This is a genomic window from Streptomyces sp. NPDC052064 (genome assembly GCF_055585925.1).
This window is the reverse complement of sequence record NZ_JBVJJE010000001.1, coordinates 728,628-785,409: the sequence shown is the minus strand read 5'-3', so window position 1 is coordinate 785,409 and position 56,782 is coordinate 728,628. Positions and strand designations below refer to the sequence as shown.

The window sequence follows — 56,782 nt, the reverse complement described above, 5'->3', positions numbered from 1 at the left end:
CGGCTCGTCGGGCCGTACGAGATCATCGGTCTCGACACCCCGGACGGGGACCGCAGTGCCCTCCTCCACGAGGCGCTCGCCCTGCTGCTTCTGCACCGCGAGGGCGTGCACCCGCGCGTGCTGTCCTCCGCGCTGTGGCCGCGCGGCGTCACCGACGACGTGCGCAACGCGCTGCTGGACCGGCTGCGCGACTGGCTCGGCGCCGACCCCGACGGCACTCCCCGCCTCGGCACCGACAGCAGCGGCCGGCTCACGCTCGCCAAGTCCGTCGTCTCCGACCTGGACGTACTGCGCTCCCTCTACCACGAGGCCACACAGGGCAAGGGCGCCGACAGCCGGGCCGTGCGCGGGCGGCTGCTCACCGACGCGCTCGTGCTGGTGCGCGGGCCGCTGCTCGCCGACCGGCCCGAAGGCCGCTACCGGTGGCTCGGCCACGAGATCGTCGACGCCCAGCTGCCGCTGCTCGTCGCGGACACCGGGCTCGCGCTGTGCGAGTTCCACATGGAGAAGAACCGCGCGGAGAAGGCCATCGAGGCCCTCAACGCGGCCCTGCGCACCGCCCCGGCCGACGAGCGCCTGTGGCACGAGCTGCTGCGCGCCACGCACGCCACCGGCGACACGTCCCGGGTGACCGCGCTCGCCACCGATCTCATCGGCCGCAGCGGGGCCCGTGGTCTGCCGCCGCGCACCGAGGCACTGCTCGACGAGCTGCTGCCGACGTGGCGCGACGCGATCGCCGCGGTGGGATGAACACCGGGGTCCTGGTCATCGCCGCCGCGCTGTGGGGTGCGGCGGCGGGTGCGTTTCTGCCCCGCGCGGCCTATCGTTTCTCGGCCCCCTCGGGGGAGCCGTGGCGGGAGCGGTGCCCCGGCGGGCACGCCCTCAGGGGCTGGCTGGGCCGGGGCTCGTGCCCGGAGTGCGAGGGGGCCGGATACGGGCCGCGTACGGTACCGCTGGTGATCGTCACCGCCCTCGTCTGCGCCGCCCTCGCCGCCGCCACCGGCACCCGGCCCGAGATCGGCGTCTGGCTGCTGCTCGCGCCCGTCGGGGTGCTGCTGACGGCCGTCGACTTCCGGGTGCGTCGGCTGCCCGACCCGCTCACGCTCCCGTTCGCCGCGGCCGCGCTGGTCCTGCTCGGTCTCACCGCGCTCGTGCCCGAGCACGCGGGGGAGTGGACGACCGCCCTGCTCGGCTCGCTCGCGCTGGGCGGCGGCTACTTCGTGCTGTTCCTCATCAATCCCGCGGGGATGGGCTTCGGCGACGTCAAGCTCGCCCTGGGCGCGGGGGCGGTACTCGGCTGGTACGGCTGGCCGACGGTGATGCTCGGCACGTTCGCCGGGTTCGTGCTGGGCGCGTTGTACGGCGGTGCTCTCGTGGTCGCGCGGCGGGCCGGGCGCAAGACGGCCATCCCCTTCGGGCCGTTCCTGATCTCCGGCGCCTTCCTCGGGCTGCTGGCCGGGGCCTACGCGGCCTGACGTCCTCAGGGCCCCAAGGCCCGACGTCCTCAGGGCCCCAAGGCCTGACGTCCAGCGGCCCGAACGGCTGGCGTACGCTGGGCTGGTCCGTCCACAACCCTTACGAAAGGGACGCCCGGTGACCGAGAAGGCCGACCTTCAGCCCATCCTCGACCGTGCTGCCGCCGGTGGGCGGATCACCCCCGACGAGGCGCTCGTGCTGTACCGGGACGCCCCGCTGCACGCGCTGGGCGCCGCCGCCGACGCCGTACGCCGCCGCAGGTACGCGGGCACCGAGCACATCGCGACGTACATCATCGAGCGCAACATCAACTACACGAACGTCTGCGTCACGGCATGCCGCTTCTGCGCCTTCTACGCCGCCCCCAAGGACACCGCCAAGGGCTGGACCCGCGACCTGGACGACATCCTGCGCCGGTGCGCCGAGACGGTCGAGCTGGGCGGCACCCAGATCATGTTCCAGGGCGGACACCACCCGGACTACGGCGTCGAGTACTACGAGAAGCACTTCTCCGCCATCAAGCAGGCCTTCCCGCAGCTGATCATCCACAGCCTGGGGGCGTCCGAGGTCGAGCACATGGCCCGGATCTCCAAGGTCAGCGTCGAGGAGGCGATCCAGCGCATTCACGCCGCCGGGCTCGACTCCTTCGCCGGTGCCGGTGCCGAGCTGCTGCCCGAGCGGCCCCGCAAGGCCATCGCCCCGCTGAAGGAGTCCGGCGAACGCTGGCTGGAGATCATGGAGATCGCGCACGGGCTGGGCGTGGAGTCCACGTCCACCATGCTCATGGGCACCGGCGAGACCAACGCCGAGCGCATCGAGCACCTGCGGATGATCCGGGAGGTCCAGGACCGCACGGGCGGCTTCCGCGCCTTCATCCCGTACACCTACCAGCCCGAGAACAACCACCTGAAGGGCCGGACGCAGGCGACCCTCTTCGAGTACCTGCGGATGATCGCGATCGCCCGGCTGTTCATGGACAACATCGCCCATATCCAGGGCTCGTGGCTGACCACCGGCAAGGAGGTCGGGCAGCTCTCCCTGCACTACGGCGCCGACGACCTCGGCTCGATCATGCTGGAGGAGAACGTCGTCTCCTCCGCGGGCGCCAAGCACCGGTCCAACCGGATGGAGATCATCGACCTGATCCGGAAGGCCGGGCGGGTGCCCGCGCAGCGGTCGACCACGTACGAGCACCTCGTCGTCCACGACGACCCGGCGAACGACCCCGTCGACGACCGCGTGGTCTCGCACATCTCGTCCACGGCCATCGAGGGCGGCACGGCTCACCCCGAGCTGAAGCTGCTCGCCCCCAACTGAGCCGGTACGGAGAGGTAGTTGGAAACCATTCACACGGCCGACGCCGTCCGCGTCACCTGGGACTCCGATCCCGTCAAGGGCGGTGCCGTGGCCGTCGGACGGGACCGGATCGGCGCCGTGGGAAAGCTCGACGACGTACGCGAGGCGTTCCCCCGGGCCCGGGTCCGAAGGTGGCCCGGCACCCTCGGTCCCGCCCGGGTCCACGAGGGCCCGCTCCCGGACGCCCCGAGCCCGCGCGAACGCGTTCACGAGGTGCTGAAGCTCGGCGCGGTCGCGGTCCTGGAGGAGTACGTCGACTCGCCGGAACTCCGGTCCGCCGCCGAGCGCAGCGACGTCGTCGTCCTGCCGAGTGCGCGCCGCACCGCCGCGATCGTCCCGACCGGCCGCGCCGACCTCGCCGTCTTCGACGAGGCGGGGGAGTGCGTCGCGACGGTGTGCGCGGGGCGGCTCGTGCATCGGCGGCGCTGATCAGCGCCCCTTTGATCCGTCAGCCCGCGAACGCCTCCCCGAACGCCCCCGAACTCTGCGCTATCCCACTGCAGTCGGTCGCCGGCTGGTCCGACGTGGAGCCGTTCGCGCACTGCCGGTCCCGCGCGGCCGACCACATCGACACCCACCCGATGCCCTTCTCCCCGGCGAAGGCCCGGACCTCGGCCGCGTCGGCGAGCGTGAAGGTCTCGCCGTCGACGTCGTTGACGCCGATCATCGAGGTGAGCGCCATGCCCTGCCAGGCGGCCGCGTCCGACGTGCCGAAGACCTTCTTCAGCTGGGTGTGCGCGGCCTTGGCAGCGGTGAGGGCGTAGCCGCCCATGTCGCCGTCGTACGACGTGCCGTAGTTCATCGTCATCAGGTTGACCGTGGCGACCTGTACGCCGTTGTCGTTGGCGGAACCGAGCAGCGCCAGGCTGTCCTTGCCCAGGCCCGAGGGCATGACCGGGAGCGTGAAGGAGACCTCCAGATCCGTGCGTTCCTTCTGGAGCAGCGCGATCGCCTTCGAACGCAGGGCGACGGAAGCGGAGTCGGCCAGTTCGTCGCCCTCGACGTCGAAGTCGGCCCGGGTGGCACCGGCCGCGTCGAGGGCCTTGCCGTACGCCGCCGCCAGTTCCGTCGCGCTGTCGCAGGCCGCCGCGAGTTCCTTTCCGGAGGCGCCGCCGAAGGAGACCCGGACCTGGCCGCCGTTTTTCTCCAGCCGCGATATACGGGACTTCACCGCCGAATCCCCGATGGCGTGGGTGCCGTTCCAGCGCGGGGTGCAGTCGTCGCCGTCGGCCAGGACGAAGGCGAGGTTGTACGTCGCCGGGGAGCCGGCGGAGTCCGTGCCGGTGGCCTCCGTGGCGCTCACGTACGGGGCGTACACGGTACCGGCCTCGGCGGGGGGCGAGGAGGCAGGAGGCGAGGACGCGGGGGGCGAGGTGCCGGGCGCGGCCGACCGCGAGGGCGCCGGGCGTGCCGCCTCGCCCTGTTCGGAGCACGCCGTGGTGGCCAGGGCGATCAGGCAGCCCAGTCCGACCGCCGCCGGCTTCCGGTAACTCCTCATGGCGCGTGCTCCCGTTCTCGTGAGACCTCAGGGGGTACGCACACCAAGTACGTTTCCCGGCAGCAAACGTCTCACGAGGCCGGGCACTCGCATCGCGATGCGCGGGCGTTTGTGAGAACTCTCAGAGAAAGAACAGGTTGAGCCCTTTCTCATGGTTCTCTCACATGGAATTCCGCGTTTAGGACACATAAAGGCGTCCTGATGTCCGGGGAACGCATTCCGAGCCTGCCATCGAAAGCCGCGTCACTCGCGGTCGCCGCCGCACATGCGGCAACGAGTCCGCCGAAGGGCCCGTGTTCGTCGACAGCTCCGGACGCCGGCCCGGCTGCTGCGCCGGACCGGCCTCCTGCTGGGGGCCGTCTGCGTCGGGTACGCGGCCGTGCTCGGCGCGGTCTTCATGGGCTGGGGCACCTCGCTCACGCCGTCGCAGTTGCTGCCGCTCACGCCCGCGTCCCCCTCCGCGGTCGCCGACTGACCGGGGGCGCCATATGTCCACGCCCCCCCGCGGCCGCCGCCGCGCTCCCTCCCGGATGGAGCGGGCCGCCGGCAAGGCCGCCGCGCTCCAGAAACCGCGCGTCATCTTCGCCCTGCCGCGCCGCATGCCGACCGTCCCCGGCGCGATCGGTGCGTTCCGCCGCGAGGCGGTGCTCCAGGTCGGAGGCATGAGCGAGGACACCCTCGCCGAGGACACCGACATCACCATCGCCATGCGCCGCGCGGGCCGGCGGGTCGTCCACCAGGAGCACGCGCGGGCGCGGATCGAGGCGCCCGGATCGCTCAAGAAGCTGTGGTCCCAGCGCTACCGCTGGTCGTACGGCACCATGCAGGCGCTGTGGAAGCACCGCAAGGGCCTGACGGGCAAGGGGCCTGTCTGCCACTGGACAGCCAGTGGTCCGTGTTCGGCGTGGGCTGGGTGCTGATCGCGGTCTTCGTGCTGCTGTGCGGGTGGGTGGAGGACGTGGCGGCACGGCGCAAGCCGCGGCTTCTCCCGGGCGGGCGTACTGCAACAATGGGCCCGTGACCCGCGCATCCCTGGACAAGCAGCCGCACGAAGTCGCCTCGATGTTCGACGACGTGGCGGAACGGTACGACCTGACCAACGACGTGCTGTCCCTCGGCCAGGACCGGCGATGGCGCAAGGAGGTCGCCAAGGCGGTCGACGCGCGCCCCGCGCAGAAGGTCCTCGACCTGGCGGCGGGTACGGGCACGTCCTCGCTGCCCTTCGCCCGGACCGGCGCCTACGTCGTCCCGTGCGACTTCTCCCAGGGCATGCTCCGGGTCGGCAAGCAGCGGCAGCCCTGGCTGCCCTACACCGCCGGGGACGCGACGCGGCTCCCCTTCAAGGACGACACCTTCGACGCCGTCACCATCTCCTTCGGACTGCGCAACGTGCAGGACACGGACGCCGCCCTGCGGGAGATGTACCGGGTGACCCGGCCCGGCGGGCGGGTCGTGATCTGCGAGTTCTCGCACCCCACCTGGGCGCCGTTCCGCACCGTCTACACCGAGTACCTGATGCGCGCCCTGCCGCCGGTGGCGCGGGCGGTGTCCTCCAACCCCGACGCCTACGTCTACCTCGCCGAGTCCATCCGGGCCTGGCCCGACCAGCCCGCGCTGGCCGAGCGGCTGGGCGAGGCCGGCTGGTCGCGGGTGGCCTGGCGCAACCTGAGCGGCGGGATCGTCGCCCTGCACCGGGGCTTCAAGAAGAGCTGACCCCTACGGCGAGCTGAGGGCCATGTACGGGTCGCCGGGCTCGTCCAGCTCCCGCTGGAGACCGCCCCTGGGCGCTCTGGGGCTCCGCGGCTCGTGCACGCCCCCACCGCCCTCGCCGGGCCCGAAGTCGAACCACACGTAGACCGTCGATTCCCGCGGCACCTCGGCACCGGGCTGCGGGTACTGGCGTACGACGTAGTCGACGACGGCGAGATGGAAGTCGGGCCGGTCCGGTGCGTTGAGGAGCAGGCCCTGCGCCCGGGCCGTCTCCCGCGCGTCCACGGCCATCAGGCCCACCAGACGCGGCACATGCACTTCGGGTGTTTTGCGGGATATGCGCACAGATGTCACCCCCAGCGGTACAGGAACGGTAACTCCCGCTCCACACCGGCCGGAAGCGACAGGTGCCCTTCTGTGACAGTCGGCTACGCAGCGTCAGTGGACGGTGGCCGGAGGTCGAGCCGGTAGCAGTGCCCCGACCGCTCCGAGGCCGGTGTCCTGAACGTCTCGGCGAGGCGCATCCCCAGCCGCTGCGCGACCGCGATGGACCGGGTGTTGCGGGCGTCGACCATCGCCACCACGCCCGGTACGCCGGCCGCCCGCATCCGCTCCAGCGTCTGCCGCGCGGCCGCGGTGACATAGCCCTTGCCCCAGTGCTCCCGGCCCAGCCGCCAGCCGATCTCGATCTGGCCCGTCGGCCCCCAGCCCCGCTCCCAGGGCTGGGCGCCCGTGAAGCCGATCACCTGCCCGGACTCGTCGAGCATGCTCCACAGGCAGAAGCCGAGCTCGGCGTCGTGCCGGCGCTGGCGGGCGGTGAGCTCCTCGTAGACCGACAGCTCGGCGGCCTTGCCGCCGTGGAACTCCATGACGTCCGGGTCGTCGAAGAGCCGGTGCCAGACGAACGCGTCCTCGTGGGTGGGGACACGAAGCCGCACGGCGGGGAGAGCTCGGTTCATGGAGGCAGCCCTTCAGCCGGTGATGATTGCCGCTGCATAGACTGCCCATGTCCAGTGCCGGTCGGCACGCAGATTTCGAACTTGGGGAGATCCCGCCGTGACCGTCGTGACCGAGCCGCTCTCCGAGAACACCGCCGATGTGATCGTCGTGGGCGCGGGGCCGGCCGGCTCCACGACCGCCTACCACCTCGCCAAGGCGGGACTCGACGTCCTTCTGCTGGAGAAGACCGAGTTCCCGCGCGAGAAGGTCTGCGGCGACGGCCTCACCCCACGCGCCGTCAAGCAGCTGGTGGCGATGGGCATCGATATCTCGGAAGAGGCCGGCTGGCTGCGCAACAAGGGCCTTCGGATCATCGGCGGCGGGGTGCGGCTCCAGCTCGACTGGCCGGATCTCGCCTCCTTCCCCGACTACGGCCTCGTCCGCAAGCGTGACGACTTCGACGAGCAGCTCGCCCGGCAGGCCCAGAAGGCGGGCGCCCGGCTGTTCGAGCGCTGCAACGTGGGCGCGCCGATCCTGGACGACCGCACGGGCCGTATCACCGGCGTGCACGCCAAGCTGGGGGAGGAGAAGCGCGAGGTCACCTTCCGCGCCCCGCTCGTCGTGGCCGCCGACGGCAACTCCACGCGTCTGTCCCTCGCGATGGGCCTGCACCGCCGCGAGGACCGCCCGATGGGCGTGGCCGTGCGGACGTACTTCACCAGCCCGCGCCACGAGGACGACTACCTGGAGTCCTGGCTGGAGCTGTGGGACCGCCGCGGCCCGCAGGACCGTCTCCTGCCCGGCTACGGCTGGATCTTCGGCATGGGCGACGGCACCTCCAACGTCGGCCTGGGCGTGCTGAACACCTCCGACTCCTTCAAGGAGCTGGACTGGCGCGAAGTCCTGAAGGCCTGGTGCGCGTCCATGCCGGAGGACTGGGGCTACACCCCCGACAACATGACCGGGCCCATCCGCGGCGCCGCCCTCCCCATGGCCTTCAACCGCCAGCCCCCCTACACCAAGGGGCTGTTGCTGGTGGGCGACGCCGGCGGCCTGGTGAACCCCTTCAACGGCGAGGGCATCGCCTACGCCATGGAGTCCGGCCAGATCGCCGCCGACGTCATCGTCCAGGCCCACGCCCGCGCGACACCCGCGGGGCGTGAACTGGCCCTCCAGCGCTACCCGCGCGTCCTGAAGGACACCTACGGCGGCTACTACACGCTCGGCCGGGCCTTCGTGAAGCTCATCGGCAACCCGAAGGTCATGCAGATCGCCGCCCAGCGCGGCCTCACGCACCCGCTGCTGATGAAGTTCACGCTGAAGCTCCTCGCGAACCTCACGGACCCGACCGGGGGCGACGCGATGGACCGCATCATCAACGGGCTGAGCAGGGTGGCGCCGAAGGCCTGATCAGGCACTCGGGCCTTCGGCGCCGAAGGCCCGGTCAGCCGCTCAGAGCCGCGACGTTGGCGGCCCGGCGCGCGAACACCTCGTCCCGCCGGTCCGTCATCTGCCGCAGCGCGTCCTTCCGCTCCCGCTGGGAGAGCCGGTCCAGATAGAGCTGCCCTTCACAGTGATCGGCCTCGTGCCCGAGGCAGCGGGCGAAGTAGCCCGTGCCCTCGATCACGATCGGTTCGCCGTCCCGGTCGTACCCGCGCACCACGGCCCGGTCCGGACGCGGTACGTCCATCACGGCGCCCGGCACCGACAGGCACCCCTCGGCCTCGTCGAGCAGCCGCCGGTCCGCCGGGTCGAGCGGCTCCAGCACCGGATTGACGATGTGCCCGACGTGCCGCACCCCGTCGTCGTCCGGGCAGTCGTACACGAACAGCCGCAGATCGACCCCGACCTGGTTCGCCGCGAGCCCGGCCCCGTCCGCGATGTACATCGTCAGGAACATGTCGTCGATCAGCGCGGCGAGGTCCGGACCGAACTCGGTGACGTCCCGGCACGGCTTGTGCAGGACCTCCTCACCGACCTCGGTGATCCGCCGTACCTTCCCGTTCCTGGCCTCGGGCGCGAGCCGCGGGTACGAGTCGACGGGCCGTCCCTGCACGAAGACGCTCGGCATCTGTCTCTCCCTGTGATTGTGAGAATGCTGTGGGTGGCGGGAGCCGGGCTTCCGGCATCGGACGCCCCTCCCTACCCTCCGGGAATCATGACAACAGAACACGCGCAGCAGTCCCAGGAGCAGTCCGGCCACACCCGCAGACGCTTCCTCACGGCCACCGGGGGAGCCGCCGGGGCCATCGCCTTAGGGCCCGGCATCGCGAGTGCCGCGCCCGCCTCCGGCGGCAGACGCGTCGCCGTCCTCGGCGGTGGCGTCTCCGGCCTCAGCGCCGCCCACGAACTCGCCGAGCGCGGGTACGCCGTCACCGTCTACGAGTACTACGACGCCCTCGGCGGCAAGGCCCGCTCGATGGACGTCCCGGGCACGGGAACCGGCGGGCGCGGGCCGCTACCCGGCGAGCACGGTTTCCGATTCTTCCCCGGCTTCTACCGGAACCTGCCGGACACCATGCGCCGCATCCCCTTCGCCGGCAATGCCGACGGCGTCCGCGGCAACCTCCGCTCCGGCACCGAGGCGCTCTTCGCCCGCGGCTCGGGCCGACCGGACCTGCACTTCCCCCTCAGACGCGCCACGACCCCGCCGCGCCCCGCCGACCTCACCCCGTCCTGGATCCGCGACCAGATCCTGTCCGTCCTCGACCTCGGCACCCGCCTGCCCGCCCACGAGGCCGCCTACTTCGCCAACCGGCTCCTCGTCCACCTCACCAGCTGCGAGGCGCGCCGCGAGGGCCAGTGGGAGCAGGTCGCCTGGTGGGACTTCATCCGAGCCGAGGAGATGAGCCAGGAGTACCGCACGCTCCTCGGCATCGGCCAGACCCGCAACCTCGTCGCCACCCGCGCGGAGGTGGCGTCCACGAGGACCGTCGGCCGCGTCATCATCGAGGCCCTGCTGCTGTGGGGCCTGCTCGGCCGCGGCATGGACGGCCCCGACGCCGACGTCGACCGCGTCCTGAACGCCCCGACGAGCGAGGCCTGGATCGACCCCTGGGAGACCCACCTGCGCTCACTCGGCGTGGAGTTCGTCCTCGGCACACAGGTCCACGAGGTCCTCTACGACGGCGGCCGGGTGACCGGCGTCCGCGTCTCGGCCCGCGACGGCAGCGGGGAGCGCACGGTCACCGCCGACCACTACGTCAGCGCCCTGCCCGTCGAACACGCCCGCCTCACCTGGGGACGGGCCCTGCGCGCCGCCGACCCGCAGCTCGCCCGGTGCGACGCTCTCCAGACGGACTGGATGACCGGCGTGATGTTCTACCTGCGCACCCCGACCCCGGTCGTGCACGGCCACATCAACTGCCTCGACTCGCCCTGGTCGGTGACGGCCATCGGCCAGGCCCAGTTCTGGGACGTACGGGACTTCTCGCGCGACTACGGCGACGGTCAGGCGCGCGACTGTCTCTCCGCGATCATCTCGGAATGGGACAAGCCCGGCATCCTGTACGGCAAGACGGCCAAGGAATGCACCAAGGGTGAGATCGTCGCCGAGCTCTGGGCGCAGTTGAAGGACGGTCTGAACGACGCCGGGAAGACGACCCTGCGGGACGAGGACCGGCTGGGCTGGTTCATGGACCCGGCGGTGACGGGCCTGGGCGGCCCCGACCCGCAGAACCGCGAACAGCTCCTCGTCCACCCGACGGGCACGCTCCACAACCGCCCGACCGCCCGCACGAGGGTGCCGAACTTCTTCCTCGCGGGCGACTACGTCCGCACCGATGTCGACCTCGCGTCCATGGAGGGCGCCAACGAGTCGGCGCGACATGCCGTCAATGCCCTGCTGAATGCCGATAATTCGGACGCGGAGCGCTGCCGGGCCTGGGAGCTGTACCGTCCGCCGGAGCTGGAGCCCCTGAAGCGCGTGGACGAACTGCGGTACCGGCTGGGGCTGCCGAACACCTTCGACCTCGGATAGGCGCCCTGAGGGGCCCTGGAGGGCCTTGACGGCGTACCGGGGGTGTTTTGGACAGGCCGGGAGGGCCGCTGCCCCGAGCGGCAGCGGCCCTCTGACCCGTTATGCGTGAAATCAGTGCGAGCGCGACATCAGAGGACGCGTACCGCGCCCGACGCCGGGTAGCCCGACAGGTCCTGGATGACGACGCCCTTGGACGGGTTGGCCGCGTCCAGGTACTGGCCGTCTCCGATGTAGACACCCACGTGGTACGCGGAGCCCTTGCCGCCCCAGTAGAGGATGTCGCCGACCTGGAGGTTGGACAGCGAGACGTCCGTGCCGGCCATCGACTGGTCCTGCGAGACGCGCGGCAGGTCCACACCAACCTGCTTGTACGCGGCCTGCACGAGGGAGGAGCAGTCCCAGGCGTTGGGGCCGGTGGCACCCATGACGTAGGCGTCGCCCACCTGAGCCTTCAGGAAGGCGATGACGGTCGCGACGCTGCCGCTGGCGGGCGCCGACACCGACGTGGAGGCGGACGCGGACGCGGAGAGCGTGGCGCGCTCGGCGTTGCGCGCGGCGCGCTCGGCGGCGGCCTTGCGGGCGGCCTCGGCGGCCTTCTTCTTGGCCTCCGCCTTCTTCTTCGCCTCGGCGAGGTCCTTCTTGGCCTCCGCGGCGGCCTTGGCGGCGGCGGCGTCACGCTCGGCTCGCAGTTCGTAGTTCGCGGCCGCCTGCTGGGTGGCGGCAGCGGACTGGGCGACCTGGGCGGACATGTCGGCCGTCAGGGTGGGCAGCTCGATGGTCTGGGTGACCGGCTCGGCGGCGCTCGCCGAGGCCGACGCACCCGCCGCTGCCATGCTGAGAACGCCACCGGCAACTCCGGCACGCACGGCGATCGAAGAGGTCGCGCTGCGGCGGGGCTTCCGGTGGCTGCGTATGTGAGCGGTGTGGGACATGGGAACAACCGGTACCAGGGGCTCCTTCATATCTTCAAGAAACGTGTGCTGCGCCACAGTTGTTCAATCGGGCCCTCAAAACCTCCGGGGGAGCCTCTTTATTGACGCCGTAACGGACATTGCGGGCTCACCGTAACCGGCCTGTGATCACGCTCTTTGATCAATACGCCCGAATTGCCCCGCACCTACCATCGGTTGGGTTGATTGGCCAAGCCCCGTTCTCATGCGCCTCTCATGCGTGTGACGGAGGTCACGGAACGGCTGCCGGTGTGGCCGCGTCCGGCGTCGTAGATCACGGCGGGATCACGGCCTCGCGAAGATCGTGAACGGATGCACGCGTCCACACCCCGCTCCATGCGCCCTCTGATGTGTGAACGCGCCTCTATCAAGAGATCGTTTCCATCGCCAATTTGCATGCAAGGGAACCATCTTGATATTGAGACGCCCCCTCCGGCCTGCGTTGACGAGCCAAAATGTCACCTCTGGTGATCACTCGGACGCTTCGGGTGTGAAGATCACCGCTCATCCGACTTCATGATCGATCGTCAGGTGGTGGAGATCACAAAGCTTGTGCAATACCCCGTGTCGCAGATCACAGAGCGTCGGGCATAAGATGCACGCGGTTGGGCTTGTGACCTGCTTCACATGTTCCCGATCTTCGCCGGGACGGGCGAGGTTCGAGGGACAGGTGGGGCGGAAGTGAGCCCGACGCAAACCGCCAGCAGTCAGTGCCGACTGAGAGGAGCGAGGAGCGGTGAACGCTTATGCGCCCATCCTCGTACTGGGAGCCCTCGGGGCAGGCTTTGCGATCTTCTCCGTGGTCATGGCCACGTTGATCGGGCCCAAGCGGTACAACCGCGCCAAGCTCGAGGCCTACGAGTGCGGTATCGAGCCGACCCCTACGCCGGCCGGCGGCGGGCGCTTCCCGATCAAGTACTACCTGACGGCGATGCTCTTCATCATTTTCGATATCGAGATCGTCTTCCTCTACCCCTGGGCCGTCACCTTCGACGCCCTGGGGATCTTCGGGCTCGTGGAGATGCTGCTCTTCGTGCTCACCGTCTTCGTCGCGTACGCGTACGTATGGCGGCGCGGCGGCCTGGAATGGGACTGAGGGGCCACACGTCATGGGACTCGAAGAAAAGCTGCCGAGCGGCTTCCTGCTGACCACCGTCGAGCAGGCCGCGGGCTGGGTGCGCAAGTCGTCCGTCTTCCCCGCCACGTTCGGCCTCGCCTGCTGTGCCATCGAGATGATGACCACCGGCGCCGGCCGCTACGACCTGGCGCGCTTCGGCATGGAGGTCTTCCGGGGCTCACCGCGCCAGGCGGACCTGATGATCGTCGCCGGCCGGGTGAGCCAGAAGATGGCGCCTGTGCTGCGGCAGGTCTACGACCAGATGCCGAACCCCAAGTGGGTGATCTCCATGGGGGTCTGCGCCTCCTCCGGCGGCATGTTCAACAACTACGCCATCGTCCAGGGCGTCGACCACATCGTGCCGGTCGACATCTATCTCCCCGGCTGCCCGCCACGGCCGGAGATGCTGATGGACGCCATCCTCAAGCTCCACCAGAAGATCCAGAGCTCCAAGCTCGGCGTGAACGCCGAGGAGGCGGCCCGCGAGGCGGAGGAGGCGGCGCTCAAGGCCCTGCCCACGATCGAGATGAAGGGGCTGCTGCGGTGAGCGACGCCAACGACCACGGGGTCAACCCCGAGAAGGACCTCAGCGCGTCGAACCTCCCGGGCCAGCGCGGCCAGGGCGGCGAGGAGATCCGCGTCCAGCGCGGCATGTTCGGCGCCAACAACGGCGGCGACACCTCCGGCTACGGCGGCCTGGTCCGCTCGGTCCGGCTCCCGGGACCGGCGACCCGCCCCTACGGCGGCTGGTTCGACGAGGTCGCCGACGAGCTGGAGGGCGCCCTGGAGGAGCAGGGACTGCTCCCCGGGAACGCCATCGAGAAGACGGTCGTCGACCGCGACGAGCTGACCTTCCACATCGAGCGCGAGCACCTGGTGAGGGTCGCCAGGACCCTGCGCGACGACCCGGCCCTGCGCTTCGAGCTGTGCACCGGCGTCAGCGGCGTCCACTACCCGAACGACAAGGGCCGCGAGCTGCACGCCGTCTACCACCTGCGCTCGATCACCCACAACCGGCTGATCCGCCTGGAGGTCAGCGCCCCCGACAGCGACCCGCACATCCCGTCGCTGTACTCGGTCTATCCGACGAACGACTGGCACGAGCGCGAGACCTACGACTTCTTCGGCATCGTCTTCGACGGCCACCCGGCCCTGACGCGGATCATGATGCCGGACGACTGGCAGGGCTTCCCGCAGCGTAAGGACTACCCCCTCGGCGGCATCCCCGTCGAGTACAAGGGCGCCCAGATCCCGGCTCCGGACCAGCGGAGGTCGTACTCATGAGCACATCGCACGCCTCCCCTCGGGAGACCACCGAAGGCACCGTCTACACCGTCACCGGCGGCGACTGGGACGAGGTCGTCCAGTCCGCGGCCCGCACCGACGACGAGCGCATCGTCGTCAACATGGGCCCACAGCACCCGTCCACGCACGGCGTGCTCCGCCTGATCCTGGAGATCGACGGCGAGACCGTCACCGAGGCCCGCTGCGGAATCGGTTATCTGCACACCGGCATCGAGAAGAACCTCGAGTACCGGACGTGGACGCAGGGCACCACGTTCGTGACGCGCATGGACTACCTGACGTCGTTCTTCAACGAGACGGCGTACTGCCTCGGCGTCGAGAAGCTCCTCGGCATCGAGGACCAGATCCCGGACCGCGCCTCGATCATCCGCGTGCTCCTGATGGAGCTGAACCGGCTGTCGTCGCACCTGGTGTGCATCGCCACCGGCGGCATGGAGCTCGGCGCCACCACGATCATGATCTACGGATTCCGTGATCGTGAACTCATTCTCGATATCTACGAGCTGATCACCGGCCTGCGGATGAACCACGCGTACATCCGCCCCGGCGGACTCGCCCAGGACCTGCCGCCCGGTGCGGTGGACCAGATCCGCGAGTTCGTGAAGAAGATGAAGAAGAACCTCCCGGAGTACGACAAGCTCGCCACCGGGAACCCCATCTTCAAGGCCCGCATGCAGGACATCGGCTACCTCGACCTGGCCGGCTGCATGGCCCTCGGCGCCACCGGCCCGATCCTGCGCTCCGCCGGCCTGCCGCACGACCTGCGCAAGACGCAGCCCTACTGCGGCTACGAGACGTACGACTTCGACATCCCGACCGCCGACACCTGCGACGCCTACGGCCGCTTCCTCATCCGCCTGGAGGAGATGCGGCAGTCGCTCAGGATCGTCGAGCAGTGCCTGGACCGGCTCCAGCCCGGCCCGGTCATGGTCGCCGACAAGAAGATCGCCTGGCCGGCCCAGCTCGCCCTGGGGCCCGACGGCCTCGGCAACTCCCTCGACCACATCAAGAAGATCATGGGCACCTCCATGGAGGCCCTGATCCACCACTTCAAGCTGGTCACCGAGGGCTTCCGCGTCCCGCCGGGACAGACGTACGCGGCGGTCGAGTCGCCCAAGGGCGAACTCGGGGTGCACGTCGTGTCCGACGGCGGCACCCGTCCCTACCGGGTCCACTTCCGCGACCCGTCCTTCACCAACCTTCAGGCCATGGCGGCGATGTGCGAGGGCGGCCAGGTCGCCGACGTCATCGTCGCCGTCGCGTCCATCGACCCCGTGATGGGAGGCGTCGACCGGTGACCACCTCTTCTTCCGAGCGGGGCGTCAGCCTGGGCATGCCCGAACTGCCCGCACCCGCCTACCCGGACGACGTCCGGGCCCGTCTGGAGACGGACGCGCGCGAGGTCATCGCCCGCTATCCGGACTCCCGGTCCGCCCTCCTGCCGCTGCTGCACCTCGTGCAGTCCGAGGAAGGCCACGTCACGCGCACCGGGATGCGGTTCTGCGCGGACATGCTCGGCCTGACCACGGCCGAGGTCACCGCGGTCGCCACCTTCTACACCATGTACCGCCGCCGGCCGAGCGGTGACTACCAGGTGGGGGTGTGCACCAACACCCTGTGCGCCGTGATGGGCGGGGACGCGATCTTCGAGGAGCTCCAGGAGCACCTGGGCGTCGGCAACGGCGAGACCACCGACGACGGCAAGGTCACCCTGGAGCACATCGAGTGCAACGCGGCCTGCGACTTCGCGCCGGTCGTGATGGTCAACTGGGAGTTCTTCGACAACCAGACCCCGGCGAGCGTCAAGCGCCTCGTCGACGACCTGCGCGCGGGACGGCCGGTCACACCCACGCGCGGGGCGCCCATGTGCACCTTCAAGGAGACCGCCCGGGTCCTGGCCGGTTTCCCCGACGAGCGGGACGGGGCCGTCGAGTCCGGGGGAAGCGCGGGACCCGCCTCCCTGGTCGGACTGAAGCTCGCCAAGGGCGAGTCCGCTCCCGCGCGCGTGGTGCACCCGCGCGGCGAGGCGCCCCGGGACGACAAGCCGCACGAGCCGTCACCGACGGAGCACTTGAGCTCGCACGACGCGCCGCAGGACACGTCGGCCTCCGACCCTTCCCACCCGTCGCCCCCCACCGCCCCTGATGGAGGGGCTCCGCCCCGCCCTGCCGATACGGCCGGGCCTGCCGCCGAGGAGGGGGAGTGATGACCTTGGCACCCGAGCTGAAAGACATGAGCCCCGAGAAGCTGCTCGCACCGGTGCTGTCGGCCTTCTGGGACGAGGACAGGTCCTGGACGCTGGACGTGTACCGACGGCACGACGGGTACGAAGGGCTTCGCAAGGCGCTCGCCATGTCGCCGGACGACGTGATCGCGTACGTCAAGGACTCCGGTCTGCGCGGGCGCGGCGGCGCCGGCTTCCCCACGGGGATGAAGTGGCAGTTCATTCCCCAGGGGGATGGAAAGCCGCACTATCTGGTTGTCAACGCCGACGAGTCGGAGCCCGGGACGTGCAAGGACATCCCGCTCCTCCTCGCGAACCCGCACAGCCTCATCGAGGGCATGATCATCGCGTGTTACGCCATCAGGTCGTCGCACGCCTTCATCTATCTGCGTGGTGAAGTCGTCCCGGTGCTGCGGCGGTTGCACTCGGCCGTGCGCGAGGCCTACGAGGCGGGCTTCCTCGGCGAGAACATCCTGGGCAGCGGACTCGACCTCGACATCACCGTGCACGCGGGCGCGGGCGCGTACATCTGCGGTGAGGAGACCGCACTGCTGGACTCGCTCGAAGGCCGCCGGGGTCAACCGCGGCTCCGTCCCCCCTTCCCCGCTGTCGCGGGCCTCTACGCGTGCCCGACTGTGGTGAACAACGTCGAATCGATCGCGTCGGTTCCCGCGATCATGAACCGGGGCAAGGACTGGTTCCGGTCGATGGGGAGCGAGAAGTCGCCCGGCTTCACGCTCTACTCCCTGTCCGGCCACGTCGCCAGCCCCGGTCAGTACGAGGCGCCGCTCGGGATCACCCTCCGCCAGCTCCTCGAGATGAGCGGCGGGATGCGTCCCGGGCACCGCCTCAAGTTCTGGACGCCGGGCGGCTCCTCGACCCCGATGTTCACCGATGAGCATCTCGACGTCCCTCTTGATTACGAAGGAGTGGGCGCCGCGGGTTCCATGCTCGGCACAAAAGCTCTCCAGTGCTTCGACGAGACGACCTGCGTGGTGCGGGCCGTGACGCGCTGGACCGAGTTCTACGCCCACGAGTCCTGCGGCAAGTGCACGCCCTGCCGCGAAGGGACGTACTGGCTCGTGCAGCTGCTGCGCGACATCGAGGCCGGCAAGGGACAGATGTCCGACCTCGACAAGCTGAACGACATCGCCGACAACATCAACGGCAAGTCCTTCTGCGCCCTCGGCGACGGCGCCGCCTCGCCGATCTTCTCCTCGCTCAAGTACTTCCGCGAGGAGTACGAGCAGCACATCACGGGCCGGGGCTGCCCCTTCGACCCGGCCAAGTCGACGGCCTGGGCCGACCGCACGGAGGTGAACGCATGACCGTGACCACCAACGCTCCCTCAGGCGGGGGAGAGGCGGCGGTCCCGCCGGAGGACCTCGTGACGCTGACGATCGACGGCATCGAGATCAGCGTGCCCAAGGGCACCCTGGTCATCCGGGCCGCCGAACAGCTCGGCATCGAGATCCCCCGGTTCTGCGACCACCCCCTCCTCGACCCGGCCGGCGCCTGCCGCCAGTGCATCGTCGAAGTCGAGGGCCAGCGCAAGCCCATGGCGTCCTGCACCATCACCTGCACCGACGGGATGGTGGTCAAGACCCACCTCACCTCCCCGGTCGCCGAGAAGGCCCAGAAGGGTGTGATGGAGCTCCTGCTCATCAACCACCCGCTGGACTGCCCGGTCTGCGACAAGGGCGGCGAGTGCCCCCTGCAGAACCAGGCCATGTCGCACGGCGACGCCGAGTCCCGCTTCGACGGCCGCAAGCGGACCTACGAGAAGCCCGTCCCGATCTCCACGCAGGTGCTGCTGGACCGCGAGCGCTGCGTGCTGTGCGCCCGCTGCACCCGGTTCTCCAACCAGGTCGCGGGCGACCCGATGATCGAGCTGATCGAGCGGGGCGCGCTCCAGCAGGTCGGCACCGGCGAGGGCGACCCGTTCGAGTCGTACTTCTCCGGCAACACCATCCAGATCTGCCCGGTCGGCGCGCTGACCTCGGCGGCGTACCGATTCCGCTCCCGCCCCTTCGACCTGGTCTCGTCCCCGTCGGTCTGCGAGCACTGCTCCGGCGGCTGCGCCACGCGCACCGACCACCGGCGCGGCAAGGTCATGCGGCGGCTCGCGGCCCACGACCCCGAGGTCAACGAGGAGTGGATCTGCGACAAGGGGCGGTTCGCGTTCCGGTACGCGCAGCAGCGGGACCGGCTGGAGACGCCTTTGGTGCGCAACGCCGAAGGCGATCTCGAACCGGCCTCCTGGCCGGAGGCCCTTCAGATCGCGGCCCAGGGGCTGCTGGCCTCCCGGGGGCGCACCGGCGTCCTGACCGGCGGCCGGCTCACCATCGAGGACTCCTACGCGTACAGCAAGTTCGCGCGCGTGGCGCTCGACACCAACGACATCGACTTCCGCGCGCGCGTGCACAGCGGCGAGGAGGCCGACTTCCTGGCCGCCCAGGTCGCCGGGCGCGGCCGGGACCTCGACGGTACGGGCGTCACGTACACCGCACTGGAGAAGGCCCCCGCCGTCCTGCTGGTCGGTTTCGAGGCGGAGGAGGAGGCGCCCGGCGTCTTCCTGCGGCTCCGCAAGGCCTGGCGCAAGCACGGGCAGAAGGTCTTCTCCCTGGCCACGCACGCCACGCGCGGTCTGGAGAAGGCCGGCGGGACGCTGCTGCCGGCGGCCCCCGGCACCGAGACCGAGTGGCTGGACGCGCTCGCGAGCAACGTCGGCCTGGAGGACGACGGCGCTCTCGCCGCCGAGGCGCTGCGCGCCGAGGGCGCCGTGATCGTCGTCGGCGAGCGGCTGGCCGCGGTGGCCGGCGGCCTGGCCGCCGCCGGACGAACCGCCTCCGCGACCGGAGCACGGCTGGCGTGGATCCCGCGCCGGGCCGGGGAGCGCGGCGCCATCGAGGCGGGCGCGCTGCCGTCGCTGCTGCCGGGCGGGCGTCCGGCCACCGACCCACGCGCGCGTGACGAGGTCGCCGGCGTCTGGGGCGTGTCCGGCCTCCCGCACCGCTACGGCCGCGACACCGGCCAGATCGTGGAGGCCGCCGCGACCGGCGAACTCCAGGCCCTGCTGGTGGCGGGCGTCGAGATCGCCGACCTGCCCGACCCGGCACGCGCGCGTGCGGCACTCGACGAGGTCGGCTTCCTGGTCTCGCTCGAACTGCGGCCCAGCGAGATCACCCGCAAGGCCGATGTCGTCCTGCCCGTCGCCGCGGTCGCCGAGAAGGCCGGCACCTTCCTCAACTGGGAAGGCCGGGTCCGCTTCTTCGAGGCCGCGCTCAAGCCCGACCACATGACCCGCCGCCTCGCACCCACAGACGCGCGCGTGCTGCAGATGGTGGCCGACGCCATGGACGTCCACCTCGGACTGCCCGACCTGCGCACCGTACGGGCGGAGATCGACCGGCTCGGCGCCTGGGACGGCCCGCGGGCCACCGAACCCCTGGAGACGGCGGGCGTTCTGCCCCGTCCCGCCGCCGGTGAGGCGGTGCTCGCCGGACACCGGCTGCTGCTCGACCAGGGTGTCCTCCAGCAGGGCGACGAGGCACTCGCAGGCACCCGGCACGCCGCACGCGCGCGTGTGTCGCCCGCGACGGCCGCCGAGGCGGGCGTCAAGGACGGCGACCTCCTCGCGGTGACCGGCCCCCAGGGAGTCGTCGAACTCCCACTCCAGATCAGTGAGATGCCCGACCGGGTGGTGTGGCTCCCGCTGAACTCCACCGGCGGCGGCGTCGCCTCCGACACCGGGGCGCGGCCCGGCTCCCTCGTCCGCATCGGCCCGGCGACCCTCGCCGGCGAGGCCCCCAAGGAGGTGGAGGCATGAGCCCGTACCTCGCCGCTGAAGACCTCTCGGTGTTCGGCCACGACCCCTGGTGGCTGGTCGTCATCAAGGCGGTGTTCTGCTTCGCCTTCCTGATGGTGACCGTGCTGATCTCCATCGTCATGGAGCGCAAGGTCGTCGCCTGGATGCAGCTGCGCATCGGCCCCAACCGGCACGGCCCCTGGGGCATGCTCCAGTCGCTCGCCGACGGCATCAAGCTGATGCTCAAGGAAGACGTCATCGTCAAGCGCGCGGACAAGGCGGTGTACGTCCTCGCGCCGATCGTCGCGGCCATCCCGGCCTTCATGGCGATCGCGGTGATCCCCTTCGGCCCGGCCGGCAACGAGATCTCGATCTTCGGCCACCGCACCACGATGCAGCTCACCGACCTGCCGATCGCGATGCTCTACATCCTCGCGGTCGCCTCCGTCGGCATCTACGGCATCGTGCTGGCGGGCTGGAGTTCCGGATCCACCTACCCGCTGCTGGGCGGCCTCCGCTCCTGCGCGCAGATGATCTCGTACGAGATCGCGATGGGCGCCGCGTTCGCCTCCGTGTTCCTCTACTCGGGGTCGATGTCGACGTCGGCGATCGTCGAGCAGCAGACCGACCGCTGGTACATCCTGCTGCTGCCGCTCTCCTTCGTCCTCTACATCGTGACGATGGTCGGCGAGACCAACCGCGCCCCCTTCGACATGCCGGAGTCCGAGGGCGACCTGGTCGGCGGCTTCAACACCGAGTACTCGTCGATCAAGTTCGCGATGTTCATGCTCGCCGAGTACGTCAACATGGTGACCGTCTCGGCCGTCGCCACGACGCTGTTCCTCGGCGGCTGGCGGGCCCCCTGGCCGGTCAGCACCTTCTGGGAGGGCGCGAACCACGGCTGGTGGCCGATGCTCTGGTTCACGGTCAAGGTCCAGTTGCTGCTGTTCATGTTCATCTGGATCCGCGGCACGCTCCCACGCGTCCGCTACGACCAGCTGATGAAGCTCGGCTGGAAGGTCCTCATCCCGGTCTCGCTGGTCTGGCTGATGCTCGTCGCCACCGTGCGGGCCCTGCGGAACGAGGGCTACGACTTCGCCGACGTCGCCCTCTACGTCGGCGGCGGCGTGCTGGCCCTGCTGGTGCTCTCCTTCGTCGTCGACATGTTCCGCGAGAAGTCGAAGCAGGCCGAGCCGCCGGCCGAGACCCCGGCCGCCTTCGACCCGATGGCGGGCGGATTCCCCGTACCGCCACTGCCGGGACAGGAGCTTCCACCGGTCCCGCGACGCCGCTCGCGCCGTGAGCGGGAGCTGATTGTCAGTGGTGGGCCCGATACTCAGAGTGACGAATCTCTGGGCGGAACTACGGATGGAAAGGAGGCGTCCGATGGCTGAGGAACCGAAGGACACCAAGCCCGGTTTCCAGAACCCGGTGGCCGGCTTCGGCGTGACCTTCAAGGCCATGTTCAAGAAGCGGCTGACCGAGCAGTACCCGGAGCAGCAGAAGACCACGGCTCCGCGCTTCCACGGACGGCACCAGCTCAACCGCCATCCGGACGGCCTGGAGAAGTGCGTCGGCTGCGAACTGTGCGCGTGGGCCTGCCCCGCCGACGCCATCTACGTGGAGGGCGCGGACAACACCGACGAGGAGCGCTACTCGCCGGGCGAGCGGTACGGCCGCGTCTACCAGATCAACTACGCCCGCTGCATCCTGTGCGGCCTGTGCATCGAGGCGTGCCCGACGCGCGCGTTGACGATGACGAACGAGTTCGAGCTGGCCGACTCCAGCCGGGCCAACCTCATCTACACCAAGGAGCAGCTGCTGGCCGGCCTGGAGGAGGGCATGGTCGACTCGCCCCACGCCATCTACCCGGGCACGGACGAGCAGGACTACTACCGGGGCCTGGTCACCGAGGCCGCCCCCGGGACGGAGCGCCAGGTCGCCCACTCCGAGGGCGAGGTCGTGCAGGAGGCCGACTCGACCTTCGGCGGGACCGAACCGGCGTCGGAGAAGGTGATCGACCGATGACCGCCCAGCTCGCCGCCTACTCCACCTCCACCGGAGAGGCCGTCCAGTTCTGGATCCTCGGCACGATCGCGGTGATCGGCGCCCTGTGCACCATCCTCATGAAGAGAGCCGTGCACAGCGCGCTCTGCCTCGCCGGCACCATGATCATCCTGGCGGTGTTCTACCTCGCCAACGGCGCCTACTTCCTGGGCGTCGTGCAGATCATCGTCTACACCGGCGCGATCATGATGCTGTTCCTGTTCGTGGTGATGCTCGTCGGCGTGACCGCGGCGGACTCCCTGAAGGAGACCATCAAGGGCCAGCGCTGGCTGGCCCTGGTGTGCGGCCTCGGCTTCGGCGTCCTGCTGATCGCCGGAATCGGCAACGCCTCCCTCAAGGAGTTCAACGGCATCGGCCAGGCGAACGCCGGGGGCAATGTGGAGGGCATCGCCGCCCTCCTCTTCACCAGGTACGTCTTCGCGTTCGAGATCACCGGCGCCCTGCTCATCACGGCCGCCGTCGGCGCCATGGTGCTCACCCACCGCGAGCGCACCGAACGCGCCAAGACCCAGCGCGAACTCTCCGAGGAGCGGGTCCGCGAAGGCAAGCAACTGCCGCCGCTGCCGGCCCCCGGTGTGTACGCCCGGCACAACGCGGTCGACATCGCGGGCCTGCTGCCCGACGGCACACCGTCCGACCTCACCGTCAGCAAGACGCTGCGCGAGCGCGGCCAGATCCGTGACGTGTCGCAGGAGGCGCTCAACGACCTCAAGGCCCTGGAACAGCGGTCCGAGGAGCGCCTGGAGCGCAGGGCGGTCGGGCCGGCGAACCTCAAGCGGCCCGAGGAGGCGTCGAAGTGAACCCGGTCAACTATCTCTATCTCGCGGCCCTGTTGTTCACGATCGGTGCCACCGGCGTGCTGATCAGGCGCAACGCGATCGTCGTGTTCATGTGCATCGAGCTCATGCTCAACGCCTGCAACCTCGCGTTCGTCGCCTTCTCCCGGATGCACGGCAACCTCGACGGCCAGATCATCGCCTTCTTCACGATGGTCGTCGCCGCCGCCGAGGTCGTGGTCGGGCTCGCGATCATCGTGTCCCTGTTCCGCGCCCGCCACTCGGCCTCGGTCGACGACGCCAGCCTGATGAAGCTGTAAGGGGTCGGAAGAATCGTGGAGAACCTGATTGCGCTGCTGGTGGCGGCGCCCCTGCTCGGAGCGGCGGTCCTGCTGTGCGGCGGACGCCGGCTGGACGCCGTCGGCCACTGGATCGGCACGCTGCTCGCGGCCGCCTCCTTCGTGCTCGGCCTGGTGCTGTTCACGGACATGCTGGGCCAGGACGCCGAACACCGGGTCATGGCCCAGCACCTGTTCAGCTGGATCCCGGTGGAAGGCTTCCAGGCGGACATCGCCTTCCAGCTCGACCAGCTGTCCATGACGTTCGTGCTGCTGATCACGGGCGTCGGATCGCTGATCCACCTCTACTCCGTCGGGTACATGGAGCACGACGAGCGGCGCCGCCGCTTCTTCGGCTACCTGAACCTGTTCCTCGCGGCGATGCTGCTGCTCGTCCTCGCCGACAACTACCTGCTGCTGTACGTCGGCTGGGAGGGCGTCGGTCTCGCCTCCTACCTGCTGATCGGCTTCTGGCAGCACAAGCCCAGCGCCGCCACGGCCGCGAAGAAGGCCTTCCTGGTCAACCGCGTCGGCGACATGGGCCTGTCCATCGCGATCATGCTGATGTTCCTGTGGTTCGGCACCTTCGCCTTCGGGCCGGTGCTCGGCAGCCACACGGAGGCCGGGCTCGCCGGTGCCGCCGGTGAGGACAAGCTGACCGCGATCGCCCTGATGCTGCTGCTCGCCGCCTGCGGCAAGTCCGCCCAGGTGCCGCTGCAGTCCTGGCTCGGGGACGCGATGGAGGGCCCGACCCCGGTCTCGGCCCTCATCCACGCCGCGACCATGGTGACGGCCGGCGTCTACCTGATCGTCCGCTCCGGAGCCGTCTTCAACGGCGCCCCGGACGCGCAACTGGTCGTCACCATCGTCGGTGCCGTCACGCTCCTCTTCGGTGCGATCGTCGGTTGCGCGAAGGACGACATCAAGAAGGCCCTGGCCGGCTCGACCATGTCGCAGATCGGCTACATGATCCTCGCCGCGGGCCTCGGTCCGATCGGCTACGTCTTCGCGATCATGCACCTGGTGACGCACGGCTTCTTCAAGGCCGGGCTGTTCCTCGGCGCCGGTTCGGTCATGCACGGCATGAACGACGAGGTGGACATGAGGAGGTACGGCGGCCTGAGGAAGTACATGCCGGTCACCTTCGTCACCTTCGGCCTCGGCTATCTGGCCATCATCGGTTTCCCGGGCCTGTCCGGCTTCTTCTCCAAGGACAAGATCATCGAGGCGGCGTTCGCCAAGGGCGGCACCGAGGGCTGGATCCTGGGCGCCTGCGCCCTGCTCGGCGCGGCCATCACCGCGTACTACATGACGCGCGTGATGCTGATGACCTTCTTCGGCGAGGAGCGCTGGCGCAACGCCCCGACACCGTCCCCGGCCGAACCGGACGTGGAGCCGGCCGCCGAGACCCGCGGCGAGTACACCCCGCCGCACCCGCACGAGTCGCCCAAGGTCATGACGATCCCCATGATCGTGCTGGCCGTCGGGTCGGTGGCCGGCGGCGCCTTCTTCAGCATCGGCGACCGCTTCATGCACTGGCTGGAGCCCATCACCGGACACGACCACGGCCACCCGCCGATCAGCGCCCTCACGGTCACGCTGGCCACGGTCGCGGTGATGGTCATCGGCGTCGCCGTCGCCTGGGCGCAGTACGGCCGCCGCCCGGTCCCGGCCGTCGCCCCGCGCGGCTCGCTGCTCACCCGGGCCGCCCGGCGCGACCTGCTCCAGGACGACTTCAACCACGTCGTCCTGGTCCGCGGCGGCGAGCACCTCACGCGGTCCCTGGTCTACGTCGACCACACCCTGGTCGACGGCGTCGTCAACGGCACGGCGGCCTCGGTCGGCGGCCTCTCCGGGCGGATGCGCAGGCTGCAGAACGGCTTCGCCCGCTCCTACGCGGTCTCGATGTTCGGCGGCGCGGCGGTCATCGTCGCCGCGACCCTGCTGATGAGGGCGGTCTGATACCGATGTCCTTTCCTCTGCTGACAGTGACAGCGGCGCTCCCGGCCGTCGGGGCGATCGCCACGGCCGCCGTACCGGCCGCGCAGCGCACCGCCGCCAAGTGGCTGGCGCTGCTCTTCTCGCTGGCCACGCTCGTCCTGGCGATCACCGTCCTGGTGCGTTTCGACCCGGGCGGCGAGCGCTACCAGCTCACCGAGTCCCACGCCTGGATCGCGGACTTCGGTGTCCGCTACGAACTGGGCGTGGACGGCATCGCGGTGGCGCTGATCGCGCTGACCGCGCTGCTGATCCCGTTCATCATCCTCGCGGGCTGGCACGACGCCGACCCGCTGGAGACCGGCAGCACTCGGTGGCGGCCGACGCAGGGCTTCTTCGCTCTGATCCTGGCCGTCGAGGCGATGGTGATCCTCTCCTTCGAGGCCACCGACGTCTTCCTCTTCTACATCTTCTTCGAAGCCATGCTGATCCCGATGTACTTCCTCATCGGCGGCTTCGGGGACCGTGCCCACGAGCACGGCGAGAAGACGGCGGCGACGCAGCGGTCGTACGCGGCGGTGAAGTTCCTGCTCTACAACCTGGTCGGCGGTCTGATCATGCTGGCCGCGGTGATCGGCCTGTACGTGGTCGCCGGGAACTTCTCGCTCACGGAGATCGCCGAGGCCCGCGCCAACGGCTCGCTCGACATGGCGACCAACACCGAACGCTGGCTGTTCCTCGGTTTCTTCTTCGCCTTCGCGGTGAAGGCGCCGCTGTGGCCGCTGCACACCTGGCTGCCCAACGCGATGCAGGAGGCCACCACCCCGGTCGCCGTGCTCATCACGGCGGTCGTCGACAAGGTCGGCACCTTCGCGATGCTCCGCTTCTGCCTCCAGCTGTTCCCGGAGGCGAGCAAGTGGGCGACGCCCGCCATCCTCGTCCTGGCCCTGATCAGCATCATCTACGGGGCGCTGCTCGCGGTCGGCCAGCGGGACATCAAGCGGCTGATCGCCTATGCGTCGATCTCCCACTTCGGCTTCATCATCATGGGCATCTTCGCGATGACCAGCCAGGGCCAGTCCGGGGCGACGCTCTACATGGTCAACCACGGCATCTCGACCGCCGCGCTGATGCTGGTGGCGGGCTTCCTGATCTCCCGGCGCGGCTCACGGCTCATCGCCGACTACGGCGGAGTGCAGAAGGTCGCCCCGGTGCTGGCCGGTACGTTCCTGATCGGCGGCCTGGCGACCCTCTCCCTGCCGGGACTGGCGCCGTTCGTGAGCGAGTTCCTGGTCCTGGTCGGCACGTTCGCCCGCTATCCGGTGATCGGCATCATCGCCACCTTCGGCATCGTGCTCGCCGCCCTCTACACCCTCGTCCTCTACCAGCGGACGATGACGGGCCCGGTGAAACCGGAGGTCGCGGCGATGCCGGACCTCAGGGTGCGTGAACTCGTGGTCGTCGCCCCGCTGGTCGTACTGCTGATCTTCCTGGGCGTCTACCCGAAGCCCGTCACGGACATCGTCAACCCTGCGGTGAAACAGACCATGTCCGACGTACAGAAGAAGGACCCCCAGCCCGAGGTGGAGGCGGCCAAGTGAGCGCAACAGCCGTCCACAGCCTGTGGACAACCGCGGCCGAACCGATCACCAAGATCGACGCGCCGAAGTTCGAGTACGGACAGTTGGCGCCCACCCTGATCGTCGTCGGAGCGGCGATCGTCGGGATCCTGGTCGAGGCGTTCGTACCGCGCAAATCGCGTTATTACGTCCAGATGTTCGTGTCCGTCGTCGCGCTCGCGGCGGCCTTCGCCGCGGTCGTCGCCCTCGCGGCCGATGGATACGGCACGACCAAGGCGCGCATCGCGGCGATGGGCGCGATCGCCGTCGACGGACCGGCCCTCTTCCTCCAGGGCACGATCCTGCTGACGGCCCTGGTCGGCCTGTTCACCTTCGCCGAGCGGCGGCTCGACCCGGTGGTGCACGGCAACCGGGTCGACTCCTTCGCCGCGCAGGCCGCGTCCGTGCCGGGCAGCGACAGCGAGAAGGCGGCGGTCAAGGCCGGGTTCACCACCACCGAGGTGTTCCCGCTGCTGCTGTTCGCCGTCGCCGGCATGCTGATCTTCCCGGCGGCCAACGACCTGCTGACGCTCTTCGTGGCGCTGGAGGTCTTCTCGCTCCCGCTGTACCTGCTGTGCGCGCTGGCCCGCCGCAAGCGGATGATGTCGCAGGAGGCGGCGGTCAAGTACTTCCTCCTCGGCGCCTTCGCCTCCGCGTTCACCCTGTTCGGCATCGCGCTGCTGTACGGCTACGCGGGCTCGATGTCGTACGCGACGATCGCGCAGGTCGTCGACGGCACGGTCGCGGACGTCAACCCGGCGCTCGCGGACACCATGGGCAACGACGCGTTGCTGCTGGTCGGCGCCGCGCTGCTGGTGATGGGGCTGCTGTTCAAGGTGGGTGCCGTGCCGTTCCACATGTGGACGCCGGACGTGTACCAGGGCGCGCCGACGCCGGTGACCGGCTTCATGGCGGCGGCGACGAAGGTGGCGGCGTTCGGTGCGCTGCTGCGGGTGCTGTACGTCGTCCTGCCGGGGCTGCGCTGGGACTGGCGGCCGGTGATGTGGGCCGTGGCGATCGTCACCATGCTGGGCGGCGCGATCGTCGCGATCACGCAGACAGACATCAAGCGGCTGCTGGCGTACTCGTCGATCGCACACGCCGGGTTCATCCTCGCGGGTGTCATCGCGACCACGCCGGACGGCGTGTCGTCGGTGCTGTTCTACCTGGCGGCGTACTCGTTCGTGACGATCGGTGCCTTCGCGGTGGTCACGCTCGTACGGGACGCGGGCGGCGAGGCGACGCACCTGTCCAAGTGGGCGGGACTCGGCCGGCGTTCGCCGCTGGTGGCGGCCGTGTTCGCGGTGTTCCTGCTGGCCTTCGCGGGCATTCCGCTGACCTCCGGCTTCGCCGGGAAGTTCGCCGTGTTCAAGGCGGCGGCGGAGGGCGGGGCCGCCCCGCTGGTCGTGATCGGTGTGATCTCGTCGGCGATCGCGGCGTTCTTCTACATCCGCGTCATCGTGCTGATGTTCTTCAGTGAGCCGCGGCCGGAGGGCCCGACGGTGGCCGTGCCGTCACCGCTGACGATGACGGCGATCGGGGTGGGCGTGGCGGTCACGCTGGTGCTCGGTGTGGCGCCGCAGTACTTCCTGGATCTGGCGGGGCAGGCGGGGGTGTTCGTCCGCTGACGCCCTCCTGCTGTGAGACAGCGGCCCGGCTTCCCTCTCGGGGAGCCGGGCCGCTGTCCTTGGCGTCGTGGTGGTCACTCGCCGCCCTTGCGGCGTGGCTTGATGCCGGTGAGGTCCAGGTCTACGGGGAACGGGGTCGTCGGCGGTTCAGCCGCCTTCCGGCGGGGTCGGCCGGCTCGGCGTGGACGCCTTCGGTGCGACGCTCATCAGTGCTCCCACGGGGCGGAGTCTCGCCGGGGCTTTCAGGCTGTCGGGCGGAAAAGGGCAGGTCTCGCGCGAACGTGTGAACGACTGTCGTGTCCTTGATGCGAACGAGGAGAGCGGCCTGTGGATAACTCCGGGGCTGTCGGTGCGGGCACCTATGGTGGACGCAGTGGTCGAGGCGCGACGCACGGGGGACGGAACGATGGGCGCTACGGGCGGGACGGGTGTGATGACGGAACTGGACGCGGTGACCGGGACCGGGATCGGTGCGGGCAGTGGCCCGGCCGGGTCCCTCGGCGCCGACGCGAGCGAGGCGCTGTCCGCGCTGCACCGGGTCTTCGGCTACGGGGCCTTCCGGGGCGAGCAGGAAGCGGTCATCGATCATGTGGTCGCGGGCGGCGACGCTGTCGTGCTCATGCCGACCGGCGGCGGCAAGTCGCTGTGCTACCAGATCCCGTCCCTGGTCAGGCCCGGTACGGGTGTGGTCGTCTCCCCGCTCATCGCCCTGATGCAGGACCAGGTGGACGCGCTGCGGGCGCTGGGCGTGCGGGCCGGGTTCATGAACTCCACGCAGGACTTCGACGAGCGGCGGATGGTGGAGGCCGAGTTCCTGGCCGGCGAGCTGGACCTGCTGTACCTGGCGCCGGAGCGGCTGCGGCTGGAGAACACGCTCGACCTGCTCTCACGCGGGAAGATCTCCGTCTTCGCGATCGACGAGGCGCACTGCGTGTCCCAGTGGGGCCACGACTTCCGGCCGGACTACCTGGCGCTGTCGCTGCTCGGCGAGCGCTGGCCGGACGTACCGCGGATCGCGCTCACGGCGACGGCCACGCGCGCGACGCACCAGGAGATCACCGAGCGGCTGAACATGCCGACGGCCCGGCACTTCGTGGCGAGCTTCGACCGGCCCAACATCCAGTACCGGATCGTGCCGAAGGCGGACCCGAAGAAGCAGCTGCTGAGCTTCCTGCGCGAGGAGCACCCGGGCGACGCGGGCATCGTCTACTGCCTGTCGCGCAACTCGGTCGACAAGACGGCCGAGTTCCTGAGCCGCAACGGCATCGAGGCGGTGCCGTACCACGCGGGCCTGGACGCGGGCACGCGCGCGGCCCACCAGTCCCGCTTCCTGCGCGAGGAGGGCCTGGTCGTGGTGGCGACCATCGCCTTCGGCATGGGCATCGACAAGCCGGACGTACGCTTCGTCGCCCACCTCGACCTGCCCAAGTCGGTCGAGGGCTACTACCAGGAGACGGGCCGGGCGGGGCGTGACGGGCTGCCGTCGACGGCCTGGATGGCGTACGGGCTGAACGACGTCATACAGCAGCGCAAGCTGATCCAGTCCGGAGAGGGCGACGAGGCCTTCCGGCGGCGGGCGCAGTCGCACCTGGACTCGATGCTGGCGCTGTGCGAGACGGCCCAGTGCCGCCGGGGCCAGCTCCTCGCCTACTTCGGTCAGGACCCGGACCCGGCCGGATGCGGCAACTGCGACACCTGCCTGACCCCGCCGGAGACCTGGGACGGCACGATCGCGGCACAGAAGGTGCTGTCGACGGTGGTGCGGTTGCAGCGGGAGCGCGGGCAGAAGTTCGGCGCGGTGCAGATCGTCGACATCCTGCTGGGCAAGCGGACCGGCAAGGTGATCCAGTTCGACCACGACCAGCTGTCGGTGTTCGGCATCGGCGACGAGCTGACCGAGGGCGAATGGCGCGGTGTGGTCCGGCAGTTGCTGGCCCAAGGGCTGCTCGCGGTGGAGGGCGAGTACGGCACGCTGGTGCTGACCGAGGCGAGCGGGGAGGTGCTGCGGCGGGAGCGGGAGGTGCCGCTGCGAAAGGAGCCGAAGAAGCCGGTGACCTCCCGGTCGGGAGCGTCGGGGTCCGCGGGCTCCGGGCGGGGCGAGCGCAAGAGCAAGACGGCTGCCGCCGAGCTGCCCGAGGAACTGCTGCCGGCCTTCGAGGCGCTGCGCGCCTGGCGGGCCGAGCAGGCTCGCGAGCAGGGTGTCCCGGCGTACGTCATCTTCCACGACGCCACACTGCGGGAGATCGCCACGGTGTGGCCGGGCTCGGTGGCCGAGCTCGGTGGGATCAGCGGGGTGGGGGAGAAGAAGCTCGCGACGTACGGGGAGGGTGTGCTGGAGGTGCTCGCGTCGCTGGGCGGCCCGCAGGGTGCGGCCCCGGCGGCCGGCTCGGAAGCGGTGGCCGGCTCGACCGTGGCTGAGGCGCCCGGCCAGGGCGCGGGCGAGCCGGACGAGTGGCCGGAGCTGGACGAGGAGCCGGAGCCCGACTGGATATAGGGCCGAGCTCCGGCAGGGGCAGGGCAGGGCATCGGCAGAGCTGGGTGTCGGTCCGGCCCGGGCGTTGGCCTGCGCCCTCGGCCGCGCCGCGCGGCGGGCACAGTGCCCGAGCACGCCGGTGGTGACCATGCCGACGAAGACGCCTGGGTGGTCGACGGCCTTGCGGTCCTGCCAGGTGCGGTAACCGGCCCCGTTCGTCGAAGGTCATCCCGGCGGGATCACACAGATCCATGAGACGCCGATGCCGACGGACAGGCCGCCGAACACCCCGGGCAGCGCGCCCGGCAGCACGACGGAGCCCGAGGTCCGCCACCGCCCGCCCGGGCCCATACGGCTACGACAGGGCGGTCAGCCCCGGCGCGAACACGATCAGCAGGGGCAGCAGCGGTACCAGCGCGGCCGTGGTGGTCGTCAGGGCCCGGTGCCGGCGGCCCAGCCGGGGCGGCGGTTCCAGGAGCCGGTCGACCCGCTCGCCCAGCAGGCGGTGGCTGGAGGCGCAGGACAGGACGCCGCGGTGCTGGTTGAGCTCGATCAGGGCCAGGGCCGTGGTCAGGTGGCCGCAGCGGCGGGAGGCCGTGTCGTCGGCGGCCAGTTCGACCAGGCGGTGCGTCTGGTCACAGAAGTGGGCGAACAGCGGGACGCGGGGGAAACCGGTGGCCAGGGCGGTGGACAGGTGCAGCAGCCAGTCGTGGCGGGCGCGGGCGTGGCCGCGCTCGTGGGTGAGGACGGCGTCGAGCTGGTGGTCCGTGAGGCGGTGCAGGGCGCCCGTGGTGACGATCAGCTGGGGCGGGTTGCCGGGCATCCACCAGGCGTCGGGGTATTCGTCCTCCAGGACCAGGAGGGGGCCGCGGGCGGCGGGCAGGCCGGCCGGCAGGTCGGGGGCGCGTTCGCGGAGGTGGGCCCGGGCCTGGGCGCGGCGCCGGCGCGCCTCGACGAGTTCACGCGCGAGCATCGCGGTCGTCCAGGCGGCACCGCAGGCCAGCAGCAGGGTGAGGGCGGCGGCCCCCGGCGGGGTGGTGGACAGGTCGTACGCCGCCGTCACCGCGGGCGGAGCCGGGGCGAAGAGCTGGGCGCGGACCGTGCCGAAGACTGCGGCCGCGCCCAGGGCGAGTGCCGTCACGCAGCACAGCAGGACGGTGGCGACCAGGCACTGCCACACCCACAGCGCGACCACCGGTTCCCGCTCGGGCCAGGCGGCCCGGGTCAGCGCACGGGGAACGGGTACGGCGGCCGACACGGCGACAACGCTCAGCAGGAGCAGGCAGACGGTCATTGCCACGGGCTCCGGTTCCTGGTCGGAAGAGGGGCGGCTACGGGTCGTGCGGGGGAGGGCGGCTGCTGAACACGCCGGTGACGCGGCTGAAGCGCTCACCGACGAGCGCGCCGAACGTGCTGTGCACCGCATGCGTGCGGGCACACCGCCCGATGCCCAGTATGACGGTGCCGGGCGGTGTGAGGCAGGGGTCGAGCGGCATCAGAAGAGCCGGGAGGGGCGAATGTCGGCCAGATCCGGGCCGGCGGAGCGCCGTCAGGCCGGCACCACCCGCCCCGTCACCTCGCCCAGCCCCACCCGCACCCCGTCCGGCCCCGGGGCCCAGGCCGACAGGGTCACCACGTCGCCGTCCTCCAGGAACGTCCGCTTGCCGTCGGGGAGTTCGAGCGGGTCGCGGCCGTTCCAGGTCAGTTCGAGGAGGGAGCCGCGCTCGCGGTCCGCCGGGCCGCTGACCGTGCCCGAGCCGTACAGGTCGCCGGTGCGCAGGGAGGCGCCGTTGACGGTCATGTGGGTCAGTTGCTGGGCCGCCGTCCAGTACATGGTGGAGAAGGGCGGCTCCGAGACGACGTGGCCGTTCACGGCGACGGTGATCCGCAGGTCGTAGCCGCCGGGTTCCTCGTCGCTGTCGTCCAGGTAGGGCAGCAACTCGTGCGTCCGGGCCGGCGGAGCCACCCGGGCCTCCTCCAGGGCGTCCAGCGGGGTGATCCACGCCGACACCGACGTGGCGAAGGACTTGCCGAGGAACGGGCCGAGCGGGACGTACTCCCAGGCCTGGATGTCGCGCGCGGACCAGTCGTTGAGGAGGCAGAGACCGAAGACGTGCTCGCGGAAGTCGTCGAGCGGCACCGGCTCACCCATCCGGGACGGCACGCCGACCACGAAGCCGACCTCCGCCTCGATGTCCAGGCGGACGGACGGGCCGAAGACGGGAGCCGGGTCCGTGGGCGCCTTGCGCTGGCCCGAGGGGCGTACGACGTCCGTGCCCGAGACGACGACCGTCCCGGAGCGGCCGTGGTAGCCGATCGGCAGGTGCTTCCAGTTGGGGGTCAGGGAGTCCTCGGCGTCGGGGCGGAACATCCGGCCGACGTTCCGGGCGTGGTTCTCGGACGCGTAGAAGTCGACGTAGTCCGCGACCTCGAAGGGGAGGTGCAGGGTCACCGAGGACAGGGGGTGGAACATCGGTTCGACCGTCTCACGGTGGGACGGCACGGACACCCATGCCGTCAGCGCCCGGCGTACGTCCGACCAGGCCGTGCGGCCTGCGGCCAGCAGCGGGTTGAGGGTCGGCTGCGCGAGCAGGGAGGCGTACGGGGAGCCGAGTGCGTGGGCCGCCGCGCCGGCGTCCAGTACGTGGTCGCCGAGCCGGACGCCCACGGTCCGGTGGGAGGAGCCGGGGAGGGAGAACACGCCGTACGGCAGGTTGTGCGGACCGAAGGGGTCGCCCTCGGGGACATCGAAGGGGGGCATCGGGTGCTGCCTCGCTTTCGGGTGTGCCGTGTCGTCGCCACGTGTTCGTGGTCGTGCCACACGTTACGGGTGGCACACCCGTCCTGGGCAGTGTCCGAGGAGGCGGATACGGACGAACGGGGCAGGTGGGCCTGGGTGGGACCGGGCGGTGCGACTCCGGCGCGGCGGACGGGAAGCCACATTCGTGCGTGCCGGAAGTTATCCACAGGACACGACGCAATCTTGACGGAGCGGTGCGAACGGGGCGACTCTGGGCGGGTGCCGGAAGGCCTCGGGGAGGGGGCGTTCCGATGGCACACCAGGGGGGCGGATGGCCATTGGGGAGGCCGGTCCGGGCTCGGTACGGCGTGGTCTGCAGCTCAAGCGGCTGGAAGAGACCATGCGCGTGCGGCTCGGCCGGGAATGTGTGTATGTACCGTCGTGCCGTTTCGGGCTGTACGCGGCGCTGCGCCACTGGTGCCCGCCCGGCGGGCGGGTGCTGATGTCGCCGGTCAACGACGACGTCATCTTCTTCGTCGTGCTCGCGGCCGGACTGCGTCCGGTGCAGGCGCCGTTGAACCCGCTCGACGCGTCCATCGACATCGATGCCGTGCCGGACGAGACGTGGAGATCGGTGTCGGCCGTGCTCACGACGAACCTGTACGGAAACCCGGATCCGGCGCCGCACCTGAGGCAGAAGTGCGACGCGTTGGGCATCCCGCTGTTCGAGGACGCGGCGCACGCCATCGGCAGCCGGGTGGGGGGCCGGCCGGTCGGGGCGTGGGGCGAGGCCTCCGCGTTCAGCCTGTCCAAGCATGTCGGGGCCAAGGCCGGAGGCATGCTCTCCCTCGCCGACCCGGGGCTGCGGGACGCGGTGGAGGAGACCTGCGCGGGGCTGCTCGCGCCGCGCCGGCCGAGCTCCGAACTGGCCTATGTGATCCGGCCGTACGCGGAGGCGGCGGTGCGCGGGCTGCGGCTGCGGCGCGCCGCCTGGGCCGCCATCCGGCTGCTGGGGCTGGCGGACCGCGAGGAGATCCGGATGCCGCTGCGCCCGGACGAACTCGCGCGGGCCGCCCGCCGGGCCCCCGGACTCGACGCCCACCACCCCTGGGTGCGCGTCGACATGCACGACTACCGCCAGGAGTCCGGGCGGCTGCGGCTGCGGCGCATCGAGCGCAGACTCGACCGGCTGGACGACGTGCTGGACGCCTGCCGGGCGGGCACGGAGCTGCTGCTGTCCACGCCCTGGGCCAAGCCCCGCGACGCGTACGGGACGCAGCCGTTGTTCCGCGTCCCGCTGTTCGTGGCGGACCGGGACGCGGCGATCGCGGCACTGGCACGGCAGGGCATCGTGGTCGGCTACCTCTACGACCCGCCCCTGGACGACTACGCCGGCGAGCAGTTCACCGACCCCTCACCGGCCCCCGAGGCGGCCCGCTGGTTCGCGCGGCACGCGCTGCCCGTGGATCCGCTGCGGGCCCGGACGGTCGTCGAGGTGCTGGAGCGTTCCGGGGCACGGCCGGTCGAGGCACCGGGAGAACAGCCCCGCGGCAAGCCGGCACCGGGAAGGCTGGATCAGTCCCGTGGCTGAGATCCAGGTCCACGAGCCCGCCACCACGCGCGCCGACGGCGGCGGACCGAAGCCTGCCGTCGGCGAGCACACGCACGACTCGCTGTTCAAGAACGCCTACTTCCTCATGCTCAGCACCGGCGTGTCCGCCGTACTGGGCCTGGGGTTCTGGCTGGTGGCCGCCCGCTACTACTCCGAGGAGGCCGTCGGCCAGGGCTCCGCCGCCATCGCCGCGATGCGGCTCCTCGCCAGCATCACGGCGACGACGATGATCGGCGCCGTCGTCCGTTTCGTCCCGCGCGCGGGACGGGAGACCGGGCGCCTGGTGTGGGGCACGTACGCGGCCAGTTCGCTGGTCGTGGCGCTCGCCGCCGCCGTCTTCCTGCTCACGCTCGACGCGTGGGGGGCGTCGTACGCCCCCCTGGGCACACCCATGGCGGGCGCGGTGTTCGTCGCGGCATGCATGGCATGGGCGCTGCTCACGCTCCAGGACGGGGTGCTCACCGGGCTGCGCAAGGCGGAGTGGGTGCCGGCCGGGAACGCGGTGTTCTCGGTCGGGAAACTGGCCCTGCTGGCCGTCTTCGCCGGCACGCTGCCCGTCCTCGGCATCTTCGTCTCCTGGGCGGTGGCGATCGCCTTCTCCACACTGCCGCTGGGCTGGCTGATCTTCCGTCGGCTCATCCCGCGCCAGGCGGACCTCGACCGCGAGAAGGAGCCGCCGAAAGTCCGGGACATGGGCCGCTTCCTGGCCGGGGACTCGCTGGGCGCGCTGTTCAGCCTGGCGATGATCAACCTGCTGCCGGTGATGGTCGCGGTCCGCTTCAGCGCCGCGGAGAACGGCTACTTCTACGTGGCGTACACCGTCGGCGGCACGATGGAGTTCCTGGCCATCAACATGGCCTCGTCCCTCACCGCGCACGCCTCCCACGACCCGCGACAGCTCGCCGACGGCGTCCGGGGCGCCCTGCGGCGCATGACGTTTCTGCTGGTCCCGATCGTGCTGGTGCTGGTCCTCTTCGCCCCGTACATCCTCACGCCCTTCAGCCCGGACTATGCCGAGCACGGCTCGACGGTGCTGCGGCTGCTCGCCCTCGGCGCGCTGCCGCGAGTCGTGGTGGAGCTGTACATCGGCGTACTGCGTGTGCAGGGGCGCACGGGGGTGCTCGCCGCGCTCCAAGGCGCCATGTGCGCCCTGGTGCTGGGCAGCGCGACCGTGCTGTTCACCCCGGCCGGGATCGCGGGCGCCGGCTGGGCGGTGCTGCTGAGCATGACGCTGATCGCCGTCGTCTCCACGGCCGGGCTGCGAGCGGCACTGCGGCGCAACGACAGTGCCCCCGCGGTCCGTACGCCCGTCGATCCGTCGTACGGCACCCGCTGGGCGAAACTGAACGCCACCGCCGGGTACGGCACGACCTGGGCCCGCCGGGCCCAGTACCAGCCCAAGGACGGCGACGAGGACACCGTCACGTTGTTCATCGGGCGCCCCGGATACGAACGTGAGGCGCTCCAGGCGGACACGCTGGCACTGATCGTGCGGCCGCATCATCCGGACGGGCCGCATCATCCGGACGCCGGGGAGAAGGGGGCGAGCGCCGAGGAGGCCGAGGCAGCCGAGACGGCGGATACCGGCGAGGGCCGCGACGAGCACGGGGAACCGAGAGCGACCCAGTGCGAGGGAACCGCCGGGTCCGAGGAGACCGGCGGGGAGGCCCGACCCCGGCGCAATACCCCCGGCGACGGAGCGGGAACGCCCGAGGCCGAGAGCGAAATCCAGGAGCGGCGGCTGAGAGGCGCCCTCTGGAGCCTGCTCGGCGTCGCCACCGTCTTCTTCTGGGCGCCGTTGCGCGACCTGCCCTGGCTCGACGGTGCCTCCGAAGCGGCACTGACGGGGCGTCAGCTACTGGAGGGCCTGCCGCTGCCGTCGCTCACCGCGGAAGGCCTGCTGCTCGTGGTGTTCGTCGCCGCCGTCACGCTGTGCGCCCGGCGCGATCCGTGGCTGCCCGGCACGGCGCTGCACGCCGCCCTGCTCGCCCTGTACGCCGCACCGGTCGCCCTCGGGCGGGAACCGCGGCCGGTGGACGGGGCGTTGTATGTGAAGACGGCCGGCTTCCTCGCGGACGCGGTGGGGCTCGACGGGCCCGAGCCGCTGCTCCGCTGGGCGCCGCCGGTCTGCCAGCTGCTGTGTCTCGTACCGCTGTGGCTGCTGCTCGCGAGCGCGGGCGGACGGCTCACGTGGCCGGGGCGCTGGGGGGTTCTGTATCTCGTCGCGGTCGGCGGCTGGGTGTGGCGTGAGGCGCTCGCACCGGTCGCGCCGCTCCTGCTCGCCGTACTTGTCGTACTCGTCCTGCTCCTGCCGGTCTGCCGCCGCGCCGCGTCGGCCATGGGGCCAGGGCCCTTCTGATGGATCTCCGCAGCGTCACGACGCCCGGCACGCACGCTCGCCGCACGGTGCGGATATCCATCAGAAGGGCCCTACCGCACCGCAGAAGGCCGAACGGCCGACCCAGCGACTGATCAAGCTCCAGAGCCGAACAGAGCCGAACCGCCAGGGGGGAACCACCGTGCGTCCGCCAGTAACTCCGAGGGAGAGATCCACGCCAGAACCCACACCGGCACGGGACGGCGCGAGCACCCCCGGCAGCAGCCACAGCAGCCCCGAGCCCTCCGGCCAGTCCGCCGGCCCCTCCTCCTCGGAGTCGTCGAGCCCCGCCCATGAGCCCGTGACGGATCTGTCGGACCTGCCCCCCGCCTGGTCCGGGCGGCGCGCGCCGGTCTGGCCCGGCGTTCCGCTGCTCGTCGGGCTCGCCCTGTGGGCGTACGCCGTGCGGCACACCGACGTCTCGCGGCTCGACGACTACGGGCTGGTCACCGCACTGCACCCGACCTTCTGGGCCGGTCTCGTGGTGCTCACGACCGGGTTCTGGCTCACGGTCCGCGATCCGCGCCGACCGGGCGCCTGGGCGGCGGCATACGTCCTCGGGCTGCTGGTGATGGAGCGGGTGACGCAGGCCGTGGTCTACCCGACCCCGCTGTACGCGTGGGCGTGGAAACACGAGGCGGTCATCGACCATCTGCTGACGGCAGGCGGTCTGCAAACGGCCGACCAGGTCGGCGACATGGCGGTGTACGACCAGTGGCCCGGCTTCTTCGCCGCACAGGCCGCCCTGATGCGACTGCTGGGCGTGGACTCGGCGGCGATGTTCATGGCCTGGTGGCCTCTGGTGTCCAGCCTGCTGCTGCTGCTCCCGCTGCTGCTGATCTACCGCACCTTCACGGAGGACCGACGGCTGATCTGGACCGCGATCTGGCTCTTCTACGTCGCCAACTGGGTCGGGCAGGACTACTTCTCCCCCCAGTCCGTGGCCTACGCGCTGCACGTCGGTGTCCTGGCGGTGGTCCTGCGCCGCTTCGGCCGGTCCGCCGGGCGGCGCGGGCGGCCCCGGCAGGCCGTGTGGACGGTGGTGCTCACCGTCATGCTCGCGGCGATCGTCATCTCCCACCAGCTCACCCCGGGCATGCTGGTCGTCTGCCTGGCCGCCCTGTGCCTCAGCCGCCGCTACCGCGACTGGGTCCCGGTGGTCACGACCGTCGTGATCTTCCTGGCCTGGTGTCTCACGGCCGCGCTGCCCTTCCTGTCCGCGGCGATGCCGGACATGATCCGCTCCGTCGGTGACGTCGGCGCCAACGTGGAGACCGGGTACGGCGCCACCCCGACCGGCACCGGAGCGATCGCGACCTCCTGGGCGGCCCGGCTGCTGTCCGCCTCCGTCCTGCTGCTCGCGGCCGTCGGCGTCCTGCGCCAACGGGTGCTGCGGCACCGGGCCCGGCCCCTGCTGCTGCTCGCGGCGGCCCCGCTGCCGATGTTCGCGGCGAGCAGCTACGGCAGCGAGATGATCTTCCGGGTGCTGCTGTTCATGCTGCCCGGCGCCGCGTTCTTCGCCGCCGCCGCGCTGCTGCCCAAGGTCCGTACGCTGGCCGCCGACGCCGCCGAGAAGGAGGCCGGCAGCCGGCAGGCCGCCCCCGTGAAGACCCGCAGACGGGGGATCGGCACGTGGGTGGGGCTGGCCGCACTGCTCGGCGGAACCCTGGCTTTCGTCCCGGCCTACTCGGGCAAGGACCGGATCAACTACTTCCCGCCGCAGGAAGTGGCCCTCGTACGGCAGCTCTTCGACCAGGCGCCCGACGGCTCGCTCGTCGTGGCGGCCAACCGCAACTACCCGCTCGCGTACGCCTCCTACTGGAGCGTCGACCACTACTGGTTCCTCGACGACGCCCGCAGCCACGTCGACCGGATCGTCCAGAACCCGGCCGGCACGCTCACCAGTGACATGGCCGGGGTGGAGCGGCCGGCCCGCGCCTACTTCCTGCTCACACAGGGGCAGTTGGCCAACTCCGAGATGAACGGACAGCTCGACGAGGCGCAGCTGGACCGCATACAGAAGTCCGTCGCCACCTCACCACGGTTCCAGCTCGTGGCGGAGAACAGCGCCGGATGGCTCTACGCACTGAAGCAGGCCGGGGGAGCGGAGCGATGACACCGCAGGAACTCGTGGTCCGGATGCTGCCGCCGTTCGGCGGCTGGCTCGCGCTCGCCGCGCTCGCGCTGCCCGGCGGATCGCCGCTGCGGGGCGCCGCCGTCGTCCTCTTCCTGGCGGCGGGGCCGGGCGCGGCCATGGTCAGAGTCTGTGCCCCCGCGCTGGGGGCGCGGCCCGCCGAAGGGCCCGTCGAGCGCCGGGACCCGGACTTCGCCCGCCACTCCGACCTGCTGGAGCGGCTGATGCTGGTGCTGTTCCTGAGCATCGGCGCCCTGATGCTCGTCGCGACCGTGCTGATCGCCACGCACACCTTCAGCGCGCAACGGGTGCTGCTGACACTGACGCTGCTGACCACACTCGCCGCGTTCTGTCCGTCGTTGCGCGCCTCCCCGTCACCGAGGACGACACCGAGGACACCGAAGGGTTCTGCTCAGTGAGGTTCAACCGTCCCCACCGTCCCTTTCGCCGCAAGCCGACCACGACCGGGCAGCACCGCAGGAGGCCACAGCCAGGCGAGGAGCAGCCGGCCACCGGCCGGTTCACATCGAGCCGGCGCCGTCTGCTGATCACGTCCGCCACGGTCGTCAGCGCGGTCCTGGTCGCCGGACTCACCCTCCGGAACGCCTCCGGACCGGACCCGGGAGCCGCCGGTTCCAAGGCGGACTGCCGCCCCACGGCGCTCCTGGAACCGCCCTGCGGCGCCTGGTTCGGGGCGTTCGTGCCGCACGAGCGGGACAATCTGCCGGATAAGGTGCGCGCCTACGAGAAACGCGTGGGCCGCGAGCTCGACATCGTGTACACGTACCACGACATGTCCCTGCCCGAGGGCACTCGTCGGGAGGGCCGGCTGCTCACCCCGGAGGAACAGCGCGTCGGCGAGGACCATCTGCTGCTGCTGTCCTGGGAGAGCAAGTGGTGGGGCGGCACGAAGAAGCAGCAGCCGACCTGGAAGCAGATCGCCTCCGGCGAGCTGGACAGGACCGTCATCGACGTCCAGGCCAAGCGCGTCAAGGACTACGGCAAGAAGGTGTTCCTCTCCTTCGACCTGGAGATGGACACCCGCACCCCGGACAACGGCACCCCCGCCGAGTACGTGAAGGCGTACCGGCACATCCACGACCGGTTCCGCGAACTGGGCGTCGACAACGTGGTGTGGACGTGGATCACCACCGGCTACCTCGACCACGCCGACGAGATGAAGCGGATGTATCCCGGCGACGAGTACGTCGACTGGATCGGCTACAACCAGTACAACTACTACCGCTGCCACAAAACGGGCTGGCTCAGCTTCGCGCAGACGCAGCACGCGGTGCACGACTGGATCCGCGAGAACATCTCCGACGACAAGCCGCTGATGCTCTCCGAGTTCGGCACCGCCGCGGACTCGGCCCGCCCGCAGCGGCAGGCCGAGTGGTACGCGCAGGTGCCCGGTGTGCTGAAGGGCCTGGAGGGCGTCAAGGCCGCCCTCCAGTGGAACTACCGCGACCCCGGACCGCACTGCGACCTGGCCCTGGCGAACGACGCGGCCTGGGACAGCCTGCGCAAGGCGGTCGCCGACCCGTACTTCAACCAGCCGCTCGAGTAACCCGACGCCCCGCCACCGAAGCAGCCCGGGATCAGCCCGCGAACTCGGGCCCGTGCACCACCGCGCGGGCCCGCCGGTACCACCGCCACGCGATCGTCTTCGGCCCGTCCCGGTACGGCGCGACCCGGGCCCCCGCACCCGCCAGCCAGCCCTCGACGTCGGCGACGGTGTGGGTACGCCGGACGATGAGCCGGGCGATGCGATAGCGCTCGTCGCGGTCGGAGCTGAGCGCGTGCCGTACGGCGGTCGCCGTCTCATAGCCGGCCCGGGCCGACATCGCCCGCACGCGCGGGCTGTTGTAGCCGTGCGGATAGGCGAGATGGCGGACCTCGTGCCCGAGGGCGTCCTCCAGCACGGCCTTCGACGAGCGCAGTTCGTGGGCCAGGTCCTTGCCGGACAGGGTGTCGAGCTGCGCGTGCGTGACCGTGTGGCTGCCGATCTCCATGCCGTAACGTTCCAGCTCCGTCGCCCGGTCCAGGGACATCATCGGCGCGGGCGGCAGCAGACTGCGGCCGCCCGGGGCGATGGCCCCGGTGGTGAGATAGGCGGTGGCGGGCAACGCCCGCTCGGCCAGCGCCTCGGCGGTGGGGCCGGGCAGATCGGCGAAGCCGTCGTCGAAGGTGAGCAGCACGGGCCGGGGCGGCAGGGGCGCCCGTCCGGCCAGGTGGTCGGCGATCGTACTGATGGTGACGGGCGTCCGGCCGCTGTCGACCACAGCGTCGAGATGCGCCGCGAACTGCCGCGGTGTGACCGTGAACTCGGCGATCCAGCCGGGCGGGTCGTCCATCACGGAGTGGTAGAGGAAGACGGGGATCGTGCCGGCGACGGCCGAGGGGGCTATCGGCCCCTCACCGTCCTTCGCGCCCCGCTCCCGCTCCGCCCGGCCTCTGTCGTCCCCCCGCCCCTCACCGTGCGCACTCGTCGACGTCCTCATCTCGCCCCCTGAGCGGTCTTCCCTCGACTGGTGGTCGCGCCGCGCAGCGCCCGCCGCGCGCGCAGATAGCCGACAGGCCCGTACAACATCCCCCTGCGCTGCAACCGCGACAGCCGCCGCGGCCACGGATGCGTCCGCACGTCGTGGTCGCCCGGCGCCCCGCCGCCCTCCGTCTCGCGCACGGCGGTCAGGGTGCGGGCGTGGGCGAGCCCCCGGGGCAGCCTCGTGAGGAACGCCGGCAGCAGCGCGGGGCGGTTCACGAGCACGGCGGTGAGATAGGCGGTGAGTCCGGCGCCGTAGCCGTACGCCTGGGTCTCCAGGTCCCGCCAGGTCTCCCGGTGGTGGTGCCACACCAGTGCGTACGGCGTATAGCGCAGCCGGTGGCCCTGGGCGAGGACGCGGACGAAACCGTAGAGGTCGTCGCCACCCCGGGCGGCCGTGCCGGCACCGGTGGCCGGATCGAAACCGCCGACGGAACGCAGGGCGGCCGTCCGGAAGGCCATGTTGGCACCGGAGCCGAACCGCCCCGCCGTGAACGGGAACAGCGGCTCGTCGACCGGGGGACGCGCCGGGTCGTACGTCCTTGGAGTGAAGCCTTTCGCGAAGCCGCCGTGGCTCTCCAGCAGCACCTGGGCCGGGGTGGTCAGCCGCGCGGGCAGGATCAGCCCGGTGCTGCACCCGAGTCCGGGGTCGGCGGCGAAGGGCGCGGTCAGCTCGGTCAGCCAGCGCGGATCGGCGACCACGTCGTCGTCCGTGAAGGCGACCACCTCGCCGCGCACGGCCGCGAGTCCCGTGTTGTGCGCGACCGCGAGGCCGGGCACCCGCTCGCAGACGTACCGCACGCGCTCGGCGTACTTCCGCTCGACCAGCACCCGCGTCTCGCTCGTCACGGGAGCGTTGTCCACGACGACGATCTCGAACCGCGGATGGTCCTGTGCCAGCAACGAGTCCAGCGCCCGCGCCAGCTGCCCGGCGCGCTCCCGGGTGGCGATGACGACACTCGTGTACGGCGGCTCCCCGGCCTCACCGGCTTCACGTGCTTCCCGGGGTTCACGAGCTTCCCCGGGTGCGCCGGCCTGCGGAGGCGCACACTCCGCTCGTGCCCGCGCCGCGAGCACGGCCTTCGCGTCGGCCCCCTCCGGCACCCGCGCGAGCAGCGTGCCCACGGGCCGCCCACCCTGCCTGACCAGCACGAACACCTCGCCGTGCGTCACCGGCGGACTTCCCGGACCCGGTCTGAGCACCGCCTCGTCACCGTCGAGGTCCAGCTCGGCGACCTGCACCGCGCCGATGTCCAGGAACCGCCGTATCTCCTCCTGCGCACGTGCCGAACGGGCCATGCGCCCTCCCCCCTCGTCGTCAGGTACGGCGCAGCCGAGCCGCGCCCTTCAGGGTCCGCGCGGCCAGCGACGCGAGCCGTGGCCTGCCGCGGACGAAGCTGTGCGCGCGGCGTGCCGGCTCGCGGCTCAGCCAGTGCAGCGCCGCGCCCGCCCCCGGACGCGTCACCGCACCCTCGTACACGGGCAGTTCGCCCGTCTTCAGCGCTTCCTTGTACTCGGCAGCGCCCCGACCCAGATCGAGCATGCCGATGCCCTCGGCGGCCGCCGCCTCGGCCATGCGCAGATGCAGCACCAGACCCGGCGAGTACTTCGCGAACTCCGGGTCGTAGGCCGGGAACCAGCAGGCCAGGACCGACGCCGAGCGCAGCCCGAAGTGCGCGGCCAGCGGCCGGTGCCCGGCGTACAGCACGGACAGCGTGCCACTGCATTCCGGCGCCCGGGTCTGGGCCAGCCGACCCACGAGCCGGGTGATCCACTCCCGGGCGAACCGGTCCCGGCGGCCCGTCCTGCGGTACTGCGCCGACTTCCACTCCATGAGCGTGCGCAGCGCGGCAGGTTCGCGCTCGTCGAACACGAACCGCAGCGCGCCGACCTGCTGGCCCAGTCTGCGCTCCTTGGCCAAGGTGGTCTTCAGGAACTTCGGCGACTGCGCGCGCAGCACCGACTCGTACGTCTCGTAGCCCTTCTCCACGTCGATGACGTAGGTGGCGTGCTCCTCGGCCGCGTACCGGACGAACAGCCGCTGCTCGGCCTCCAGGTTGTCGAAGGCGAAGCTCGACAGCGAGCAGGCCCGCAGCAGTTCACCCGTGTCCAGATCCAGACCGGGCCGCAGGATCGCGCCCTGCGCGTCCGAGACGCCGAGCCCGATCGCCCGGCCCTGCCCCAACGGGCCCCGCTCATGGGGCAGGAAACCGGCCGGCTCCAGCCCCTCGTACACCACCGCGACCCGCGCCTGCGGCCTCACCAGGCCGACGGCTTCGGTGAACTCCGGTTCCATGAAGGGGTTGCGCGGTGTCTGTGACGCCGCGCGCAGCGCGCGCCAGCGTTCCCTCTCCCTCTCGCCGAGCTCCCCGGGCCCAGCCACGCGTATGCGCCCACTGTTCAACCCGACCCCCCGATCAAGTCCCCCCTGGACACTTGGAAGGTACCGCCCGAGACGGTCTCGACGGTAGGTAGCGGACCATGTTGTTGCCAACTGGTGCAGAGGCCTTCAACCGGGCAATCGGCGTCCGCCGCGCGATGAAACGAAAGGGCGCGCTGTCCGTATTCTCTGATCATGGCCGCACCCATCGCATATTCACTCATCGCCACCGATCTGGACGGGACGCTGCTGCGCGGCGACGACACCCTGTCCGACCGGTCCCTCGCCGCGCTCACGCGGGTGACGGACGCCGGTGCCCAGCACCTCGTGGTGACGGGCCGGCCGGCGCCGAGAGTGCGACCGCTCCTGGACGACCTCGGCTGTACGGGGCTCGCGGTGTGCGGGCAGGGCGCGCAGGTGTACGACGCCGGCGCGGACCGGCTGCTGTGGTCCGTCACCCTGGACCGGGAGCTGGCCGAGACGGCCCTCGGCAAGATCGAGGCCGAGGTGGGGCAGGTGTACGCCGCGGTCGACCAGGACGGGGTCGAGGGGGTCACGCTCATCGAGCCGGGCTATCTCATGCCGCACCCGACCCTGCCCGCCGTACGGGTCGACCGGCGCGACGACCTGTGGGGCGAGCCCATCAGCAAGGTGCTGCTGCGCCATCCCCACCTGACGGACGACGAGTTGGCGGCGACGGCCCGCTCGGTGGTCGGCTCGCTGGCGACGGTGACGATGTCGGGGCCCGGCACGGTCGAGCTCCAGCCGTGCGGCATCACCAAGGCCACCGGCCTGGCGCTGGCCGCCGAGCACCTGGGACTGCGGCCGGCGGACACCATGGCCTTCGGCGACATGCCCAACGACATCCCGATGTTCGACTGGGCCGCCCACGGCGTCGCCATGGCCAACGCCCATCCCGAACTCAAGGCCGTGGCCGACGAGATCACCCTGTCGAACGAGGACGACGGCATCGCCGTCGTCCTCGAGCGACTGCTGGGCGGGACGGATCAGTACGGGCCGTTGACGTTGTCGATCGAGCCGTAGCGGGCCGCCGCGTAGTTGCAGGCCGCCGTGATGTTGGCGACCGGGTCGTACGGGTCGAAGGAGGTGCCGGGCACGTGGTAGGCGGCGAAGGTCGGGTCGATGACCTGGAGCAGACCCTTGGACGGGGTGCCCTTGGCGGCGTTGGAGTCCCAGTTGTTGATCGCCAGCGGGTTGCCCGACGACTCACGCATGATGTTGCGGTAGATGCCGTCGTACGACCCCGGGATCCCCTTCTGCGCCATGATGTCCAGCGACTCGCGGATCCAGCCGTCGAGGTTGTCGGGATAGGTCTTCGCGGAGGCCTGGGTGGCCTCGGCGACTCCCCCGGCGGGCTTGGCGGCCGGCTTGGCGGGGGCGGACGACTTGGCCGCCGTCTTCTTCACGGCGTTCGCCTTGGCCGACTTCACCTTCAGCTTCAGACCCGGGTGGATCAGCTTCGGGTCGTGGCCGACGGCGGCGCGGTTGTCCTTGTAGAGCTGTTTCCAGCCGCCCGACACGTCGTACTTGTCCGCGATGCGGTAGAGCGTGTCGCCCTTGGTCACGGTGTACGTGAGGGACTTGGCGGGCTGGGCCGCCTGCGGCACGGACTGTGCGGCGGCGGGTGCGCTCTGGCTCGGCTGGGCGGCGCTGGCGTGCGTCGCGCCGAGGAGCGGGAGGGTGAGTGCCGCTCCGCCGGTGCCGACGGCTACGACACGACGGGTGAGCCGGCTGGTTCTGGGGCGACGGTGCTTACCTCGGGCCATGGCGATATTCCTCTCCGGCGCCTGCGAGGTGAGCTGTCGGGTTCGGGCCGGGAGGTGCCCGGCCGCCCACGGCGCTGTGTGCCGTGGGCGGCTTCACCCCGAGCCGTTCCGCTGCGCGGACCGGCGACTTACCTGGGTCCCCCGCTCCTGCCCTGCGTGAGTGAGTCGGTTCGTGTGGGAAGTCCGGGCGGTGGCAGGATTCGGCGTCCGCCGGACAGGCCCGGAACGTATGCGAGAGCACATGTCGGGAACAAGCACCGGAGTCACATATCGCGCCGGTTGACCTTGGTCAGGGGTGTATGGGGCAGTTGATCCTTTGCGGGAGCCAAGACTCAACTGGCGTTCGGCGGAAGGAGGTACGGGCTGGTGTCGGAGTGGGGCGACACAGGGGAAAACGTGATTCAACTCACTGATCACGAGTCCATGGGGCAATGTTCACCAAGGGGAATTCGCTTACTCAATACGGCAAATCGTGTATAGCTCACTACCTCCTGGTAAGTCGATAAATGTCTGTTCTTATGAGCTGATCGAAAACATTGCGGTCGTGATCGGATACCACCCGGCCTGTAACCATGGGCGCTGGTGGTGATCGAAACGTGACCGGATACGCTGACTCGAGTGATAGCAGCGACCTATCGACAAACCGCGTAATCACCGGCAGACACAGCAGACAGGAGACCCCTCGTGACCGACGTCGGGCCGTTCGGGCTGAGCGTGCGGGACCAGGCTCTGGAAGCCGATGTCCAGGCCGGAATGGCGGCTGTCGAGGAAGGCTTGCTCGAGGCCACCAAGAGTGAGGTGCCCTTCATCACGGAGGCCGCCCAGCACCTGGTCCGGGCCGGCGGCAAGCGGTTCCGTCCGCTGCTCGTGATGCTCTCCGCCCAGTTCGGCGACCGGTACGCACCCGGGATCGTGCCGTCGGCCGTCGTCGTGGAGCTGACCCACCTCGCCACGCTGTACCACGACGACGTGATGGACGAGGCCACCGTGCGGCGCGGGGTGGCGAGCGCGAACGCCCGCTGGGGCAACTCCGTCGCGGTCCTCACCGGCGACTTCCTCTTCGCCCGCGCCTCGCACATCCTGGCCGACCTCGGCCCGGAGGCGGTACGGGTGCAGGCCGAGGCGTTCGAACGGCTGGTGACCGGGCAGATCCTGGAGACGGCCGGACCGCAGGACGGCCGCGACCCCGTCGAGCACTACCTGGACGTGCTGGGCGGCAAGACCGGCTCGCTGGTCGCGGTGTCGTGCCGGTTCGGCGCGATGATGTCCGGCGCCGACGAGACGGTCGTGGACGTGCTGACCCAGTACGGCGAGCGGCTCGGCGTCGCCTTCCAGCTCGCGGACGACGTCCTGGACATCGCCTCCGACTCCCATGAGTCCGGCAAGACGCCCGGCACCGACCTGCGCGAGGGCATCCCCACGCTGCCGGTGCTGCGGCTGCGCGAGCGGGCCGCCCGGCTCGGGCTCGCGGACGACATCGCCCTGTGCGAGCTGCTCGAGTCCGACCTCACCGACGACGACCGGCACGCCGAGGCCCTGCGCCTGCTGCGGGCCCACCCGGCCCTGGAACAGGCCCGGCAGGACACGATCCGCTACGCCCAGGACGCCCGCTCGGCGCTGGCGCCGCTGCCCGAGTGCGCCGCGAAGACGGCTCTGGTGGAGCTGTCCGACGCGGTGGTGCACCGGGCCGGGTAGCGCGTCTTTCCCCTACGACCCCTACGGGTTCGGGGGAGGAGCCGCCCCTCGTGTCATACCGCAGCAGTACGTGGAGTTGAGCCCGGGGTCTGACGTATCTCCCTGGCCGATTTGGTCAGATGGACACTACGGAAAACACCACTCCTCACCACTTCGGGTGAGAATGGCGGCTCAGGGACGAGTGCGTGGACGACACGGACAGCCGCCGCCGACCACGGAGGTAGGGCACACATGGCACCGTACGCATCCGACGACAGCACGACCGCCGGGGAGGTCGACGAGCAGCGCTCCGGGCGGCGCAAAGCCGCGCGGTACGTCGTCCCGGTCACGGTGATGGGGGTGGCGGCCGCGACGATCGGCCTGGTCCCCGCACTCGCCGACTCCGGTGACCCCGACCTCCCGAAGATCACCGCCCAGCAGCTCATCGAGAAGATAGCCAGGTCGGACGTCCAGCAGTTGTCCGGCACGGTGAAGATCAGCACGGACCTCGGCCTGCCGGACCTCGGCGGGCTGGAGAGCAGCCTGATGTCCGGCGCCGCGGGCCAGGGCGAGGGCGGCTCCTCCGCCGACCCGACGGCCAAGCTCACGGAACTGGCCTCCGGTACGCACACCCTGCGCGTCGCGGCCGACGGCCCGGACAAGCAGAAGCTGTCGCTGCTGGAGAACGCCGCCGAGTACAGCGTCGTGCACAACGGCAAGGACCTCTGGGGCTACGACAGTAAGTCGAACGAGGTCTACCACGGCACCGCCTCCGACAGCCCGGAGCGCGAGAAGGAGCAGCCGCCGGCCACGCCGAAGGACTTCGCCGAGGAGGCCCTGAAGGCCGTCGACGACACGACCTCCGTGACTGTGGACGGCACCGCCCAGGTCGCCGGCCGGGACGCCTACAAGCTGGTCATCAAGCCGAAGCAGTCCGGCTCGACGGTCGGCGCGGTCACCGTGGCGGTGGACGCGAAGACCGGTATGCCGCTGAAGTTCACGCTGACCCCGGCGAGCGGCGGCGCGGCCGTGGTCGACGCGGGCTTCACCCAGGTCAGCTTCGCCAAGCCGGCCGCGTCGACCTTCGACTTCACCCCGCCCAAGGGTGCGAAGGTCACCGAGGAGAAGGCCTCCGACAAGGCTCACGGCAAGGCCTTCGACAAGGCTCACGGCAAGGCCTTCGACAAGGCTCACGGCAAGGCCTTCGAGAAGGATGAGGCGCGCAAGCACGCCCCGAAGGGCGAGGAGGACCTCGGCAAGGGCCTCGACGGCATGAAGACCATCGGCGAGGGCTGGAACTCCATAGCCACCTTCGACACCGGCGGCGAGGGCATGCCCTCCGGCGAGGCCGGCGGCGACCTCGGCGGCTTCGTGAACTCGCTCGGCGACAAGGTGACCGGCAAGTTCGGCTCGGGCATGGTCTTCTCCACCCGTCTGGTCAACGCCCTGATCACGGACGACGGCAAGGTCTACGTGGGCATGGTGACCAAGGACGCGCTCGTGAAGGCGGCCGACGCCGGGAAGTAAGTCCCGTACCGCCACCGGGATCGAGAGCACCGGGGATCGAGAGCACGGGGCACAGAGAGAACGAGGAAGCCGATGGGCGAACCGTCCGCCGCGGAGCCGGCGCACAGCGATGCGCCGGCCGAGGCCGGGGAACCGGTCATCGCCACCCGCGCGCTCACCAAGCGCTACCGCGGCGGACAACTCGCCGTCGACGGCCTCGACCTGACCGTCCCCGCGGGCAGCGTCTTCGGCTTCCTCGGCCCCAACGGCTCCGGCAAGACCACCACCATCCGCATGCTGATGGGCCTCATCGAGCCCACCTCCGGCACGGCACGGGTGCTCGGGCAGCCCATGCCCCGGGCCACCCGCGCCGTGCTGCCGCACGTCGGCGCCCTCATCGAGGGCCCGGCCCTCTACGGCTTCCTCTCCGGCCGCGACAACCTGATCCGGTACGACTCCGCGGACCCGGCCGCCGATCCGCGCACCCGGAAGGCCCGGGTCGCCGGTGCGCTGGACCGGGTGGGCCTGACGGCCGCCGCGGGCAAGAAGGCCAAGGCGTACTCGCTGGGCATGAAACAGCGCCTGGGCCTCGCGGCCGCGCTGCTCCAGCCGCGCCGGCTGCTCGTGCTCGACGAGCCGACCAACGGTCTCGACCCGCAGGGCATGCGCGAGATCCGCACCCTGATACGGGAGCTGGCCTCGGACGGCACGACCGTTTTCCTCTCCTCCCACCTGCTCGACGAGATCGAGCAGGTCTGCACGCACGCGGCCGTCATGACGCAGGGCCGCCTGATCACCCAGGGCGCGGTCGCCGAGCTGTCCGCCGGGGCGCGCGGCCGACTGGTGGTGACCACGCCGGATCCGGCGGAGGCGGCCCGGGTGCTGAAGGAGCAGGGCGTCGGCGACGTCGTCGTCACGGACGACCGGGTGACCGGCGAACCACCGGACCGCGAGCTCGCCGACGTGAACGCCGCGCTGGTGACGGCCGGTGTGCGCGTACGCGGCTTCACGGTGGAACGGGCCTCGCTGGAGGACGCGTTCGTGGCGCTGACCGGGGAGGGTTTCGATGTCGCGGGCTGAAGTCGTGGAGACCGTACGGCCGGTGAGCCCGCTGTGGACCTTCGGGCTGCTGCGCAGCGAACTCACCACCACCTTCCGGCGCTGGCGCACCCTCGCGCTGCTGGCCGTGCTGGCGGCCGTTCCCGTCCTGGTCGGCATCGCCGTCAAGATGGAGACGAGCGACGGTTCGTCGCCCGGCGGTGGCGGACCGGCCTTCATCTCGCAGATCACCAACAACGGCCTGTTCCTCGTCTTCACCGCGCTGGCCGCCACCCTCCCGTTCTTCCTGCCGATGGCGATCGGTGTCGTCGCGGGCGACGCGATCGCCGGCGAGTCGAACGCCGGCACGCTCCGCTATCTGCTGGTCGCCCCGGCCGGCCGCAGTCGGCTGCTGCTCACCAAGTACGCGACCGTCGTCATCTTCTGCCTGGCCGCCACCCTTGTCGTGGCCGTCTCGGCGCTGACGGTCGGCGCGCTGCTGTTCCCGCTCGGCGACCTGACGACCATCTCCGGCACTCAGATCGGCTTCGCCGAGGGCCTGGGCAGAGCCCTGCTGATCGCCCTGGTCGTCGCCGCGTCACTGATCGGCGTCGCGGCGCTCGGGCTGTTCGTCTCGACGCTGACGGGCAGCGGCATCGCGGCGATGGCGACCACCGTCGGCCTGCTGATCACGGTCCAGATCCTCGACCAGATCCCGCAACTGCACGCCCTCCAGCCGTACTTCTTCTCGCACTACTGGCTGTCCTTCGCCGACCTCATGCGCGAGCCCGTCTACTGGGACGACCTGACCAGGAACCTCGGCCTCCAGGCCCTGTACGCGGTGGTGTTCGGCTCGGCGGCCTGGGCCCGCTTCACGACCAAGGACATCACCGCGTAGCGCTCAGTCCTCGTACACGAACCGGGCCAGTGGCGCCTCCTGCTCGAAGAACGTCTTCGCGCGGGTCAGTGCCTCGGTGTCGTTCAGCACGTCACCCGGCTTGCTGCCGTTGCCGAGCAGTACCCCGCCGAACCGCATCCCCAGGTACGCGGCCGAGTTGTTGAGCGTCCCGACCAGCGGGTCGGCCACCTCCGGCTGACTGTGCGCGAGCGCGGTGACGCCCCACAGGGTGCGGCCGGCCAGGGTCGCCTTGAAGTCTAGGCCGGGGGTGCGCAGCCAGCCCGACCAGTAGTCCAGGTAGCGCTTGGTCTGTGCGGAGACCGAGTACCAGTACAGGGGCGAGGCGATCACGATGTCCGTCGCCGCGAGGGTGGCGTCGAGCAGCAGGGCCACGTTGCCCTCGGTCGGGCGGACGTGGTCGCTGTCGTGCCGCAGGTCCTCGAAGTCGGGCACCGGATGCTCGGCGAGGTCGATCCACTGCTGTTCGACGTCCGGAGGCAGTTGCTCGGCGGCCCGGCGGGCCAGCAGCTCGGTGTTGCCGTCGGCACGGGCGCTGCCCAGGACGAAGAGGTAGCGACGGGTCATGGGTGTCCCCTCAGAAGGTAGGCGCACATCAATTGCACGCGCATGCATCATATGCGTGTGCATTCAAATCCGCCAGGGTCACCCGTCCCCCGCCAAGGCCGCCCGTCAGCTCCCGATCCGCACCTCCGCCTCCCGTGCCACGGCCAGCAGCAGCGCCTCCCGGCCGTGCGGGGCCACGAGTTGCAGCCCGGCCGGGCAGCCGTCACCGCCGAAGCCCGCCGGGAGGCTCAGCGCCGGATGCCCGCTGAGGTTGAACGCCCAGGTGAGAGAGGTGGAGTACCGGTCGCCCGGGCCGTCGTGCCCGTGCGGTGGGGTGGGTGTGGCCGGCGTCAGCAGCAGCTCGGCTTCGGCGAACAGTCCGGCCAGCCGCCGGTCGTTCTCCGTCCGGACACGGTGGGCTTCGCCCGGATCGGCACCGGGTGTGCGCAGGGCGAGCCAGGCGGGCCCGGGGTCCGTGAGCCGCAACGGCACCCGCGGCCGTACAAGGCGTACGACACCCGCCGCCACGAGCCGTTCAACCGCCGCCCGGGCGAGCGCGACGGGCTCCTGGTCGGGCCCGGCGAAGCTCAGGTCGGACGACCAGACGGCGGTGACAGGGAAAGGTGTGCCGGTCGGCACCGGTTCCTCCGACACCACGCGCCACCAGTGCGCCGCGTCCGACGCCCAGCGGGTGAGCACGCCGGGGACGGCGAGCCCCGTACGGTCGGCGGAGGGCAGCCGTCCGGCCGTGGTCTTCAGGCCGGTCACGCCGCACCAGGCCGCCGGGATCCGTACCGACCCGGCCCCGTCGCTGCCCGTCGCCAGCGGCACCAGCCCGGCCGCCACCGCCGCCGCGGCCCCGGCAGACGAGCCGCCCGGCGTACGGTCCGCCCGCCACGGGTTGACGGTCCGGCCACGGGCGCCGAGCCCCCAGGTCTGCCAGGGCGTTCCCGGCCCGGGCACGGAGGTCGCGCCCACGGCGACACACCCGGCCGCGAGCAGCGGGCCCGCCGCACGCAGCCCGTGCCGCCCCTTCACGGCGATCGGCACCCCGGCCAGCGGCAGTGCTTCACCCTTTCGGGGGACATCCCCGGCCCGCCGGCCGAGTCGCGCGTCCAGCTCGCCCGCCCGCCGCAACGCCTCCTCGTGCCACACCTCGACGAACGCGCACAGCTCCGGATCGGCCCGCTCGATCCGCTCCAGCGCCGCCGCGACCACGTCGGCCGCGCGCAGCTCCCGGGCCCGTACGGCCGCCGCGATCTCCCCGGCCGACAGGGGCACCGCCGTCAGCGCACCGCTCCCGTCAGCCGGACCAGGGCCGATGTCTCGCGCGGCGGATGCCCCAGCTCGCCCAGTCGCCAGGCCGGCACCCACGGCACGCGGTACACGTCGACGACCGACTCCAGGGACCTGATCCGCTGGGCGAGCGGACGCGGCAGCCGGCCCGGAGCGTCCGCCACGAGGACGACGGCGTCGAGGTCGAGCCCGGGCGGGGCCTGGCCGCGCCGGAAGACCTCCACCGCCCCGGCGACCGTGTCCAGCCCGGCCGCGTGCGTCCGCGCGACCAGCAGCACCGCCGCCGGGTCGCCCGGCCCGGGCCAGGCGCGGCCGCTGTCGTGACCGCCGTAGACCGCGGCGAGGGTGGAGACACCCGCGCCGCCGTGTGTGCCGACCCAGGAGAAACGCCGTGCCGCGGCATGGGCGTGAGCGGACCCCGGCGCCCCTGGCTCCTGGGTGGTCACCGGACCGCGGATCCAGATCTCCGGCCCTTGTCGCACGCTTGTCTGCATGCCCCTCTCCTCCCTCGTACTCCTGATCCTCATGCCATCCGGAACGATCCATACCGGGACCTGGAACCCTTGGGACGAGCCTGTGACACCGCGGTGACGTGAGAAACCGGAGCGAGCGGACACACTCGACAGTAGGTGTACGACGCCGAATGAGGGGCGATGTCTCGACTCAGCCGCGAGAAGAAGCGGGAACAGAAGCAGGCCGTGCGCGTGGCGATCCCGGCGGCGCCGATCGACGTCCGGGTCCCCGGGGCCGGAACGGGCCCGGCAGGAGCGGAGCCGGGAGCCGGCGTGGGGGGTGTCTCCGAGGGTGCGTCGGTCGGCGGTGTCCCCGTCTTCGCGGCCCCCGGCGAGGAGATCCAGCAGGCCGTCCTGAACCGCCTCCACCACATCGCCCTCGCCACCGGCCACCCCGTCCTCGCCACGGTCCACGACGAGCGCATCGGCTACGTGGTCCCGCTCCAGGTCGACCCGGACGGCTCCAGCCGCTTCACCGCCGAGCCGGTCCGCACGGCCCCGCCGCAGGACGCCGTCGCCCCCGCGGGAACGCCTGCGGCGGGTGCGGTGACAGAGCCGCCCGTTCCGCCGCCCGTTCCGCCGCCCGGACCGACGCCGCCCGCGCCGGAGCGGCGGCACCCGCAGGACGACAGGGACACGCACGTCCTGCGCCCGGCGCCGGAGCCCGGCCGTGGCCCGGCCTCGACGTTCCCGCTGCGGGCGGTGCCCGAACCGCAGCCGGCCGATCAGCCCCCATCGACGTTCGAGCTGCGAGCCGTACCGGAGACGCCACACCCCGAACCGGAAGACACACCCCGGGGCCCGGCCACCCCTCCCGGCACCGTCGCACCCCCGACCGGCGAGTTCGGGCCGCCTCCGCTCATGGACGTCAGGCCGCTCCCCGTTCCCGGAACCGGCCCGGGCCCGCACCGCAGGCGGGAGCCCGAGCCGATGTCCGAAGCGGAGCTGCTCGCGGCCGAAGCCGACGCCAAGCCGACTCCCGCCCGGGGCTTCGACGCCGTCGCGGAGGCCGTGCTCGGCGACGAACCCCTCGGCGCCCCGGGCGACCCCACCGCCCCCGCCCTGCTCGCGGAGCCGATCGGGCGGATCAACGAGGCCGTCAAGGAGGGCCGGATCGACGCGGCGGCCGGGCTGTCGGACCAGACCGTCGCGGAGGCGTCGGGGACGCTCGGGCCGGAGCACCCCGAGGTGCTGCGGCTGCGCGAACTCAGTGCGTACATCGCCTACTTGGCGGGCGACCCGCTCCGTGCCTTCCGTCTGTCCCTCGACCTGGCCGGTGCCCGCCGCCGCTCGGGCGACGCGGAGGCCGCCTACGGCAACGTGCAGAGCGCGGCCACCGCCTGGCGTGCGGTGCGCGACCCGGCGGTGGGGCTGGAGCTCGGCCGGGACCTGATCGGCCTGTGGACCGAACTCGCCGCCGAGGACGGCCCCGCCGCCGAGGAGGTCGAGCAACTGGAGTCGGCCCGCGCCCGCATGGGCCGCCTGACCGAACGCGCCCGCAACCAGTAGGCGCCGCTACTCCGACAGTTCCCACACCGCGTACGCGACGGCGTCGCTGTTCCGGTCGAGGGCGGTGTCGTCGATGTTGGCGGTGGTGTCGCAGGAGGAGTGGTAGCAGCGGTCGAAGGCCCGCCCGGCCGTACCGCCCCACTTGGCCACCTGCGCCGCCGTCTTCGTCCGGCTGGCCCCCGTGAACAGGCCGCCCACCGGCACACCCGCGCTCTTGAAGGGCGCGTGGTCGGAGCGGCCGTCGCCCTCGGTCTCGATCTCGGTGGGGACGCCGAGGCCGCTGAAGTAGTCCTTGAAGGTCTTCTCGATCGCCGGGTCGTCGTCGTAGACGAAGTAGCCGGGGTTCGGGGAGCCGATCATGTCGAAGTTCAGGTAGGCGCTGATCCTCGAACGGTCCCCGGTGGCCAGCCGGTTGACGTAGTGGCGGGAGCCGACCAGTCCGACTTCCTCCGCGCCCCACCAGGCGAACCGCAGGTGCTTGGTGGGCTTGTACTGCGCCCGTGACACGGCGAGGGCGGTCTCCAGGACGGCGGCCGAGCCGGACCCGTTGTCGTTGATGCCGGGCCCGGAGGAGACGCTGTCGAGGTGCGAGCCGGCCATCACGACTTGGTTCGCGTCGCCGCCCGGCCAGTCGGCGATCAGGTTGTAGCCGGTACGGCCGGAGGCGGTGAACTGCTGGACCGTGGTGGTGTATCCGGCCGCGTCCAGCTTGGCCTTGATGTGGTCGATCGAGGCCTTGTATCCGGGGCGGCCGTGCGCGCGGTTGCCGCCGTTGGCGGTGGCTATGGACTGGAGCTGGGACAGGTGGGCTTTGACGCCCGCCAGGGGTATGTCGGGCGCGGCAGCCGGTCTCGGGGGAGCGGACGCGGCGTCCGCCACGGCACCGCCGGTCAGGAGCATGGCGGTCGCCACGGCACCTGACGCCACGGCACGCGCGGAAACGGAGAGCTTCATGTGGGGGCTCCGAGTTCCATGGGGGAGCCCGTGGGGTGTCCACAGGCAGCCCACAGTG

50 protein-coding genes, 2 pseudogenes and 1 riboswitch (1 of these 53 running past the window's edge) are annotated in these 56,782 nt (G+C 71.0%); of the genes and pseudogenes, 36 read left to right on the top strand and 16 right to left on the bottom strand.

Annotated features, from left to right (window positions below):
• From ACZ6TU_RS03730 to ACZ6TU_RS03715, 4 genes are all read left to right on the top strand, one after another.
• Positions 1-750: the end of a BTAD domain-containing putative transcriptional regulator gene (locus ACZ6TU_RS03730; protein ID WP_467672254.1), read on the top strand. It extends 2,247 nt beyond the left edge of the window; only the last 750 of its 2,997 coding nucleotides appear in the window; its start codon lies beyond the left edge, outside the window; its stop codon occupies positions 748-750.
• Complete coding sequence (locus ACZ6TU_RS03725; RefSeq protein WP_469546356.1) at positions 747-1,475, top strand: prepilin peptidase; 729 nt, start codon at positions 747-749, stop codon at positions 1,473-1,475. Before ACZ6TU_RS03730 ends, ACZ6TU_RS03725 begins: the two co-directional genes overlap by 4 nt.
• 118 nt (positions 1,476-1,593) lie before the next feature.
• Entirely contained in the window at positions 1,594-2,793 is a 1,200-nt protein-coding gene (gene mqnC / locus ACZ6TU_RS03720) for a cyclic dehypoxanthinyl futalosine synthase (RefSeq protein WP_467672250.1), read from the top strand.
• 18 nt (positions 2,794-2,811) lie between these two features.
• Positions 2,812-3,261: a hypothetical protein gene (locus tag ACZ6TU_RS03715; protein ID WP_467672248.1), complete on the top strand. Its 450-nt coding sequence runs from the start codon at positions 2,812-2,814 to the stop codon at positions 3,259-3,261.
• A 19-nt stretch (positions 3,262-3,280) separates the two neighbouring features.
• On the opposite strand, the gene ACZ6TU_RS03710 is transcribed toward ACZ6TU_RS03715, so the two are convergent.
• Complete coding sequence (locus tag ACZ6TU_RS03710; protein ID WP_469546352.1) at positions 3,281-4,330, bottom strand: chitinase; 1,050 nt, start codon at positions 4,328-4,330, stop codon at positions 3,281-3,283.
• A 265-nt stretch (positions 4,331-4,595) separates the two neighbouring features.
• Here ACZ6TU_RS03710 and ACZ6TU_RS03705 point away from each other — a divergent pair, with 265 nt between their 5' ends.
• From ACZ6TU_RS03705 to ACZ6TU_RS03690, 4 genes and pseudogenes are all read left to right on the top strand, one after another.
• Positions 4,596-4,805 (top strand): hypothetical protein, encoded by a 210-nt coding sequence (locus ACZ6TU_RS03705; RefSeq protein WP_467672244.1) that lies wholly within the window; start codon positions 4,596-4,598, stop codon positions 4,803-4,805.
• Positions 4,806-4,917: 112 nt separating this feature from the next.
• A pseudogene (locus ACZ6TU_RS03700) lies at positions 4,918-5,199 on the top strand (glycosyltransferase family 2 protein); the annotation flags it as partial.
• Positions 5,200-5,201: 2 nt separating this feature from the next.
• Positions 5,202-5,351: pseudogene (locus ACZ6TU_RS03695) on the top strand (acyltransferase family protein); the annotation flags it as partial.
• Positions 5,348-6,043 (top strand): demethylmenaquinone methyltransferase, encoded by a 696-nt coding sequence (locus ACZ6TU_RS03690; RefSeq protein ID WP_467672242.1) that lies wholly within the window; start codon positions 5,348-5,350, stop codon positions 6,041-6,043. The pseudogene ACZ6TU_RS03695 and the gene ACZ6TU_RS03690, both read left to right, overlap by 4 nt.
• A 3-nt stretch (positions 6,044-6,046) precedes the next feature.
• On the opposite strand, the gene ACZ6TU_RS03685 is transcribed toward ACZ6TU_RS03690, so the two are convergent.
• Positions 6,047-6,358, bottom strand: a complete 312-nt coding sequence (locus ACZ6TU_RS03685) for a PASTA domain-containing protein (RefSeq protein WP_467672240.1) — start codon at positions 6,356-6,358, stop codon at positions 6,047-6,049.
• A gap of 110 nt (positions 6,359-6,468) precedes the next feature.
• The gene (locus tag ACZ6TU_RS03680; protein WP_467672238.1) at positions 6,469-6,999 is read right to left on the bottom strand and encodes a GNAT family N-acetyltransferase; all 531 of its coding nucleotides are present in this window, start codon (positions 6,997-6,999) and stop codon (positions 6,469-6,471) included.
• Between the two features lie 97 nt (positions 7,000-7,096).
• On the opposite strand from ACZ6TU_RS03680, the gene ACZ6TU_RS03675 reads away from it, so the two are divergent.
• The gene (locus ACZ6TU_RS03675; RefSeq protein ID WP_469546347.1) at positions 7,097-8,389 is read left to right on the top strand and encodes a geranylgeranyl reductase family protein; all 1,293 of its coding nucleotides are present in this window, start codon (positions 7,097-7,099) and stop codon (positions 8,387-8,389) included.
• A gap of 34 nt (positions 8,390-8,423) precedes the next feature.
• Here ACZ6TU_RS03675 and def read toward each other — a convergent pair whose 3' ends face one another.
• The gene (def, locus tag ACZ6TU_RS03670; protein ID WP_467672234.1) at positions 8,424-9,050 is read right to left on the bottom strand and encodes a peptide deformylase; all 627 of its coding nucleotides are present in this window, start codon (positions 9,048-9,050) and stop codon (positions 8,424-8,426) included.
• Between the two features lie 87 nt (positions 9,051-9,137).
• Here def and ACZ6TU_RS03665 point away from each other — a divergent pair, with 87 nt between their 5' ends.
• A complete protein-coding gene (locus ACZ6TU_RS03665) occupies positions 9,138-10,958 on the top strand; it encodes a hydroxysqualene dehydroxylase (RefSeq protein WP_469546343.1) in 1,821 nt (606 codons plus the stop codon).
• A 128-nt stretch (positions 10,959-11,086) separates the two neighbouring features.
• On the opposite strand, the gene ACZ6TU_RS03660 is transcribed toward ACZ6TU_RS03665, so the two are convergent.
• Positions 11,087-11,920, bottom strand: a complete 834-nt coding sequence (locus ACZ6TU_RS03660) for a C40 family peptidase (RefSeq protein ID WP_467672230.1) — start codon at positions 11,918-11,920, stop codon at positions 11,087-11,089.
• A 724-nt stretch (positions 11,921-12,644) separates the two neighbouring features.
• On the opposite strand from ACZ6TU_RS03660, the gene ACZ6TU_RS03655 reads away from it, so the two are divergent.
• From ACZ6TU_RS03655 to recQ, 15 genes are all read left to right on the top strand, one after another.
• A complete protein-coding gene (locus ACZ6TU_RS03655; RefSeq protein ID WP_003974383.1) occupies positions 12,645-13,004 on the top strand; it encodes an NADH-quinone oxidoreductase subunit A in 360 nt (119 codons plus the stop codon).
• Between the two features lie 13 nt (positions 13,005-13,017).
• Entirely contained in the window at positions 13,018-13,572 is a 555-nt protein-coding gene (locus tag ACZ6TU_RS03650; RefSeq protein ID WP_018528252.1) for a NuoB/complex I 20 kDa subunit family protein, read from the top strand.
• Complete coding sequence (locus ACZ6TU_RS03645; RefSeq protein WP_467672228.1) at positions 13,569-14,309, top strand: NADH-quinone oxidoreductase subunit C; 741 nt, start codon at positions 13,569-13,571, stop codon at positions 14,307-14,309. Before ACZ6TU_RS03650 ends, ACZ6TU_RS03645 begins: the two co-directional genes overlap by 4 nt.
• A complete protein-coding gene (locus ACZ6TU_RS03640; protein WP_467672226.1) occupies positions 14,306-15,628 on the top strand; it encodes an NADH-quinone oxidoreductase subunit D in 1,323 nt (440 codons plus the stop codon). Before ACZ6TU_RS03645 ends, ACZ6TU_RS03640 begins: the two co-directional genes overlap by 4 nt.
• Complete coding sequence (gene nuoE, locus ACZ6TU_RS03635) at positions 15,625-16,536, top strand: NADH-quinone oxidoreductase subunit NuoE (protein WP_467672224.1); 912 nt, start codon at positions 15,625-15,627, stop codon at positions 16,534-16,536. The genes ACZ6TU_RS03640 and nuoE overlap by 4 nt, the downstream gene beginning before the upstream one ends.
• Positions 16,536-17,882 carry an NADH-quinone oxidoreductase subunit NuoF gene (gene nuoF / locus ACZ6TU_RS03630; protein ID WP_467672222.1) on the top strand — a complete coding sequence of 449 codons (1,347 nt, stop codon included), beginning with the start codon at positions 16,536-16,538 and terminating at the stop codon, positions 17,880-17,882. Before nuoE ends, nuoF begins: the two co-directional genes overlap by 1 nt.
• Positions 17,879-20,383, top strand: coding sequence for an NADH-quinone oxidoreductase subunit G (locus ACZ6TU_RS03625; protein ID WP_467672220.1), 2,505 nt, complete (start codon positions 17,879-17,881; stop codon positions 20,381-20,383). Before nuoF ends, ACZ6TU_RS03625 begins: the two co-directional genes overlap by 4 nt.
• Entirely contained in the window at positions 20,380-21,756 is a 1,377-nt protein-coding gene (gene nuoH / locus ACZ6TU_RS03620; RefSeq protein ID WP_467672218.1) for an NADH-quinone oxidoreductase subunit NuoH, read from the top strand. The genes ACZ6TU_RS03625 and nuoH overlap by 4 nt, the downstream gene beginning before the upstream one ends.
• Positions 21,749-22,390: an NADH-quinone oxidoreductase subunit NuoI gene (gene nuoI / locus ACZ6TU_RS03615; RefSeq protein ID WP_467672216.1), complete on the top strand. Its 642-nt coding sequence runs from the start codon at positions 21,749-21,751 to the stop codon at positions 22,388-22,390. Before nuoH ends, nuoI begins: the two co-directional genes overlap by 8 nt.
• Positions 22,387-23,229: an NADH-quinone oxidoreductase subunit J gene (locus tag ACZ6TU_RS03610; RefSeq protein ID WP_467672214.1), complete on the top strand. Its 843-nt coding sequence runs from the start codon at positions 22,387-22,389 to the stop codon at positions 23,227-23,229. Before nuoI ends, ACZ6TU_RS03610 begins: the two co-directional genes overlap by 4 nt.
• Positions 23,226-23,525 (top strand): NADH-quinone oxidoreductase subunit NuoK, encoded by a 300-nt coding sequence (nuoK, locus tag ACZ6TU_RS03605; protein ID WP_003992252.1) that lies wholly within the window; start codon positions 23,226-23,228, stop codon positions 23,523-23,525. Before ACZ6TU_RS03610 ends, nuoK begins: the two co-directional genes overlap by 4 nt.
• 15 nt (positions 23,526-23,540) lie before the next feature.
• Entirely contained in the window at positions 23,541-25,505 is a 1,965-nt protein-coding gene (gene nuoL, locus ACZ6TU_RS03600) for an NADH-quinone oxidoreductase subunit L (protein ID WP_467672212.1), read from the top strand.
• Positions 25,506-25,510: 5 nt separating this feature from the next.
• A complete protein-coding gene (locus ACZ6TU_RS03595; protein ID WP_467672211.1) occupies positions 25,511-27,082 on the top strand; it encodes an NADH-quinone oxidoreductase subunit M in 1,572 nt (523 codons plus the stop codon).
• Positions 27,079-28,728, top strand: a complete 1,650-nt coding sequence (gene nuoN, locus ACZ6TU_RS03590; RefSeq protein WP_467672209.1) for an NADH-quinone oxidoreductase subunit NuoN — start codon at positions 27,079-27,081, stop codon at positions 28,726-28,728. The genes ACZ6TU_RS03595 and nuoN overlap by 4 nt, the downstream gene beginning before the upstream one ends.
• 433 nt (positions 28,729-29,161) lie before the next feature.
• Positions 29,162-31,222, top strand: a complete 2,061-nt coding sequence (gene recQ, locus ACZ6TU_RS03585) for a DNA helicase RecQ (RefSeq protein ID WP_469546328.1) — start codon at positions 29,162-29,164, stop codon at positions 31,220-31,222.
• A 334-nt stretch (positions 31,223-31,556) separates the two neighbouring features.
• Here recQ and ACZ6TU_RS03580 read toward each other — a convergent pair whose 3' ends face one another.
• From ACZ6TU_RS03580 to fahA, 3 genes are read right to left on the bottom strand one after another with little or no spacing between them, the layout of a single operon-like run.
• Positions 31,557-32,495 (bottom strand): M56 family metallopeptidase, encoded by a 939-nt coding sequence (locus ACZ6TU_RS03580; protein ID WP_467672590.1) that lies wholly within the window; start codon positions 32,493-32,495, stop codon positions 31,557-31,559.
• A 37-nt stretch (positions 32,496-32,532) separates the two neighbouring features.
• Positions 32,533-32,697, bottom strand: a complete 165-nt coding sequence (locus tag ACZ6TU_RS03575) for a hypothetical protein (RefSeq protein ID WP_467672205.1) — start codon at positions 32,695-32,697, stop codon at positions 32,533-32,535.
• A gap of 53 nt (positions 32,698-32,750) precedes the next feature.
• Positions 32,751-33,962 carry a fumarylacetoacetase gene (gene fahA / locus ACZ6TU_RS03570; protein ID WP_467672203.1) on the bottom strand — a complete coding sequence of 404 codons (1,212 nt, stop codon included), beginning with the start codon at positions 33,960-33,962 and terminating at the stop codon, positions 32,751-32,753.
• Between the two features lie 310 nt (positions 33,963-34,272).
• On the opposite strand from fahA, the gene ACZ6TU_RS03565 reads away from it, so the two are divergent.
• The 5 genes from ACZ6TU_RS03565 (at position 34,273) to ACZ6TU_RS03545 (ending at position 41,631) form a co-directional block, all read left to right on the top strand.
• Positions 34,273-35,532, top strand: coding sequence for a DegT/DnrJ/EryC1/StrS family aminotransferase (locus tag ACZ6TU_RS03565; RefSeq protein WP_469546324.1), 1,260 nt, complete (start codon positions 34,273-34,275; stop codon positions 35,530-35,532).
• Complete coding sequence (locus ACZ6TU_RS03560; RefSeq protein WP_469546320.1) at positions 35,525-37,912, top strand: lipopolysaccharide biosynthesis protein; 2,388 nt, start codon at positions 35,525-35,527, stop codon at positions 37,910-37,912. The genes ACZ6TU_RS03565 and ACZ6TU_RS03560 overlap by 8 nt, the downstream gene beginning before the upstream one ends.
• Before the next feature lie 319 nt (positions 37,913-38,231).
• Positions 38,232-40,046 (top strand): glycosyltransferase, encoded by a 1,815-nt coding sequence (locus ACZ6TU_RS03555; protein WP_469546317.1) that lies wholly within the window; start codon positions 38,232-38,234, stop codon positions 40,044-40,046.
• A complete protein-coding gene (locus tag ACZ6TU_RS03550) occupies positions 40,043-40,483 on the top strand; it encodes a hypothetical protein (protein ID WP_467672195.1) in 441 nt (146 codons plus the stop codon). The genes ACZ6TU_RS03555 and ACZ6TU_RS03550 overlap by 4 nt, the downstream gene beginning before the upstream one ends.
• A complete protein-coding gene (locus ACZ6TU_RS03545; protein WP_467672193.1) occupies positions 40,480-41,631 on the top strand; it encodes a glycosyl hydrolase in 1,152 nt (383 codons plus the stop codon). The genes ACZ6TU_RS03550 and ACZ6TU_RS03545 overlap by 4 nt, the downstream gene beginning before the upstream one ends.
• A 31-nt stretch (positions 41,632-41,662) precedes the next feature.
• On the opposite strand, the gene ACZ6TU_RS03540 is transcribed toward ACZ6TU_RS03545, so the two are convergent.
• The 3 genes from ACZ6TU_RS03540 to ACZ6TU_RS03530 form a co-directional block, all read right to left on the bottom strand.
• Positions 41,663-42,418 (bottom strand): polysaccharide deacetylase family protein, encoded by a 756-nt coding sequence (locus tag ACZ6TU_RS03540; RefSeq protein ID WP_469546591.1) that lies wholly within the window; start codon positions 42,416-42,418, stop codon positions 41,663-41,665.
• Positions 42,419-42,561: 143 nt separating this feature from the next.
• Positions 42,562-43,905, bottom strand: coding sequence for a glycosyltransferase (locus ACZ6TU_RS03535; RefSeq protein WP_469546313.1), 1,344 nt, complete (start codon positions 43,903-43,905; stop codon positions 42,562-42,564).
• 19 nt (positions 43,906-43,924) lie between these two features.
• Entirely contained in the window at positions 43,925-44,995 is a 1,071-nt protein-coding gene (locus ACZ6TU_RS03530) for a GNAT family N-acetyltransferase (protein WP_469546588.1), read from the bottom strand.
• A gap of 186 nt (positions 44,996-45,181) precedes the next feature.
• Here ACZ6TU_RS03530 and ACZ6TU_RS03525 point away from each other — a divergent pair, with 186 nt between their 5' ends.
• Positions 45,182-46,030, top strand: a complete 849-nt coding sequence (locus ACZ6TU_RS03525; RefSeq protein WP_467672189.1) for an HAD family hydrolase — start codon at positions 45,182-45,184, stop codon at positions 46,028-46,030.
• On the opposite strand, the gene ACZ6TU_RS03520 is transcribed toward ACZ6TU_RS03525, so the two are convergent.
• Positions 45,994-46,773, bottom strand: coding sequence for a transglycosylase SLT domain-containing protein (locus ACZ6TU_RS03520; RefSeq protein WP_467672187.1), 780 nt, complete (start codon positions 46,771-46,773; stop codon positions 45,994-45,996). The two genes, ACZ6TU_RS03525 and ACZ6TU_RS03520, sit on opposite strands and share 37 nt — an antisense overlap.
• A gap of 3 nt (positions 46,774-46,776) precedes the next feature.
• A riboswitch (cyclic di-AMP (ydaO/yuaA leader) is annotated at positions 46,777-46,954 on the bottom strand.
• Positions 46,955-47,457: 503 nt separating this feature from the next.
• On the opposite strand from ACZ6TU_RS03520, the gene ACZ6TU_RS03515 reads away from it, so the two are divergent.
• From ACZ6TU_RS03515 to ACZ6TU_RS03500, 4 genes are all read left to right on the top strand, one after another.
• Positions 47,458-48,468, top strand: a complete 1,011-nt coding sequence (locus ACZ6TU_RS03515; protein ID WP_467672185.1) for a polyprenyl synthetase family protein — start codon at positions 47,458-47,460, stop codon at positions 48,466-48,468.
• A 231-nt stretch (positions 48,469-48,699) separates the two neighbouring features.
• On the top strand, positions 48,700-49,974 hold the full coding sequence (locus ACZ6TU_RS03510) for a LolA family protein (protein WP_469546308.1): 1,275 nt from the start codon (positions 48,700-48,702) through the stop codon (positions 49,972-49,974).
• A 72-nt stretch (positions 49,975-50,046) separates the two neighbouring features.
• Positions 50,047-51,033 (top strand): ABC transporter ATP-binding protein, encoded by a 987-nt coding sequence (locus ACZ6TU_RS03505; RefSeq protein WP_469546305.1) that lies wholly within the window; start codon positions 50,047-50,049, stop codon positions 51,031-51,033.
• Positions 51,020-51,889: an ABC transporter permease gene (locus ACZ6TU_RS03500; RefSeq protein WP_469546302.1), complete on the top strand. Its 870-nt coding sequence runs from the start codon at positions 51,020-51,022 to the stop codon at positions 51,887-51,889. The genes ACZ6TU_RS03505 and ACZ6TU_RS03500 overlap by 14 nt, the downstream gene beginning before the upstream one ends.
• 3 nt (positions 51,890-51,892) lie before the next feature.
• Here ACZ6TU_RS03500 and ACZ6TU_RS03495 read toward each other — a convergent pair whose 3' ends face one another.
• From ACZ6TU_RS03495 to ACZ6TU_RS03485, 3 genes are all read right to left on the bottom strand, one after another.
• Entirely contained in the window at positions 51,893-52,474 is a 582-nt protein-coding gene (locus tag ACZ6TU_RS03495) for a flavodoxin family protein (RefSeq protein ID WP_467672177.1), read from the bottom strand.
• A gap of 105 nt (positions 52,475-52,579) precedes the next feature.
• The gene (locus ACZ6TU_RS03490; protein ID WP_469546299.1) at positions 52,580-53,734 is read right to left on the bottom strand and encodes an amidase; all 1,155 of its coding nucleotides are present in this window, start codon (positions 53,732-53,734) and stop codon (positions 52,580-52,582) included.
• A gap of 5 nt (positions 53,735-53,739) precedes the next feature.
• The gene (locus ACZ6TU_RS03485; protein ID WP_467672173.1) at positions 53,740-54,243 is read right to left on the bottom strand and encodes a DUF6668 family protein; all 504 of its coding nucleotides are present in this window, start codon (positions 54,241-54,243) and stop codon (positions 53,740-53,742) included.
• A 159-nt stretch (positions 54,244-54,402) separates the two neighbouring features.
• On the opposite strand from ACZ6TU_RS03485, the gene ACZ6TU_RS03480 reads away from it, so the two are divergent.
• Entirely contained in the window at positions 54,403-55,770 is a 1,368-nt protein-coding gene (locus ACZ6TU_RS03480; protein WP_469546295.1) for a tetratricopeptide repeat protein, read from the top strand.
• Positions 55,771-55,776: 6 nt separating this feature from the next.
• Here the strand turns inward: ACZ6TU_RS03480 and ACZ6TU_RS03475 are convergent, their stop codons facing one another.
• Entirely contained in the window at positions 55,777-56,724 is a 948-nt protein-coding gene (locus ACZ6TU_RS03475; protein WP_467672169.1) for a M28 family metallopeptidase, read from the bottom strand.
• Positions 56,725-56,782 lie beyond the last annotated feature (58 nt).

Excerpts from the sequence above, each read along its gene's own strand:
- ACZ6TU_RS03725 (WP_469546356.1), top strand. The coding sequence starts at position 747 with ATGAACACCGGGGTCCTGGTCATCGCCGCCGCGCTGTGGGGTGCGGCG.
- ACZ6TU_RS03710 (WP_469546352.1), bottom strand. The coding sequence starts at position 4,330 with ATGAGGAGTTACCGGAAGCCGGCGGCGGTCGGACTGGGCTGCCTGATC.
- ACZ6TU_RS03705 (WP_467672244.1), top strand. The coding sequence starts at position 4,596 with ATGCGGCAACGAGTCCGCCGAAGGGCCCGTGTTCGTCGACAGCTCCGG.
- ACZ6TU_RS03680 (WP_467672238.1), bottom strand. The coding sequence starts at position 6,999 with ATGAACCGAGCTCTCCCCGCCGTGCGGCTTCGTGTCCCCACCCACGAG.
- def (WP_467672234.1), bottom strand. The coding sequence starts at position 9,050 with ATGCCGAGCGTCTTCGTGCAGGGACGGCCCGTCGACTCGTACCCGCGG.
- ACZ6TU_RS03665 (WP_469546343.1), top strand. The coding sequence starts at position 9,138 with ATGACAACAGAACACGCGCAGCAGTCCCAGGAGCAGTCCGGCCACACC.
- ACZ6TU_RS03660 (WP_467672230.1), bottom strand. The coding sequence starts at position 11,920 with ATGAAGGAGCCCCTGGTACCGGTTGTTCCCATGTCCCACACCGCTCAC.
- ACZ6TU_RS03650 (WP_018528252.1), top strand. The coding sequence starts at position 13,018 with ATGGGACTCGAAGAAAAGCTGCCGAGCGGCTTCCTGCTGACCACCGTC.
- ACZ6TU_RS03640 (WP_467672226.1), top strand. The coding sequence starts at position 14,306 with ATGAGCACATCGCACGCCTCCCCTCGGGAGACCACCGAAGGCACCGTC.
- nuoF (WP_467672222.1), top strand. The coding sequence starts at position 16,536 with ATGACCTTGGCACCCGAGCTGAAAGACATGAGCCCCGAGAAGCTGCTC.
- ACZ6TU_RS03625 (WP_467672220.1), top strand. The coding sequence starts at position 17,879 with ATGACCGTGACCACCAACGCTCCCTCAGGCGGGGGAGAGGCGGCGGTC.
- nuoH (WP_467672218.1), top strand. The coding sequence starts at position 20,380 with ATGAGCCCGTACCTCGCCGCTGAAGACCTCTCGGTGTTCGGCCACGAC.
- nuoI (WP_467672216.1), top strand. The coding sequence starts at position 21,749 with ATGGCTGAGGAACCGAAGGACACCAAGCCCGGTTTCCAGAACCCGGTG.
- ACZ6TU_RS03610 (WP_467672214.1), top strand. The coding sequence starts at position 22,387 with ATGACCGCCCAGCTCGCCGCCTACTCCACCTCCACCGGAGAGGCCGTC.
- ACZ6TU_RS03595 (WP_467672211.1), top strand. The coding sequence starts at position 25,511 with ATGTCCTTTCCTCTGCTGACAGTGACAGCGGCGCTCCCGGCCGTCGGG.
- recQ (WP_469546328.1), top strand. The coding sequence starts at position 29,162 with ATGACGGAACTGGACGCGGTGACCGGGACCGGGATCGGTGCGGGCAGT.
- ACZ6TU_RS03580 (WP_467672590.1), bottom strand. The coding sequence starts at position 32,495 with ATGACCGTCTGCCTGCTCCTGCTGAGCGTTGTCGCCGTGTCGGCCGCC.
- ACZ6TU_RS03575 (WP_467672205.1), bottom strand. The coding sequence starts at position 32,697 with ATGCCGCTCGACCCCTGCCTCACACCGCCCGGCACCGTCATACTGGGC.
- fahA (WP_467672203.1), bottom strand. The coding sequence starts at position 33,962 with ATGCCCCCCTTCGATGTCCCCGAGGGCGACCCCTTCGGTCCGCACAAC.
- ACZ6TU_RS03565 (WP_469546324.1), top strand. The coding sequence starts at position 34,273 with ATGGCCATTGGGGAGGCCGGTCCGGGCTCGGTACGGCGTGGTCTGCAG.
- ACZ6TU_RS03550 (WP_467672195.1), top strand. The coding sequence starts at position 40,043 with ATGACACCGCAGGAACTCGTGGTCCGGATGCTGCCGCCGTTCGGCGGC.
- ACZ6TU_RS03540 (WP_469546591.1), bottom strand. The coding sequence starts at position 42,418 with ATGGACGACCCGCCCGGCTGGATCGCCGAGTTCACGGTCACACCGCGG.
- ACZ6TU_RS03535 (WP_469546313.1), bottom strand. The coding sequence starts at position 43,905 with ATGGCCCGTTCGGCACGTGCGCAGGAGGAGATACGGCGGTTCCTGGAC.
- ACZ6TU_RS03525 (WP_467672189.1), top strand. The coding sequence starts at position 45,182 with ATGGCCGCACCCATCGCATATTCACTCATCGCCACCGATCTGGACGGG.
- ACZ6TU_RS03520 (WP_467672187.1), bottom strand. The coding sequence starts at position 46,773 with ATGGCCCGAGGTAAGCACCGTCGCCCCAGAACCAGCCGGCTCACCCGT.
- ACZ6TU_RS03510 (WP_469546308.1), top strand. The coding sequence starts at position 48,700 with ATGGCACCGTACGCATCCGACGACAGCACGACCGCCGGGGAGGTCGAC.
- ACZ6TU_RS03505 (WP_469546305.1), top strand. The coding sequence starts at position 50,047 with ATGGGCGAACCGTCCGCCGCGGAGCCGGCGCACAGCGATGCGCCGGCC.
- ACZ6TU_RS03500 (WP_469546302.1), top strand. The coding sequence starts at position 51,020 with ATGTCGCGGGCTGAAGTCGTGGAGACCGTACGGCCGGTGAGCCCGCTG.
- ACZ6TU_RS03495 (WP_467672177.1), bottom strand. The coding sequence starts at position 52,474 with ATGACCCGTCGCTACCTCTTCGTCCTGGGCAGCGCCCGTGCCGACGGC.
- ACZ6TU_RS03485 (WP_467672173.1), bottom strand. The coding sequence starts at position 54,243 with ATGCAGACAAGCGTGCGACAAGGGCCGGAGATCTGGATCCGCGGTCCG.
- ACZ6TU_RS03480 (WP_469546295.1), top strand. The coding sequence starts at position 54,403 with ATGTCTCGACTCAGCCGCGAGAAGAAGCGGGAACAGAAGCAGGCCGTG.
- ACZ6TU_RS03475 (WP_467672169.1), bottom strand. The coding sequence starts at position 56,724 with ATGAAGCTCTCCGTTTCCGCGCGTGCCGTGGCGTCAGGTGCCGTGGCG.